This window comes from Mucilaginibacter sp. OK283, assembly GCF_900110415.1.
Classification (GTDB): domain Bacteria; phylum Bacteroidota; class Bacteroidia; order Sphingobacteriales; family Sphingobacteriaceae; genus Mucilaginibacter.
Window position 1 is genome coordinate 1 of sequence record NZ_FODR01000002.1, and the last position, 56453, is coordinate 56453.

The 56453-nt window shown below is 44.3% G+C and carries 57 protein-coding genes and 1 tRNA gene; 26 read left to right on the forward strand and 32 right to left on the reverse strand.

Annotation, left to right across the window (positions count from 1 at the left end; translation table 11 throughout):
- Positions 1 to 503: 503 nt before the first annotated feature.
- From BMX56_RS04810 to BMX56_RS04820, 3 genes are all read right to left on the reverse strand, one after another.
- Positions 504 to 1394: a hypothetical protein gene (locus BMX56_RS04810; RefSeq protein WP_143065364.1), complete on the reverse strand. Its 891-nt coding sequence runs from the start codon at positions 1392 to 1394 to the stop codon at positions 504 to 506.
- Positions 1395 to 1446: 52 nt separating this feature from the next.
- Positions 1447 to 2751, reverse strand: a complete 1305-nt coding sequence (locus tag BMX56_RS04815) for a family 16 glycosylhydrolase (protein ID WP_255369773.1) — start codon at positions 2749 to 2751, stop codon at positions 1447 to 1449.
- Positions 2752 to 2852: 101 nt separating this feature from the next.
- Entirely contained in the window at positions 2853 to 4727 is a 1875-nt protein-coding gene (locus BMX56_RS04820) for a glycoside hydrolase family 30 beta sandwich domain-containing protein (protein WP_090641743.1), read from the reverse strand.
- A gap of 557 nt (positions 4728 to 5284) precedes the next feature.
- Here BMX56_RS04820 and BMX56_RS04825 point away from each other — a divergent pair.
- Positions 5285 to 5788, forward strand: coding sequence for a GtrA family protein (locus BMX56_RS04825; RefSeq protein ID WP_090641746.1), 504 nt, complete (start codon positions 5285 to 5287; stop codon positions 5786 to 5788).
- Positions 5789 to 5812: 24 nt separating this feature from the next.
- Here BMX56_RS04825 and BMX56_RS04830 read toward each other — a convergent pair whose 3' ends face one another.
- Genes BMX56_RS04830 through BMX56_RS04840 form a run of 3 tightly spaced genes read right to left on the reverse strand, consistent with a single transcriptional unit; the run spans position 5813 to position 8177 of the window.
- Complete coding sequence (locus BMX56_RS04830) at positions 5813 to 6487, reverse strand: carotenoid biosynthesis protein (RefSeq protein WP_090641749.1); 675 nt, start codon at positions 6485 to 6487, stop codon at positions 5813 to 5815.
- The gene (locus tag BMX56_RS04835; RefSeq protein ID WP_090641752.1) at positions 6466 to 7554 is read right to left on the reverse strand and encodes a glycosyltransferase family 2 protein; all 1089 of its coding nucleotides are present in this window, start codon (positions 7552 to 7554) and stop codon (positions 6466 to 6468) included. The genes BMX56_RS04830 and BMX56_RS04835 overlap by 22 nt, the downstream gene beginning before the upstream one ends.
- A 2-nt stretch (positions 7555 to 7556) precedes the next feature.
- Positions 7557 to 8177, reverse strand: a complete 621-nt coding sequence (locus BMX56_RS04840) for a 1-acyl-sn-glycerol-3-phosphate acyltransferase (RefSeq protein WP_090641755.1) — start codon at positions 8175 to 8177, stop codon at positions 7557 to 7559.
- 332 nt (positions 8178 to 8509) lie between these two features.
- On the opposite strand from BMX56_RS04840, the gene BMX56_RS04845 reads away from it, so the two are divergent.
- Complete coding sequence (locus tag BMX56_RS04845; RefSeq protein ID WP_090641759.1) at positions 8510 to 9055, forward strand: YciE/YciF ferroxidase family protein; 546 nt, start codon at positions 8510 to 8512, stop codon at positions 9053 to 9055.
- A gap of 76 nt (positions 9056 to 9131) precedes the next feature.
- Here the strand turns inward: BMX56_RS04845 and BMX56_RS04850 are convergent, their stop codons facing one another.
- Complete coding sequence (locus tag BMX56_RS04850) at positions 9132 to 10175, reverse strand: hypothetical protein (RefSeq protein WP_090641761.1); 1044 nt, start codon at positions 10173 to 10175, stop codon at positions 9132 to 9134.
- Positions 10176 to 10655: 480 nt separating this feature from the next.
- On the opposite strand from BMX56_RS04850, the gene BMX56_RS04855 reads away from it, so the two are divergent.
- The 12 genes from BMX56_RS04855 (at position 10656) to BMX56_RS04910 (ending at position 22599) form a co-directional block, all read left to right on the forward strand.
- Positions 10656 to 11615, forward strand: coding sequence for an AAA family ATPase (locus BMX56_RS04855; RefSeq protein WP_369829632.1), 960 nt, complete (start codon positions 10656 to 10658; stop codon positions 11613 to 11615).
- Between the two features lie 292 nt (positions 11616 to 11907).
- Complete coding sequence (locus BMX56_RS04860; RefSeq protein ID WP_090641767.1) at positions 11908 to 12783, forward strand: DUF58 domain-containing protein; 876 nt, start codon at positions 11908 to 11910, stop codon at positions 12781 to 12783.
- Positions 12780 to 13736: a hypothetical protein gene (locus tag BMX56_RS04865; protein ID WP_090641770.1), complete on the forward strand. Its 957-nt coding sequence runs from the start codon at positions 12780 to 12782 to the stop codon at positions 13734 to 13736. The genes BMX56_RS04860 and BMX56_RS04865 overlap by 4 nt, the downstream gene beginning before the upstream one ends.
- Positions 13733 to 14734 carry a vWA domain-containing protein gene (locus BMX56_RS04870; protein ID WP_218152382.1) on the forward strand — a complete coding sequence of 334 codons (1002 nt, stop codon included), beginning with the start codon at positions 13733 to 13735 and terminating at the stop codon, positions 14732 to 14734. Before BMX56_RS04865 ends, BMX56_RS04870 begins: the two co-directional genes overlap by 4 nt.
- Positions 14735 to 14737: 3 nt before the next feature.
- Entirely contained in the window at positions 14738 to 15784 is a 1047-nt protein-coding gene (locus tag BMX56_RS04875) for a vWA domain-containing protein (RefSeq protein WP_090641773.1), read from the forward strand.
- Positions 15781 to 16554 carry a tetratricopeptide repeat protein gene (locus BMX56_RS04880; RefSeq protein WP_090641776.1) on the forward strand — a complete coding sequence of 258 codons (774 nt, stop codon included), beginning with the start codon at positions 15781 to 15783 and terminating at the stop codon, positions 16552 to 16554. The genes BMX56_RS04875 and BMX56_RS04880 overlap by 4 nt, the downstream gene beginning before the upstream one ends.
- Before the next feature lie 18 nt (positions 16555 to 16572).
- The gene (locus tag BMX56_RS04885) at positions 16573 to 18411 is read left to right on the forward strand and encodes a BatD family protein (protein ID WP_090641779.1); all 1839 of its coding nucleotides are present in this window, start codon (positions 16573 to 16575) and stop codon (positions 18409 to 18411) included.
- 1 nt (position 18412) lies between these two features.
- Positions 18413 to 19174, forward strand: a complete 762-nt coding sequence (locus BMX56_RS04890) for a tetratricopeptide repeat protein (RefSeq protein WP_255369774.1) — start codon at positions 18413 to 18415, stop codon at positions 19172 to 19174.
- A gap of 353 nt (positions 19175 to 19527) precedes the next feature.
- Positions 19528 to 20166, forward strand: a complete 639-nt coding sequence (locus tag BMX56_RS04895) for an O-methyltransferase (RefSeq protein WP_090641780.1) — start codon at positions 19528 to 19530, stop codon at positions 20164 to 20166.
- A 3-nt stretch (positions 20167 to 20169) separates the two neighbouring features.
- Positions 20170 to 20706: a glycoside hydrolase family 73 protein gene (locus BMX56_RS04900; protein WP_090641783.1), complete on the forward strand. Its 537-nt coding sequence runs from the start codon at positions 20170 to 20172 to the stop codon at positions 20704 to 20706.
- Between the two features lie 50 nt (positions 20707 to 20756).
- Complete coding sequence (locus tag BMX56_RS04905; RefSeq protein ID WP_090641786.1) at positions 20757 to 21617, forward strand: glucosaminidase domain-containing protein; 861 nt, start codon at positions 20757 to 20759, stop codon at positions 21615 to 21617.
- 208 nt (positions 21618 to 21825) lie between these two features.
- Entirely contained in the window at positions 21826 to 22599 is a 774-nt protein-coding gene (locus BMX56_RS04910) for a peptidase associated/transthyretin-like domain-containing protein (RefSeq protein ID WP_090641789.1), read from the forward strand.
- 5 nt (positions 22600 to 22604) lie between these two features.
- On the opposite strand, the gene BMX56_RS04915 is transcribed toward BMX56_RS04910, so the two are convergent.
- Entirely contained in the window at positions 22605 to 23657 is a 1053-nt protein-coding gene (locus BMX56_RS04915) for a hypothetical protein (protein WP_090641793.1), read from the reverse strand.
- A 129-nt stretch (positions 23658 to 23786) separates the two neighbouring features.
- Here BMX56_RS04915 and BMX56_RS04920 point away from each other — a divergent pair, with 129 nt between their 5' ends.
- The 4 genes from BMX56_RS04920 to BMX56_RS04935 all read left to right on the forward strand — a co-directional run bounded on the left by BMX56_RS04920 (position 23787) and on the right by BMX56_RS04935 (position 26805).
- On the forward strand, positions 23787 to 25307 hold the full coding sequence (locus tag BMX56_RS04920) for a M20/M25/M40 family metallo-hydrolase (RefSeq protein WP_090641796.1): 1521 nt from the start codon (positions 23787 to 23789) through the stop codon (positions 25305 to 25307).
- Between the two features lie 140 nt (positions 25308 to 25447).
- Positions 25448 to 26053, forward strand: a complete 606-nt coding sequence (locus BMX56_RS04925; RefSeq protein WP_090641801.1) for a hypothetical protein — start codon at positions 25448 to 25450, stop codon at positions 26051 to 26053.
- Positions 26050 to 26352, forward strand: a complete 303-nt coding sequence (locus BMX56_RS04930; protein ID WP_090641804.1) for a winged helix-turn-helix domain-containing protein — start codon at positions 26050 to 26052, stop codon at positions 26350 to 26352. Before BMX56_RS04925 ends, BMX56_RS04930 begins: the two co-directional genes overlap by 4 nt.
- Before the next feature lie 201 nt (positions 26353 to 26553).
- A complete protein-coding gene (locus BMX56_RS04935; RefSeq protein WP_090641807.1) occupies positions 26554 to 26805 on the forward strand; it encodes a hypothetical protein in 252 nt (83 codons plus the stop codon).
- A gap of 17 nt (positions 26806 to 26822) precedes the next feature.
- Here BMX56_RS04935 and BMX56_RS04940 read toward each other — a convergent pair whose 3' ends face one another.
- The 9 genes from BMX56_RS04940 to BMX56_RS04980 all read right to left on the reverse strand — a co-directional run bounded on the left by BMX56_RS04940 (position 26823) and on the right by BMX56_RS04980 (position 36490).
- Positions 26823 to 28241, reverse strand: a complete 1419-nt coding sequence (locus tag BMX56_RS04940) for a tetratricopeptide repeat protein (protein ID WP_090641810.1) — start codon at positions 28239 to 28241, stop codon at positions 26823 to 26825.
- A 150-nt stretch (positions 28242 to 28391) separates the two neighbouring features.
- Complete coding sequence (locus BMX56_RS04945) at positions 28392 to 28583, reverse strand: hypothetical protein (protein WP_090641813.1); 192 nt, start codon at positions 28581 to 28583, stop codon at positions 28392 to 28394.
- Positions 28584 to 28917: 334 nt separating this feature from the next.
- Positions 28918 to 29145 (reverse strand): hypothetical protein, encoded by a 228-nt coding sequence (locus tag BMX56_RS04950; RefSeq protein WP_090641816.1) that lies wholly within the window; start codon positions 29143 to 29145, stop codon positions 28918 to 28920.
- 22 nt (positions 29146 to 29167) lie between these two features.
- Positions 29168 to 32800, reverse strand: a complete 3633-nt coding sequence (locus BMX56_RS04955; RefSeq protein ID WP_090641818.1) for an ABC transporter permease/M1 family aminopeptidase — start codon at positions 32798 to 32800, stop codon at positions 29168 to 29170.
- Between the two features lie 21 nt (positions 32801 to 32821).
- A complete protein-coding gene (locus BMX56_RS04960; RefSeq protein ID WP_090641820.1) occupies positions 32822 to 33709 on the reverse strand; it encodes an ABC transporter ATP-binding protein in 888 nt (295 codons plus the stop codon).
- Positions 33710 to 33715: 6 nt separating this feature from the next.
- A complete protein-coding gene (locus tag BMX56_RS04965; RefSeq protein WP_090641823.1) occupies positions 33716 to 34468 on the reverse strand; it encodes a head GIN domain-containing protein in 753 nt (250 codons plus the stop codon).
- Complete coding sequence (locus BMX56_RS04970) at positions 34465 to 34857, reverse strand: GntR family transcriptional regulator (protein WP_090641826.1); 393 nt, start codon at positions 34855 to 34857, stop codon at positions 34465 to 34467. The genes BMX56_RS04965 and BMX56_RS04970 overlap by 4 nt, the downstream gene beginning before the upstream one ends.
- 6 nt (positions 34858 to 34863) lie before the next feature.
- Positions 34864 to 35652, reverse strand: a complete 789-nt coding sequence (locus tag BMX56_RS04975; RefSeq protein WP_090641829.1) for a hypothetical protein — start codon at positions 35650 to 35652, stop codon at positions 34864 to 34866.
- Complete coding sequence (locus BMX56_RS04980) at positions 35636 to 36490, reverse strand: ABC transporter ATP-binding protein (RefSeq protein WP_090641832.1); 855 nt, start codon at positions 36488 to 36490, stop codon at positions 35636 to 35638. The genes BMX56_RS04975 and BMX56_RS04980 overlap by 17 nt, the downstream gene beginning before the upstream one ends.
- Before the next feature lie 181 nt (positions 36491 to 36671).
- On the opposite strand from BMX56_RS04980, the gene BMX56_RS04985 reads away from it, so the two are divergent.
- Positions 36672 to 38822, forward strand: a complete 2151-nt coding sequence (locus BMX56_RS04985; RefSeq protein WP_177183717.1) for a glycoside hydrolase family 31 protein — start codon at positions 36672 to 36674, stop codon at positions 38820 to 38822.
- Positions 38823 to 39196: 374 nt separating this feature from the next.
- Here the strand turns inward: BMX56_RS04985 and BMX56_RS04990 are convergent, their stop codons facing one another.
- Both BMX56_RS04990 and BMX56_RS30050 read right to left on the reverse strand, forming a co-directional pair.
- The gene (locus BMX56_RS04990) at positions 39197 to 40096 is read right to left on the reverse strand and encodes a metallophosphoesterase family protein (RefSeq protein ID WP_090641836.1); all 900 of its coding nucleotides are present in this window, start codon (positions 40094 to 40096) and stop codon (positions 39197 to 39199) included.
- Between the two features lie 109 nt (positions 40097 to 40205).
- Positions 40206 to 40382 carry a hypothetical protein gene (locus BMX56_RS30050; RefSeq protein WP_177183718.1) on the reverse strand — a complete coding sequence of 59 codons (177 nt, stop codon included), beginning with the start codon at positions 40380 to 40382 and terminating at the stop codon, positions 40206 to 40208.
- A 463-nt stretch (positions 40383 to 40845) separates the two neighbouring features.
- Between BMX56_RS30050 and BMX56_RS04995 the strand changes: the two genes are divergently transcribed.
- Complete coding sequence (locus BMX56_RS04995; protein WP_090641838.1) at positions 40846 to 41877, forward strand: HAMP domain-containing protein; 1032 nt, start codon at positions 40846 to 40848, stop codon at positions 41875 to 41877.
- 56 nt (positions 41878 to 41933) lie between these two features.
- Here the strand turns inward: BMX56_RS04995 and BMX56_RS05000 are convergent, their stop codons facing one another.
- From BMX56_RS05000 to BMX56_RS05010, 3 genes are all read right to left on the reverse strand, one after another.
- Positions 41934 to 42149: a Txe/YoeB family addiction module toxin gene (locus BMX56_RS05000; protein WP_255369775.1), complete on the reverse strand. Its 216-nt coding sequence runs from the start codon at positions 42147 to 42149 to the stop codon at positions 41934 to 41936.
- A gap of 34 nt (positions 42150 to 42183) precedes the next feature.
- Complete coding sequence (locus BMX56_RS05005) at positions 42184 to 42384, reverse strand: DUF2683 family protein (RefSeq protein WP_090641841.1); 201 nt, start codon at positions 42382 to 42384, stop codon at positions 42184 to 42186.
- Between the two features lie 85 nt (positions 42385 to 42469).
- The gene (locus tag BMX56_RS05010; RefSeq protein WP_090643863.1) at positions 42470 to 43414 is read right to left on the reverse strand and encodes an SDR family NAD(P)-dependent oxidoreductase; all 945 of its coding nucleotides are present in this window, start codon (positions 43412 to 43414) and stop codon (positions 42470 to 42472) included.
- Positions 43415 to 43591: 177 nt separating this feature from the next.
- On the opposite strand from BMX56_RS05010, the gene BMX56_RS05015 reads away from it, so the two are divergent.
- Entirely contained in the window at positions 43592 to 44110 is a 519-nt protein-coding gene (locus BMX56_RS05015; protein WP_143065365.1) for a hypothetical protein, read from the forward strand.
- Between the two features lie 53 nt (positions 44111 to 44163).
- On the opposite strand, the gene BMX56_RS05020 is transcribed toward BMX56_RS05015, so the two are convergent.
- On the reverse strand, positions 44164 to 44664 hold the full coding sequence (locus BMX56_RS05020; RefSeq protein ID WP_218152383.1) for a VOC family protein: 501 nt from the start codon (positions 44662 to 44664) through the stop codon (positions 44164 to 44166).
- 275 nt (positions 44665 to 44939) lie between these two features.
- Between BMX56_RS05020 and BMX56_RS05025 the strand changes: the two genes are divergently transcribed.
- Positions 44940 to 45983 carry a Kelch repeat-containing protein gene (locus tag BMX56_RS05025; protein ID WP_090641849.1) on the forward strand — a complete coding sequence of 348 codons (1044 nt, stop codon included), beginning with the start codon at positions 44940 to 44942 and terminating at the stop codon, positions 45981 to 45983.
- Between the two features lie 274 nt (positions 45984 to 46257).
- Here BMX56_RS05025 and BMX56_RS05030 read toward each other — a convergent pair.
- Positions 46258 to 46344: transfer RNA gene (locus BMX56_RS05030), tRNA-Ser, on the reverse strand.
- Between the two features lie 183 nt (positions 46345 to 46527).
- The gene (locus BMX56_RS05035) at positions 46528 to 46911 is read right to left on the reverse strand and encodes a hypothetical protein (RefSeq protein WP_090641853.1); all 384 of its coding nucleotides are present in this window, start codon (positions 46909 to 46911) and stop codon (positions 46528 to 46530) included.
- Between the two features lie 42 nt (positions 46912 to 46953).
- Here BMX56_RS05035 and BMX56_RS05040 point away from each other — a divergent pair, with 42 nt between their 5' ends.
- On the forward strand, positions 46954 to 47355 hold the full coding sequence (locus BMX56_RS05040) for a DUF5655 domain-containing protein (protein WP_090641856.1): 402 nt from the start codon (positions 46954 to 46956) through the stop codon (positions 47353 to 47355).
- 548 nt (positions 47356 to 47903) lie between these two features.
- Positions 47904 to 48809, forward strand: a complete 906-nt coding sequence (locus BMX56_RS05045) for a VOC family protein (protein ID WP_090641859.1) — start codon at positions 47904 to 47906, stop codon at positions 48807 to 48809.
- A gap of 230 nt (positions 48810 to 49039) precedes the next feature.
- On the opposite strand, the gene BMX56_RS05050 is transcribed toward BMX56_RS05045, so the two are convergent.
- The 4 genes from BMX56_RS05050 to BMX56_RS05065 all read right to left on the reverse strand — a co-directional run bounded on the left by BMX56_RS05050 (position 49040) and on the right by BMX56_RS05065 (position 52815).
- Entirely contained in the window at positions 49040 to 50095 is a 1056-nt protein-coding gene (locus tag BMX56_RS05050; protein ID WP_090641862.1) for a type II toxin-antitoxin system antitoxin DNA ADP-ribosyl glycohydrolase DarG, read from the reverse strand.
- The gene (locus BMX56_RS05055; protein WP_090643874.1) at positions 50095 to 50742 is read right to left on the reverse strand and encodes a type II toxin-antitoxin system toxin DNA ADP-ribosyl transferase DarT; all 648 of its coding nucleotides are present in this window, start codon (positions 50740 to 50742) and stop codon (positions 50095 to 50097) included. Before BMX56_RS05055 ends, BMX56_RS05050 begins: the two co-directional genes overlap by 1 nt.
- A gap of 443 nt (positions 50743 to 51185) precedes the next feature.
- Positions 51186 to 52418: an RNA polymerase sigma factor gene (locus BMX56_RS05060; RefSeq protein ID WP_090641865.1), complete on the reverse strand. Its 1233-nt coding sequence runs from the start codon at positions 52416 to 52418 to the stop codon at positions 51186 to 51188.
- A gap of 43 nt (positions 52419 to 52461) precedes the next feature.
- Positions 52462 to 52815: a YciI family protein gene (locus tag BMX56_RS05065; protein ID WP_090641868.1), complete on the reverse strand. Its 354-nt coding sequence runs from the start codon at positions 52813 to 52815 to the stop codon at positions 52462 to 52464.
- Positions 52816 to 53107: 292 nt separating this feature from the next.
- Between BMX56_RS05065 and BMX56_RS05070 the strand changes: the two genes are divergently transcribed.
- Positions 53108 to 53773 carry a Type 1 glutamine amidotransferase-like domain-containing protein gene (locus BMX56_RS05070; RefSeq protein WP_090643879.1) on the forward strand — a complete coding sequence of 222 codons (666 nt, stop codon included), beginning with the start codon at positions 53108 to 53110 and terminating at the stop codon, positions 53771 to 53773.
- Here the strand turns inward: BMX56_RS05070 and BMX56_RS29820 are convergent.
- The 3 genes from BMX56_RS29820 to BMX56_RS05080 form a co-directional block, all read right to left on the reverse strand.
- Positions 53763 to 53954 (reverse strand): hypothetical protein, encoded by a 192-nt coding sequence (locus tag BMX56_RS29820; RefSeq protein ID WP_143065366.1) that lies wholly within the window; start codon positions 53952 to 53954, stop codon positions 53763 to 53765. The two genes, BMX56_RS05070 and BMX56_RS29820, sit on opposite strands and share 11 nt — an antisense overlap.
- A 37-nt stretch (positions 53955 to 53991) precedes the next feature.
- Positions 53992 to 54606, reverse strand: coding sequence for a YdeI/OmpD-associated family protein (locus BMX56_RS05075; RefSeq protein WP_090641871.1), 615 nt, complete (start codon positions 54604 to 54606; stop codon positions 53992 to 53994).
- A gap of 84 nt (positions 54607 to 54690) precedes the next feature.
- Positions 54691 to 55590, reverse strand: a complete 900-nt coding sequence (locus BMX56_RS05080) for a helix-turn-helix domain-containing protein (RefSeq protein WP_090641873.1) — start codon at positions 55588 to 55590, stop codon at positions 54691 to 54693.
- Positions 55591 to 55966: 376 nt separating this feature from the next.
- Here BMX56_RS05080 and BMX56_RS05085 point away from each other — a divergent pair, with 376 nt between their 5' ends.
- Positions 55967 to 56365, forward strand: coding sequence for a hypothetical protein (locus BMX56_RS05085; RefSeq protein WP_090641876.1), 399 nt, complete (start codon positions 55967 to 55969; stop codon positions 56363 to 56365).
- Positions 56366 to 56453 lie beyond the last annotated feature (88 nt).

Here is a 56453-nt window from a genome sequence, read left to right on the forward strand (position 1 = left end):
CAGCATGATCCTGAGTTGAAGGGCTATGCAGAAAGTAAACTAAAACATAAAGAATATGGGCTGGTATTAAACAACGTGAAATTCAAGCTAATCCTGCGGATGTTTTCGTTAGTAAAGAGGCAGGAAATGTATGTGGAAAACTACCGGAGATCAGCCTGAAAAAACTTATTTTTAATTAAGTTTGGAATTGTTGGAAACCTAGAATACGAACGAGGTACGAGGAGAAATCCTATACGTCATGTATTCAACCATGCAAATTTGCAAGCATGACGTATAGGATTTCTCCTCACGCCAACGCCCAAAGCCCTCCCCGGTTCGTTCGAAATGACATTTTTTTTATTATTGGTACGTTTCCCAAAGATGTGTACACACAGTAGCTCCCTAGAGGGGAATCGCACATTCCCACCGCTTTTTTAAAGAGATCCTCAAAATATTATTGTATCCACAACAACCGCATTTACAGCCATGTCATTACTGTTTTTTAGCATACCGTTGATGCACCTTTACCATCCCAAACTCACACCTCCGGATACCCCGAAGCCAACCCGAGACACACCATTCAATTGAGTTTTGTCAATTTGGCCGTTATTGAGGTAAAGCTGGTCGGTTCCGTTACCTGTTTGCCACGTAAAATAGTTACCGCCAATTTGGATGGCAAGGTGATTAACGATATCATAATTTAACTTTCCACCCGCTTCCACCCCGTAACCATTGGCATGGTGGCGATAGCTCACCGGGTGCTGAAAACTGGTGATCAAATTCCAGTTGCCGTTGCTGTTGTAGCTTACCTGGTGATAGGTAACATCGGCCTTGAACTTTAATTTTGGAACGATGGTTACAGATGAAATTACTTTTAAAAAACCGCCCTTCCATTGAGGTGAATAGGAACTGTTCAAACCCGGGAACATGCCGCCCCGGTCGAGCAGGCGGAGAGCTTCCTTATTTTCGCCGTAACCAATATAAGGTACCATGCTAAAACGATATTTATTAAAAATAATATACCCAACACCAAGGTTCCATAAACTGGCGCTACCTTTATTGGCGTTGAAGGTTTGGTTGTAGGTATTGTTGCTGCGGTTATCGGCCCCATAATCGCTATCGTTTACCGTGCCGGAGGATATGAACTGCCGGAAGTAATCGCCATAAACGACGAATTTTTTCCAAAAGTTATAGCTTACAGATGCGGCTACATTTTGCCCGCCAACGTTCATCCATTTAAGTTCTGAAAGTACATTGGGGTTTTGGCCGCTGATATTGCCGGATATTGACCACCGAAAATTTTCCTGCAAGTAACCCGTACCAACATCAACCTGCAGTTTGTTTGCTACCTGTTGCGCATGAACCAGGCAGGCGCTTATCATCAGCATAAAATAAAAGCTTGTAAACTTTTTCATCAGGTAAAAAATGGCCTGCCCCACGCAAAGGAACAGGCCAATATAAATTTAACTATTGATTTACGCCAAAAGCTTCCCAGCCCGCTGCTGTTGTACGGGTACAGGTCATGGCTTGTGTGCCATTTTCGCTCGAAATAAATTTGCCATTATTGCCTCTCAGGGTAACCTTCCCATCAGAGGTGGTTACCCAGTCAAATTTTTCCCAATCGCCGATAGTGGTGCGGTTACAGGTAATAGCCTGCGTGCCGTTTTCGCTCGATACATATTTACCCATGCTTTGCAGGGCCACTTTGCCGCCGCCTGCATCCACAACGGTAAAAGTTTCCCAGGCCTGGGCGGTTGCACGGTTACACCACATGGCCTGCGTACCATTCTCGCCGCTTACGTATTGGTTGTTAAACCCTTTCAGGGTGATGTTTGAACCAATTGGGGGCGATGTACTGCTGCCCGAAAGGTTGTATACCCGCACATAATCAACCACCATATTGCAAGGCAAAGCGCCATCATTAATAGTATTGCCGGGCAGGTCGCCACCTATGGCCAGGTTGAGGATGATGAAGAAGGGATTATGAAAAGCACCGGTATTGTTGATGTTGCCGGCAATATTCCCGGTAACATACAGCGTATTATCTACATACCATTTGATAGAATTGGTATCCCACTCTACCGCGTAGGTATGGAATCCGGTGGGGGTAGTTGTTGTACTGCCGCCATACTGAACGTGCCCGTTATTATACCAGTGCATGGTGCCCAATATGGTATTGGAGGTGTTTACCTGTTCCATAATGTCAATTTCGCCGCATTGAGGCCATCCAACTCCGGGGGTATTTATATTGGCGCCCAGCATCCAGAAAGCGGGCCAGGTACCTTGCACTGCAGGCAGTTTAATGCTGGCTTCAATACGACCGTATGTTGGCTGAAACTTACCGGCAGTAGTCAGCTTAGCCGAGGTATAGGGCTGGCCGCCCACGGTTTCTTTACGGGCGGTAATAGTTAAAAAACCGCCGGATACAGTAGCGTTTGCCGACTGATAATATTCCTTCTCGTTATTAACATTGGGGTTCCCATTGTCGATATTCCAGTTGGCGGTGTTAACGCTGGTACCGTTAAATTCATCGCTCCATACAAGGGTTGCGGCCCTGGGGGTGGTGGTTTGGGTGGTTTCGGCAGCCGCTACGGCAGCAGGTGTTTGCCTGTTGGCATCTTTTTTACAGGAAATGGCTAAAGCAGCCAGGGCAACTATTGCTAAAGCGCCCTTTTTTAAGTTTTGAATTGATTTCATAAGATTGGTATTTGTGCTATTGATATAATTGATTGCGTGTTGGTGAGAAATAACTTGAGATATTAACACTGTCATGCTGAGGAACGAAGCATCTATTCGCGAACTTTTCTACCGGTTAGGCACAGCTGGCAGATCCTTCGTACCTCAGGATGACAATCACTTTTTTAACGATTTAACTACTGGTTCACCCCAAAAGCTTCCCAGCCCGATATGGTTGTGCGGTTACAGGTCATGGGCTGGGTGCCGTTTTCGCTGGATACGTACTTGCTGTTATTGCCCTTGAGCGATATTTTGCCATCGGCGTTAACCACCCAGTCAAATTTTTCCCAGTCGCCAATAGAGGTTCGGTTACAGGTGATGGCTTGCGTACCGTTTTCGCTGGATACGTACTTGCCCATGCCTTGCAGGGCTATTTTACCGGCGCCGGCATCAACCACGGTAAATTGTTCCCACGCCGATGCCGTTGGGCGGTTACAGTTCATGGCAGCGGTGCCATTCTCGCTGCTTACATACTGGTTGTTAATGCCCTTCAGGGTAATAACAGAGCCAATTGGCGCACCGGATGAACCGTTTGATTGTGTGCCGCTCCATTTAAAAGTGGCCACTGCGCCTGCAGCTAATGAGTAAGTAAATGATTCGGCACCCCATTTTACTTTGAAGCTAACCGCAGATGAGCCGGTATTTAGCGCGATAAGCACTTTGCTGCCATCCGAATTTTTAAAGGCCACATCTTGTATACTGCCGGATACATTTGATGAAATACGAACAGCCCCCGGCCGTACAAAACGTGCCGCGTGGCCAATAATGTAATAGCCTACGTTGCGGGTTATTGATGTTCCGCTTACGGTAATGGCGCCCAGGCAGGTACTGCAGCCACCTGCTGTATGCGGGTTATAGTTAACATCGGCCGCCAGGTTCCATTCCAAAACATTGCGGCTCCAATTGCGGGTAGCGCCAATAACCAGGTTATTGACGTGCCATGACAAGTCGCCGCCAAAATTGCTTGGCGCGCCAACCCACTGCTCGGTGAAGTACACATTTTTGTTAGGATAAGCATTATGCACATCGGTTAAAGAAGCAATTGAACCGGCGTATAAATGAAATGCCGATCCATCAACATAGGGGTTGGCACCGCCGTCGGCTAAAACGGCCTCCGGATAGTCAATCCTGTCGGTATTATGGTCATAAGCGATGATCTTGGTAGCAAAACCGGCCGCCCTTATTTGCGGACCAAGGTTGTTTTTTATAAAAGTAGCTTCCTCGCTGGCCTGCATTACCATACTTGGGTTGTTGTATGGGTTAAGCGGCTCGTTTTGCGGCGTAATGGCGTCAATAGTAATACCCTGCGCCTGCATGGCCTGCAGGTATTTTACAAAATAGCGGGCATAGGCATCATAATACGCCGTATTTAAGCTGCCGCCGGTGTAGCCGTTGTTGCCGGTAGTGTTAACCTTCATCCAGGTGGGGGCGGTCCATGGGGTGGCTATAATTTTGATGGATGGGTTTATGGCGATGATCTTCTTTAGTATCGGCAGCATATCGGTGTTTTCCTGGCTGATGCTGAAACTGTTCATGTTTACATCGCCGGCCACCTGGTCGTAAGTAAAATCGCTCGAGCTTAAGTCAGATGCGCCGATGCTAATACGTAAATAACTGATGCCTATCTGCCCGTTAGCCGTACCAAAAAGCTCGCTTAAAACGGCAGCCTGGTTGCCGCCCAGCCCGTTTAATAAACTGGCGCTGCCGCCGGTTAAGGTAAACCCGAAGCCATCTATCCCCTGGTAGGTGGTGTTTTCGTCAACAGTTACGGTGGTGGCGTTGGTGCCTGCATCAGCAGCAAAATTGAAGCTGGCCTGTGCCTGCAACAGTTTTGACTGATCGGACGTGGTTACCCAGGCATTTACCACTTCATTGGCAGCGCGTGCTACCGTTTCGGCGGTTGGCTGTGCTTTGGCTTCGCCGGTGTTGGCATCCTTTTTACAGGAAAACAGCAAGGCCGCGGGTAGCAGGGTGAGGGCTGCAAGCCGCTTTAAATTGTAGTTGATGTTCATAAAAATTTATTATTTGGTTTAATTGATTGCACAAAAAATCCATGGCAAAAAGCCGGTAACGCATTGCTAAATCGCTTTATTGGTTTAACTAATGTTTAAAACAGCATTGGTTAAATGTTGGCAAAACAGCATTGTTCAAAATAGTTTTCCAGGAATTACAGGCTTATGTATGGTTTATAATTACAAATCAAATTTAGGCGATTTAAAATGTAATAAGCAAATAAAATTTACATAAATAGCTGATATATAGTATATTATATCGATTTTGATACGCTTGTATCACATGGGGGATAAATTAAAAATGCAGGTTTAAGCCTTGCTTTGAGGGATTTTGAAAACGTTAAAAATAATTATGATACGCTTGCGTCGCAGTTAATTTTAACGAAAAAAAGCGGCGGCAATGCCTTGGTTTGATGGATGGACTATGAGTGGGAGAGGGGTTTAAAGCAAATAGGCTGAAAACGCGAACATATTTAACCTGCCTGCCAGTTGTTAACGCAAGCCGGCTGCATAGTTAACCCTACTTTATTTTAATTATTTTACCTTTGCCATTATCTATGAGAAAGGTACACGATTTTATAAGGCGGACTATTTTTAACATTATCGATCTGTTTTATAAACCCTTTAAAAAATGGATGCCCTTGCACACCTTCCGTTACGCGGCATGTGGCGGGGGCAATGTGGTGTTTGATATTACGCTGTTTTCATTTTGTTATAATTTCATTTTTAAAAAGCAAAACCTGCACATCGGGTCGTATACTTTAAGTCCGCACATTGCGTCACTGGCTTTATCTTTCAGCATATCTTTTTGTACGGGGTTTTACCTGAACAGGTATATCGTTTTTAAAGAATCGGGCCTGAGCAAAAGAGGACAGCTTTCGCGGTTTATTATAGTGAATGCCATTTGTATCCTGCTGAATGTAATTTTTCTTAAGGTACTTGTTGACTGGCTGGGCATTTATCCAACTCCATCAAAAATTATAGCTACTGTATTTATAGCCTGTTTCAGCTATTTTAGCCAGACACATTTTTTCTTCAAGGCTAAAAAAAACGTTGCCTGATGGCGGTAAATTTTAACTACCCTGTCAATTCACCAGGCCCAAAATCATAAAAAACACAAATTCCATTAACAGTAAAACAGGGGCAGCTTTACTTTGAGGAGGGAATTTGAACTTCTCGAATATAAAAAGCATCAGCCCGCTTACAGCAAACCAGCAGAAGTAATTTTTTATGGGGATAGCGCCGTCCGTCCAATGCCAGTAATCAAAATGGATGGCCACGGGTTCAATTAATATATCAAGCAAAACAAGCAACAATGCGCCAACCAAAATGCGGGCATAAACATTTTTTACCCGGCTGCGCTGCATGAGCACGCCGGTGGCATAAATAAGCAAAAACCAGTTTACACCAATCATCAGCGGAACGTTGAATAACTTAATACCAAGTGTTTTGCCATACGTGTAGCTGCCAAACAGCCAGCCGGTGTGTACCCCTATCAACTCGGCGCTAAAGCCCAGCATAAACAGCAGTAATGCAAACAACCCGAATTTGGCATCGGGGCGGTTATGGCTCCAGATGATAACAGCTGCCATGAGCAATAAATGCCAGGGCACGATATCCAGAAATAAGCTGTCGATACCCGGCAGGTTAAATCCTATGATGCCAACTGTGTGAAAAAGTATTATAATTATAATGGCAATGCGCTCTGTTTTTAGGCTGCCGGTTGATAATTGCGTGTTCAAATCCTCCGACCCTTCCATACAGTAGTTTTGGTGAGGTGTTTTTGGATGGATATGAAAGCGATGAACATCATGTTTGTCATTTGCAGCGGGTGCAATAATACATTATATAAAGCATTTTGCCCCGACTCCAGCGAGATCATAATGCGGGTAAGGATAATAAGGCCGCACATGAACATGATAAGCGGCAGGTTCAGCGTCATGAACAACAACAACGGGAAAATAATAACCAGCAGCAGGTACATTAAAAACCCCGGGATGCTATAATTGAATGCGGCTAAAAAATTTTTGCTGAAACCGGCTATAGCCTCGTTATAACTTTTGTACATGCGGCAGCTAATCATGCCGTTGGCCAGCAGGGCCTCGCCGTTATAAGCTTTGGTTTTTATAAGCCGCATAATTTCTACATCCTCTACCACTTTGCCCTTTACTGCTTTATGCCATTGCTGCTGATGATAAATAGCGGCGTCGAACAGCATAAACTGCCCGCTGGCTGCAGCAACAGAAGGGTTTTTTACCAGCGATATCAAGCGTACAGGTAACAGGTTCAGTAAAATAAAATGCATCAGCGGCACTACCAGTTTCTCGCCGGTGGTTTGCATTTCCTGGTTGGCAAACAGGCTTAGCAGGCCCAGTTTGCCCGTATGCATGCGGTGTACGGCGCTATTAATTAAACCGGGCTGCACCTGCTCATCGGCATCCAGGAAAAGCAGGTAATCGCCATCGGCCTGCAAGGCAAGCTGGTGGCATGCAAAATTTTTACCTATCCAGCCAGCGGGGAGTTCCTCACCTTTAATAACCTTAAATTGGGGGTGCGCCTTTGTGAATTTTTCACACACTGCGTAAGTATCATCGGTTGAGCCGTCATCAAGTACCAGTACCTCGTAATGCTGATAATCCTGCCGGCTGATGGATTGCAGCAGCGTAAGTATATTGCCGCCCTCGTTACGGGCGGGTACCAGGATGGATACCTTATTGGTGTAATGTTTACCTACCCGCCGCAATTTAGGGTCGGATATAAAGTTGAACAGCGTAACCGTAAAGCGCAGGACGATGAAAAAAAGGGTGATTAATATAATTACTGTCACTTTTATATATCAAATTCGGTTTGAAGCAGCTTTGAGCTGCTGTAATGTTGCTGATAAGCTTCTTTTAACGCTGTTATACTCGTATAGTTGTTGTTATCGCTTTTTAAGTAAACGGTAGCGGTGCTCTTTTTGTGTTTAAAGTACTGAATAAATGTTGAAGCAAAAACCAGCTGGTATTTGCCGTATGCTTTTTTCATGATCCGGAACACGCCTTTGTCAAAATGAACGTCTTCTACATAATTTGAAAACAGCTTTCCCTGCGGAAAAATGAGCACCAGGTTTTGCGGATCGTCCAAAAGGCGGGCAGCATAATCAAGCGATTCGATGATATCCCTTGATTTTTTGTTGATCGAAAAAGCACCCGCAAATTTAAGATAATGCAGCATATGCACCGTTTTTTCTTCTACCATTACATGGTATTGCTTTTTTAATAGCTTTTGGGTTACGCAATACAATATCAGCCCATCCCAAAAACTAAAATGATTGGCTATCAGCAGCACCGATTTGTTTTTATCAACTTCGATATTGTTAAACAGTACTTCATGAAACTGCCGCGCCACAATCCACTTTACATAATAATGGATAATGCGGTTTATCAAAATATTCTTTTTATTGTAAATCATGAAGCGGTAAGATAATCAACATATACAACAAATTGAACGAGTTTTGAGCCAAAAGTCATGGGGGTGAGCTAATCTTGCGCCGGGGCTTGCAATAATCAGGCTTAGGCGCAACATTAAAAGCCTTGAAAAAGCATTACGTAATTCCCGGGGCTTTGTATTGGGCATGTGGTACTATTTTGGATACACCAATAAGTTTCAAAACAATACAACACATGATACCAAACAAGCGATTATTCATCAAATATTTCATAATAATTAATATTATTGATAAATAAATAAACTTGGCATTGCCTTTGTATTTAAGTTTTCACATAACTTAAAAAACATTTACCATGGCAACTACCAAAACAAAGGCTCCTGAACAAACATTGGATGTACAGGACTCGGCATTGAACGAACTGTTTATTGATGAATTGAAAGACATTTATTGGGCCGAAAAACATTTAACAAAAGCTTTACCCAAAATGGCAAAAGCGGCAACATCTGATAAATTGCGCGCCGCGATTGAAAATCACTTAAGCGAAACCGAAAGGCAAATTATCCGCCTGGAAGATGCTTTTGCATCGATAGACGAAAAAGCCGTAGCTGTAAAATGCGAGGCGATGGCCGGTTTAATTAAAGAGGGCGAAGAAATTATTGCCGAAACCGAAAAAGGCAGCATGACCCGTGATGCCGGAATTATTTCGGCTGCTCAAAAAATTGAGCATTACGAAATTGCCTCTTACGGTACGCTCAAAACTTTGGCTACCGTGCTGGGCTACAGCAAAGCTGCCGAGCTTTTAGATTCTACCTTACAGGAAGAAAAAAACTGCGACAGCCTGCTTACCCAAATAGCCGAAGCGGGTATAAATCAACAATCAAAAACCGAAAAAGTCTAAAAGCTTTTGCCCGATAAACCAAAACGCCATTGCCTTACATAGCAATGGCGTTTTGGTTTTTTAATGAAGTGTGCGCTTAATTAAAAGGCAGGTAAGCCAAAATGGCAACCTGTTTTTTGCTGTTATTAGCATCGGTAACAATTAAAGCGCCTTTGCGGTAAAGCGTTAGGCCTTCCCAGTTGTTTTTGTAGCCGTTAAACGTAGTTACCTCTTCCCATTGGGTGCCTTGCGGGCTTTTTAGTGTTACAATACGGGCAAATGTGTGCCTGGTTAAATAGGCGGCGTCTTTATCAAGGCTATCCTTCAGGCTGGGGATGGCTTTTTTGATATTGCTTTCCTGGTGGTTTAGCTTATCGTTGTCCAGGTAGTATTTATAGTCGCCATTATAAAAGTAATTTACGCCGAATAGCTGATCTGTGCCGGTGGCCGTTACATCGGTAATTCTGAAATAAAGCCGGGGTGTTTTAATGGCCTCGGCCTGTTTGGTAAATGAGGTATCTATCAAGTATCCCTGCCCGCCGTCGGGCATGCCATTGTATTCATAATAAGCCAGCAGCTTTTTTTCTTTGGGCAGCCAGGTAACTGCTTCAAAACCTGCGTTGTAAATCAGTTCGGGCCTTTTAAGGCTGATGATGTGTTCCGGGTCAACCACCACCTGGTTATTTGCAAGGTCGAGCTTAGCCTTAAGCAGATAGCAGTTTTGTGCTTTATCATCAGTTTCTATCGATAAAAACACGGTATTATTTACAATGCTGATAGCTTCAAAACCCTCGTAATCATCGCCTATGCTATCGGGCAGTTTATCCAGGTTAACCACCTTAAGGCTTTTATAGGCCGATAGCGCAGTATCCTTGCCATCCACCACCCGGCCAATACTATCGGCAAGCAGGCTGTAAATTAAAAACTCGCCTTTCAGGTTAGCTTTTTTAATGAGCGTTTTATGATCGCCATATTGCGGCAGCAGGTAAACCCTGCCGGCATAAGTACACATGCCCGAATATTCTTCGCCAACACCACTGATGGCTACAGGCAGCGGGATGTTTTTATATTGGGTTTGACTGTAAGATGCCGTGCATAAAAACAAAGCCGCGGCGAACAGTAAAAAGATCTTTCTATACATATCGGTACAAAGCTACAAATAGTTGTGAGGTTCAGGGTTCGGGTTGCGGGGTTCGGGGAGCTGCAAAATTCGAATTTAAAAATCCCGAGGTCGAGACGAAAAATTTTGCGTCTCGACGGAAAACAACGTCAAACTGTGTTGTTCCTGCAATTTACCGCGCTGCGTCTTTGTACCAAATACGCGAGGCCCGCAACCGGAACCATCCAACTCGCAACTCGAACCCCGCCCATCGCAACCCGAACCTCAGCCTCCCCCAACCCAATAAAAAACCTATATTTACAGCTAACACTTAAAGATTTAACAAATTTTAACAATTAAACATGGAATTTTTTTAGCAGAAAAAAGTTTGTGTGTTTAAGTTTGCTCTCGAAATAAAAAAGGTTCATGGAAGAATTTAAAAGTAGTACAGAAAATGTTTCATCGGGCGCTGTTACCGGCAGCACATCGTATTCAACAGATATCAGGGCGCTTAACGAAATGATACAACGCGAAAGCGCTTTTATCGATCTGCTTAAAATGGAGATGGATAAAGTGATCGTGGGGCAAAAATATATGGTTGAACGTTTGCTGATCGGTTTATTGGCCGATGGGCATATTTTGCTGGAAGGTGTTCCGGGGCTGGCAAAAACTTTGGCTATCAATACGCTGGCCAAATGTATCCAGGCCGAGTACAGCCGCATCCAGTTTACGCCCGATTTATTACCTGCCGATTTGGTTGGTACCATGATCTACAACCAAAAGAAAGAAGAATTCATTGTTCGTAAAGGACCATTGTTTTCTAACTTTATTTTGGCCGATGAAATTAACCGTGCACCGGCCAAGGTGCAAAGCGCGCTGTTAGAGGCCATGCAGGAGCGCCAGGTAACTATTGGCGATAACACCTTCCCGTTGCCCAATCCGTTTTTGGTACTGGCTACCCAAAACCCTATTGAGCAGGAAGGTACCTATCCGCTGCCCGAAGCACAGGTTGACCGTTTTATGCTGAAGGTGGTAATTACCTATCCTGAGCGCGAAGAAGAAAAAAGAATTATCCGTTCAAGCATATTACCGGGCGGTATGCCAAAGCCATCGCCGGTTATTAAACCCGAAGAGATTGTGCGCGCCCGCAAAATAGTTCGTGAAGTTTACATGGACGAAAAAATTGAGCAGTACATCATCGATATTGTTTTCGCTACCCGTTTCCCCGAGCAGTACAAATTGGCGCACTACAAAAACCTCATCACTTTTGGTGCATCGCCAAGGGCAAGTATTAGTTTAGCGCTGGCAGCAAAGGCTTATGCCTTTATTAAACGCCGCGGTTACGTAATACCCGAGGATGTGCGTGCTATTTGCCACGATGTAATGCGCCACCGTATTGGCTTAAGCTACGAGGCCGAAGCAGAAAACATCACCAGCGAAAATATTATTACCGGGATACTGAACGCGATAGAGGTACCGTAGGCCTCACCCCGGCCCTCTCCAAAGGAGAGGGAGGAAAAAGTTACCACCGCACATCTTCGCCATTGTCATTTCGATAGAGCGGCGGAGGAATGAGCGGGGGAGCGAAAGAGAAATCTTATACGAAGGACTTTGTGGATTTGCAAAGTTCGCGAACAGTGCGTATAGCAAAGTCCGCAAGCAGGGCGTATAAGATTTCTCACTATCGTTCGAAATGACATTAGTTTAAATTAAAAAACATACTTTTCAAAAGTCTCCCCCTTCAGGGGGAGATTTAGAGGGGGCTTCGCTTCTTATGGAAACCAAGGATCTTTTAAAAAAAGTAAGGAAGATTGAGATAAAAACCAGGGGTTTAAGTAACCACTTATTCTCGGGCGAATATCATTCGGCTTTCAAGGGGCGGGGTATGGCCTTTAGCGAGGTGCGCGAATACCAGCTTGGCGACGAGATACGTACCATCGACTGGAACGTTACCGCGCGTTTTAACCACCCTTACGTAAAAGTGTTCGACGAAGAGCGCGAGCTTACCGTAATGCTGCTGATGGATGTAAGCGGATCTGAAAACTTTGGCACCCAGGGTCAGCAAAAGCAGGATCTGGCAACCGAGCTCTGCGCTGTGCTTGCCTTTTCGGCCATCCAGAACAACGATAAAGTTGGGGTGATATTTTTTAGCGATAAGATAGAAAAATTTATCCCGCCAAAAAAAGGGCGTTCACATATCCTGATGATCATCAGGGAACTGATTGATTTTAAGCCCGAGAATAAAGGCACCAACGTTGGCGTGGCGTTAAAGTACTTTACCAGCGTTATTAAAAAGAAATGTACCGCCTTTATCCTGTCGGATTTTATAAGCCCGGCATTTGAAAACGAGCTGAAAATAGCCAACAAAAAGCACGATATTATTGCTGTAAGGCTGTTTGACAAGCACGAAGAGGTGTTCCCTAACCTGGGCCTCATCCCGATGAAGGACGAAGAAACCGGCGAGGTGGTGTGGATAAATACTGCTGATGAGGAGGTGCGCTACGCATTCAGCCTCGAGGCCCGCAACCGCACCATCGCCATGGGCGATACCTTTAAAAAATGCGGTGTTGATTTTACCAGCATCGGCACACACGAATCATACGTAAAACCATTAATGACACTATTTAAAAAACGGGAAGGCAGGAGATGATCAAGTGTTTTAAATATTTCCTGGTATTGCTGCTTACAGGTACTTTTTATTCCGCTTTTGCACAGGCCCCGCAGGCCGAGGCAAAATTGGATAGGGCCACCATTTTAATTGGCCAGCAAACCAAGCTTAACCTAAGCATCAGGCATAGCATAAAAGATAAAATAGAGTTCCCGGCGCTGGTTGATTCAATTGCGGGCAAAATTCAAATTGTGAGCAGTAAAGCCGATACTGTTTTTGATAAGCAGGATCAAAGTATCGAGACCGTTCACCGCGCTTACAACATTACCGCGTTTGATAGCGGGGCTTATGTAATACCATCCTACGCGTTTAAAACAACCACAGGCCCGGTTTATACACAGCCATTAACATTAACCGTGCAAACCGTTGCGGTTGATACCACTAAGGGTTTTTATGACATTAAACAACCGCTTGTGGTCAGTTATTCGTTTTTCGACTGGCTTCACGATAACTGGCAATGGGTAGCCATTGGCTTTTTGGTGCTGCTGATTATTGCCGGTATTATTTATTATTTTGTCTCCAGGCCTAAAAAAGTGGTAGTAATTGAACCGCCGAAACCCAAAGTGCCACCGCATATCATCGCCTTGCAAAAACTGCAGGAGCTGCGCGGCAAAAAAGTTTACGAGCAGGATGTTAAAGTATATCATATTGAACTGAGCGAAATACTGCGCGAATATTTAGAGAAGCGCTATGGCATTAAAACCCATGAGCAAACATCCGATGAGATTTTTGCAAGCCTGCGCACACTGGATATTACAGAAGATAACAAAAACCTGCTGCGCCAGGTATTGATACTTGCCGATTTGGTGAAATTTGCCAAAGAAAAACCGCTGCATTTTGAAAACGAACAAAGTATGGATAATGCCATTGGCTTTGTAAACAAAACCCAGCAGGCATACCAGCCACTGGCCGATAAACAAGAGGAGGGTAAATGAGCTGGTTTAAAGGAATAGAATTTGCCCACCCGGGATTTTTTTGGCTGTTCATCAGCATTCCACTGATGGTTGGCTGGTATATATGGAAACAACGGCAGCTGCAGGGCAAGCTGAATGTGCCTACCCTGCGGGGCTTTACGCTTAAAAAAAGCATGCTGCCAAAATTCAGGCATAGCGGTATTGTATTACGGTCGTTAGCCTTATCGGCTATGATTGTTGCGCTGGCCAGGCCGCAATCGTCATTAAGCTGGCAAAACAGTACTACCGAAGGTATCGATATCATTATTGCTTCAGATATTTCGGGCAGTATGCTGGCCGAGGATTTTAAGCCCAACCGCCTGGAAGCCGGTAAACAAATAGCCATCGACTTTATAAAAGGACGCCCGGACGACCGCATAGGCCTGGTAATTTTTAGCGGCGAAAGCTTTACGCAATGCCCGCTAACTATTGACCATAGCGTACTTGTGAACCTGTTTGCCGATGTGAAGAACGGGATGATAACCGATGGTACCGCCATAGGCATGGGCCTGGCAACGGCGGTTAACCGCCTGCGTACCAGCCAGGTTAAAAGTAAGGTGGTGATATTACTTACAGATGGCTCAAACAATGCCGGTTCGATACCGCCCATAACCGCGGCCGAAATTGCCCGTCAGTTTGGCGTAAGGGTATATACGGTAGGTTTGGGCACCAATGGTTTTGCACCTTACCCGGTACAGACACCATTGGGTATCCAATACCAAAAAATGCCTGTGGTAATTGACGAGGGCACGTTGTCAAAAATTGCAAACCTTACAGGTGGTAAGTATTTCAGGGCCACCAATAACCAAACGCTTAAAGATATTTACGAGCAGATTGATAAGCTGGAAAAAGCCAAAATTGATGTTACCCAGTATCATAAAAAAACAGAACTGTTTTTACCCTGGGCAATTATAGCGCTGGCTTTCCTGTCGTTGGAATTTATATTAAAAAACACCCTGTTTAAAGGGGCTTTAACCTAACAGATGCTACGTTTTGCACATATAGAATATTTATGGGGGCTGGTAATTATCCCGGTGTTCATTATCGCGTTTTTGGCGGTAAGCGTTTGGAAAAAGAAAGCCATATCCTCATTAGGAGATAAAAAAGTGGTGATGATGATGATGCCGCAGGTATCGTTATCAAGGCCGTGGATTAAGTTTATTTTCTTTTTGCTGGCTTACGCCATGCTGGTCATCGGCATAGCCGACCCGCAGATTGGTTCAAGAACCGAAGAAGTAAAACGCAAAGGCGCCGATTTAATGATACTGCTTGATGTATCAAACAGTATGCTGGCCCAGGATTTGGCCCCAAGCCGCCTGGAGAATGCCAAACGCGCCATTGCCCAGCTGATTGACCGCATGCATGACGACCGTATCGGTATCATTGTATTTGCAGGCCAGGCCTATGTACAGCTGCCTATTACTACCGATTACTCGGCGGCCAAGCTATTCCTGAGTACCATTAATACCGAGATGGTACCAACACAGGGAACCGCCATTGGCGCGGCCATTGAACTGGGCATGCAATCGTTTGATTTTAAAAACGGTACCGGCAAAGCCATGATTGTTATTACCGACGGCGAGAACCACGAGGATAATGCTGTTGAGGCAGCTGCTGCTGCCAAATCAAAAGATGTATCGGTGAATGTGGTTGGTGTAGGCTCAGAAAGCGGTGCGCCTATACCCGTGTATGACGAGCAGGGGCACCAAACAGGTTTCCATATAGACCGTGAAACAGGCCAACAGGTGGTAAGTAAACTGAGTGAGGACATGTGTAAAGAAATTTCGGCTGCGGGTGGCGGCGTTTATGTACGCGCTAATAACTCCAACAGCGGTCTGGGCATTGTAATGGACCAGATTGGTAAACTACAGCGCAAAACGGTTGATAGCCGGTCGTTTAAGGATTTTGAAGATCGGTTCCAGTTCTTTTTGGCCATCGCGTTTGTATTGCTGCTGGTTGAGTTCTTTATATCAAACCGTAAAAACATGCGTTTAAGCGGCATTAAATTATTTGAAGTAAAAAAGCCATGAAGCAATTAATTATAGTTGTATTATTAGTACTGCAGGCTTCATTCCTTTTTGCCCAGCAGGAAAAAAGGGACATTAGGAAAGGCAACCAGCTTTACCAGGCTAAAAACTATAAACAAGCCGAGGATAACTATCGTAAAGCGCTGGCAAAATCAAACAACAAAACAGTAGAGGGCAATTTTAACCTGGGCGATGCTTTGTACAAGCAAAAAAAGTTTGAAGAGGCGCAGCAGCAGTTTGATAAAATAGCAGCAACATCAAAAGATAAACAGGTATTGGCCAATGCTTACCATAACATAGGTAACTCCCTTTTGGAAAATAAAAAACTGGAAGAGAGTATTGCCGCCTACAAAAAATCGTTGCTCAACAACCCGAATGATGAGCAAACCCGCTACAACCTGTCGTACGCCCAAAAAATGCTGAAAAAACAGCAGGACGATAAAAAGAACCAGAACAAAAACGACAAGAATAAAGATAAAGACAAGAACAAGGATAAAAATAAGGACGATAAGAATAAAGACAAGGATAAGAAGGATAAAGACAAAAAAGACCAGGACAAGAAAGATCAGGACAAGAAAGATAAAGACGACAAGGACAAGAATAAACCTGATAATAAAGATCAGCAGCAACAACAGCCGCAGCCCAACAACGTATCAAAAGATGATGCCGAGCGGATGCTGGAAGCCCTGAAAAACGATGAAAAAGCAACGCAGGACAAACTAAAAAATAAAAAGTTAAAAGGCGCCAAAGCCAATATCTCAAAAGACTGGTAAGCCTTATATTTATAGCACATGAAGTTAAAGTACTACATATTGTTGTTCCTGCTGTTTTGTACCACCGCTATTTTTGCCCAGGGTATAAAGTTTACCTCGTCTGTTAGTAAAACAGAGGTAGGCACTACCGAGCAATTCGAGGTTAGTTTTACCATAAACAGTAATGGCGAAAAATTTGTGCCCCCAAACTTTAACGGTTTTTTGGTGGTTTCGGGGCCAAATGTATCCCAAAGCATGACGGTGATTAACGGTGCTTCATCGTCAAGTATGGCTTACAGTTATGACCTGGTAGCTGTAAAAGAAGGTACTTACACCATAGGCCCGGCAACCATTGTGGTAAACGGCAAGCAGCTGAGCACCAGTCCCATTAAAATTAAAGTGGTAAAGGGCGCGTCGGCGGCGCAGGCTAATGCGGCCAGGCAGCAACAACAGCAGCAGCAACAACAGGTGCAGGGAAAAGGCATTGTGGCCGGCCATTCAAAGGATATCAATAGGGATCTTTTTATAAGGGCCGATGTAAATAAAACCAGTGCCTACATAGGCGAGCAGCTTACCTTAAGCTACCGCCTTTACACACGGGTGGCGCTGGTGGGCAGCGAACTGGAAAAAATGTCGGACCAGAATGGTTTTTACAGCCAGGAAATTAAAAGCCTTAATAGTCCCAATGCTGTTCAATGGCGTATCGAAACCATAAAAGGGATAAAATATAATGTTACCGAAATAAAGCAAAATATCCTTTTCCCCGAACGAGCGGGCAACATTACTATCGACCCGATGATTATGGATTTTATTGTGCGCGAAACCGTACCATCGGCCGATCCTTTTGATAACTTTTTTGGTGGTGGCAGCTATAATGATGTTAAATACAAAATTAAAAGCAGCCCCGTGGTTATCCACGTAAAACCACTGCCCGAAAGCGGCAAGCCTGCAAGCTTTAGCGGCGCGGTTGGCCGCTTTTCAATCTCAGCATCGGTTGATAAAACCAGCCTGAAAGCCAACGAACCCCTCAATTACAAAATTACCCTGAAGGGCAAAGGCAACCTGAAGCTGCTGAAACCAATGGCCCCCGAGTTTCCGCTTGATTTTGACAAGTACGACCCTAAGGTAACTGATACGATAACTGATGATGCAAATGGCGAGTCGGGTACCCGTGTGTATACTTACCTGCTGATACCACGCCATGGCGGCAAATTCAACGTCGACCCTATCAAGTTTTCGTACTATGATTTAGCAGCCGGTAAATATGTAAGCCAGCAAACCAAAGGGTTTACAATTAACGTAGCCAAAGGCGCTACCGAAAATAACGTTACCTCCATTGGCGCCGATAAGCAGGATGTTAAACTGTTGAATAAAGATATCCGCTATATAAAAACCGATGGCAGCGACATTCGCAAAGACGACGAAGGTTTTTACGGATCCGGTCTGTATTATTTCCTGCTGCTGCTGGGGCCGCTGGCATTTGCCGGAGCCTTGGTATTTGGTAAGGTGTACGAGATGAACAACAGCGATGTGGTGAAAGTAAAAAGCCGCAAGGCCGGTAAAATTGCAGCCAAACACCTGGCCAGCGCAAAAGCGCAGCTAACGGCAAATAATAAACCGGTATTTTACGAAAATGTGTTTAAAGGGTTGTATGGCTACTTAAGCGATAAACTGAACATTGCTGCTGCCGACCTTAACCGCGAAAAAATTGCCACTGAACTAAAGGCCCGCCAGCTGGATGAGCCGACTATAAACGAACTGCTGGAAACCTTAGACCTTTGCGACATGGCCCGCTTTGCCCCGGTTTCGGGTATATCGGAGCAGGAGGTGTTTGAGAAGGCAAAAAACATGATCAATAACATTGAAGATAAAATATAACATGCTAAAGCGCCTGATATACCTGTTGCTGTTGATTGTTGCGCCATTGCTGGCCTTTAGCGATGACGCAGGCCCGGCCCTGTTTAAAAAAGGCAATAACCTGTACCAAAAGGCAAATTATAAAGAAGCCGCGGCTGCCTATCAAAAAATGGTGGATGACGGCTACCAATCGGCCAGCCTTTACTTTAACCTGGGCAATGCTTATTACAAAAATGGCGACATAGCCCCGGCCTTGTTATACTATGAAAAAGCGCACAGGCTATCGCCGGGCGATGAAGATATCCGGGTAAACATCCAGTTTGCCAATTCAAAAACTACCGATAAAATTGAGGCCGCCCCCGAATTTTTCATCACCAAATGGTGGACCGGCTTTATTCTCGCTTTTTCGGCCAATGCGCTTGCCGTGGTCAGTGTGCTGCTTTTCCTGGCGGCATCGGGCCTGCTTATCCTTTACAGATTTTCCGGCTCTGTGGGCATAAAAAAGGCGTCGTTTTATTCGGCCTTAATTTTACTGCTGTTAGGTATCGGTACTATATTCATATCCGGCAGGCAGGCGGCCTATTTTGATGCGCATCATGATGGCATTATCTTCAATTCATCGGTAAACGTTAAAAACGCACCCGCCACTACCGCCAAAAACGGCTTTGTGCTGCACGAGGGAACCAAGGTTAATATCCTTGATAAAAAATCCGACTGGGTAAAAATCAAACTGGCCAACGGCAACGAAGGCTGGGTGAGCACTGCGGATGTGCGGGAAATATAGGCATCAACGATATCGGCGATGGACTTTTCCACTGCCCCGAAAAGCAGAATACCCGTTGCCAAAATTATGATGTTTGAAGGGGGTATAACCAGGCTCCAACGGATATTAATGGGTACTTAACCGCGTCTGGCAAGGGCATAACAGGGTACTAATCACCTCTTTTGTTTTATCCCTGCCAAACCCGAAAGTGATGGATTTTACTATTACAGGGTAAAAGAAACTGCAGGTATTTTAATTCTTCCGAACACTTAATTGTCTGTAATTCAATAGTATACATATTCGCCCCCGAACACCCGAACACGTCTGCACAAAACCGAACACCACATAAGTATTAAATTCCGTATCTTTGTGACATGGATATTCTCCCTATTGCCCTCCAGGCGTACTTAGATGACCATTGCGATCCGGAGCCGGAAGCTTTGCAGCAACTGAACCGCGAAACGCATTTAAAGGTGCTGCGCCCGCACATGCTGTCGGGCAATTACCAGGGCCGGTTGCTGAGCTTTCTGAGCAAAATGGTGGCACCCAAATGCATCCTGGAAATTGGTACGTTCACCGGCTACTCGGCCATTTGCCTGGCCGAAGGATTGGCTGAGGGAGGCATTCTCCACACCATCGAAGTGAACCGCGAAATGGAGGATATCATCAATTCACACTTTAAACTAACAAATGTTGAAAATAAAATAAAACTGCATTTTGGGCAGGCAGAGGCCATTATTGCTGATTTACAGGCTGATATTTTCGATTTGGTATTTATTGATGCTGATAAAAAAAATAATTTTACTTACTTTCAATTGGTTTTTGACAAAGTCAGATCCGGAGGATTAATAATAATTGATAACGTTTTGTGGAAAGGAAAGGTGTACGGCACCGAAAAAGATGCCGATACCGAGAATATCCGCAAACTAAATGACCACATAGCTGTTGATAGCAGGATAGAAAAACTGATCCTGCCTGTCCGCGACGGCTTACTGGTTATCAGAAAAAAATAAATTATGAAGAAAACCCTACTGATTACCGCCCTGTTGATTTCAACAATTGCTGCTTCAGCACAAAAAAACACTTCACAATCTTATATCGAGAAGTTCAAAGATGATGCCATTCGTATTATGCACGAAACCGGTATCCCGGCAAGCATCGTTTTAGGTGTAGCCATGCATGAATCCGGTTGCGGCAATAGCACTATAGCACAAAACCTTAATAATCAGTTCGGAGTAAAAGGTGGAGGCAGTGTAGTTTTTATCAAACACAATAAAAAAGTACGTTCATCCTACAAAAAATACGATTCGGTTTTAGATTCGTTCCAGGATTTTGCCCGCATCATGACCGAGCGCAAGCAATTCAGCCACCTGGCCGATGCCCTTACCCATTATGATTATACCGGCTGGGCAAAAGGCATCCAGCGCAGCGGTTACGCCAGCAGCCGCAAATGGGCAGCGCAGGTTTTAGGTATCATTAAAAAATACGACCTGAATGATTTGGACGAAAACCCTGCAACACAGCCTAAAGAATTAGCAGAAGCCAAACAATAAACCTATTTTGGCATTTTAATAAAAATGCCAAATACCACAGGTTTAGCTGTATGAATAAAACGCGTTACTTTTTTTTAATTGGTGTTATTTGTTTTAGCTCATGCTCGGCGCGCAAAACAACATCATCAAGAAACAAATCCAGGAATTCTATCTCCAATCGCGATGTACGTCGCAATAACAGCAGCATCCAAAAGGCCAACGGCGCATCTGCGGCGGGTTATAAATCCCTGTCGAGTTTAGATTATATTGATCGTTTTAAGGCCATTGCCATACAGGAAATGAACCAGTATGGCATCCCCGCCAGTATTACCCTGGCCCAGGGCCTGTTTGAATCGGGCGCCGGCAATAGCGAGCTGGCCCGCTTTGCCAACAACCACTTTGGTATAAAATGCACTGTCGACTGGATGGGCAAAAGCTATTATAAAGATGATGACCAGGTTAACGATTGTTTCAGGGTATATGATAATCCCGAAGACTCGTTTCGCGACCACTCCACATTTTTAAAGCGAAAAAATTACGCCAAACTGTTCGAACTGGATAAAAACGACTATGAAGGATGGGCCAGGGGCCTGAAAGCGGCCGGTTATGCTACCAACCCCAAGTACCCCGAACTGCTTATTAACCTTATTGTAAAATACAACCTTGACCAGTACGACCGCGCTGAAGGCGAGGCAGCCAAAATAAAACGCGAGGACCGTGTATTATCGCAGATTAATGACAGCATTGGCAAACCCAACACCGATACCTTGACCAAAACCAAACCCGACGATAAGATATACACCGTAAAACAGGGCGATACACTATACAACATATCCAAACGTTTTGGTATAACTGTTGATGAACTAAAAGCGTTAAACAGTATACCCGATAATAATATACACATTGGGCAAAAACTGGTAGTTGTTAAGTAGGGGGGAGAGAATCAAGAGTCAAGAATCAAGACAGGAGAAAAATTTTCTAAGTGGCATTATTTTCAACGTACAATGCAATCAGTATAACTCAAGCACACCAAATGAGTAGGCTGCCGGCAAAAGTCTTGACTCTTGATTCTCTCCTCAAAAGTTAATTGTTGTTAAAAACATGGCTAATTAAAGCCTAAGTTTTATTTTTGGCGCCACAATGAAATTATGGTTGTTCCTGTTTTTCTGCACGTTATCTGTACGGCTTTTTGCGCAGCAAAAGCAGGTAGAGGGTATTGTGTTTGATAAAGACAGCAAAGACCGTATTGCCAAGGTAAACATTGTGAACGCCACCACCGGAAAATCTTTTTACAATAACCTTAAAGGCGAGTTTACAATAGATGCACAGCCTGGCGATGTACTGATATTTATGAAGCCCGATCATTACAGCGATACCCTGAAGGTGCAAACTAATAACGCGATGGCCGTTTATATGAAGCGGTCGGCAATTATGCTTAGGGAAGTATATATTCGTGATACCGCGCTTACGCCCGAGAAGCAATTTGCGGCCACTAAGCGCGATTTTACTAAAATTTACGGGTCGGAATATAGTCAAAGCCTTTTGTCGGTTGCGCCCGGCCTGGGGGCAGGCATAGGTATTGATGCTTTGTACAATGCCTTTAGCCGCAGCGGCCGCAACGCCGCCAAGCTGCGGGCAACCATCGAAGAAGATTATCACCAGCGCGAGATTGATTTTCGCTTTAATCGCGCGTTTGTGGCCAGTGTAACCCGCCTTAAAGACCAACAGCTTACCGATTTTATGCAGCGTTACCGCCCCGGCTACTTCCTGGTAAAAACCGCTACCGATTATGAGTTTATAACTACCATAAAGACCAACCTGCGCCGCTTTTTGCGCTCATCGCGCAAATCGTACGGTTTGGCGCCATTGGTTACGCCCGAAGTAACTAATAAAGAAACCGGTAAAGGCGAGTGAAATAGTTAAACTTTTTTAAATTTAATCACATTATCCTGCTCCCATACGCAAAGCATGGTATTGTTATTCAACAGGATAGTTTTCAGAAAGCTGCCTTTTCCTACCATAGTTACTTCTTTACGATTGGGCGATGCAACTTTCAGCGTATCGTTGTTTTGAAATGATATCATGGTTTTAGCCCCGGCCGCGGCAATAGTGCAGTTTCTTCCTTTGCCAATAAGCGTCTCTGAGCCACCTGGTTGGGCGTAAAAAATATCACCCTTGCGTTGCCAGGCAGTTTGGACGTTATTGCTGCTGTTGATAACAATGCCGCCGCCATCCATGGGGCAGCCGTTTAGCGGCCAGGTACCGGTACCCATTTTCTGCGCGGGTTGAAACACGTTGCCACCATCGGCCGACCGGGTAACATAAAGGTCTCTTGATCCGCCGAGCCAGTTTCTGAACATGATGGCTACTTCCCGGCCCTGCACGGCTATGTTGGGTTTACAGCATTCGCACACATGGCCATCAGGCGATTGGTAGGCCAATATATTTTTTGACCATGAGGTGCTTTTAGCCAGCAGCTTTGAAAAATAAACCTGGTTGTGCTGCCCTATACGTATATCCAGCCAAACCGCATAAAAATTGTCGTTCTTATCCGTGGTTAAGCCCATCAGCCCTTCGGGTGCCGATTGGTTAATATCATTTAGTACACCCATCTTTTCCCATTTTGAAGAGGAGTGTTTTAACCGGAACCAATGAATATTACCCGATTTATCCATTGCAGTTATTACCGAGTAATTATCCGAACTGGCCAGCTGCGGGCCTCTCGACATGCCCAAATGCATGTTTGCCACATGGCCTACCAGTACCGGTTTTGAAAACGATACGCCCTGGTTGGCGGATGTTGCACAAAAAATATTATCCTTATCCCCATATACCACCCGGATGGTACCTTTATTGTCGGCGCTAACCTGTGGTTGGCTTCCCGTTGATATAGTTCCTTCTGCCGCAAGGGCTTCAATGGCAGGTACTAATAATATAATCCCGAGGAGGATAGATAGCAATGCTTTTTTCATAGTTAGCGTTTAAATGGGTACGGTTTAACTTGGCGGTTTACAACTGTTTTTGGCAACGTGAAAACATGTCAAATATATCCAAATGATTGGACATATAATTTGCTTATATTGTGGTCATTTACCATCACCATGAAAACAAATACCTGTTTTATCGCCCTGATGTTTTTGGGTGCCCGGCTGCTATCAGCCCAAACAAACCAGCAAAAAATAAATACGGCTATTAAAGGCAATCAGCAGGAAACTTTTGGCGAATACCTGGACTTTGTAGCTATCCCCAACGAAACAGTTGATTCGGCTAATATCCGCCTCAACGCGGCATTTGTTAAAAATATGCTGGAGAAGCGTGGCGTTAAAGCCGAGGTGCTTACCATTGCCAACGGCAATCCAGCCGTTTTTGGCGAGGTAAAAGTGCCGGGTGCAACCAAAACCATTGCTTTTTACGCCCATTACGACGGTCAGCCGGTAAACCCCAAACAGTGGGCGCCTGGCCTAAAACCATTTGACCCCGTTTTTATTACCGCGCCAATTGAGCAGGGCGGCCATATTGTTAACTATAAACGCGGCGATGCCATTGATACCAGCTGGCGGTTGAGCGGCCGTGGCAGTGCCGATGACAAGGCTGGCGTTATGTGCATTATCAACGCGTATGATGCGCTGATAAAAAGCAAAATAAAGCCGGGATGCAATATCAAATTCTTTTTTGAGGGCGAAGAAGAGAAAGGCTCGCCACAACTCGCTGCAATCTTTAGAAAGTATAAATCCAGGCTAACATCCGATCTTTGGATTATTTGCGATGGGGCAAGACACCCATCGGGCAAAAATATAGTGGTGTTTGGTGTAAGGGGCGATGTTAATATGTGGCTTACCATTTATGGCCCCAAACGCCCCTTGCACAGTGGCAACTTTGGTAACTGGGCCCCAAACCCCGGCCTGGCCATGGCCAAATTACTGGCAGGCATGAAAGATGATGACGACCATGTAACCATTAAAGGGTTTTATGACGACGTAACCCCGCTGAGCCAGGACGAAAAAGACGCATTGGCCAAAGTACCGCCGGTTGAGCCGGGTTTAAAAAAAGAGCTTGGTATTGCCCGCCCCGAAGGCGGAACACGCCCGCTGGTGAACGCATTTATGCTGCCCACGCTTAATATCAACGGCATGGCAAGTGGCAATGTTGGCAAACAGGCAGCAAACGTAATCCCCGTGAAAGCCGAAGCCGTGCTCGATCTGCGCCTGGTACCCGGCAATGATATGGACAGGCAAATTCAAAAAGTAACCGACCACATACGCGCCCAGGGCTATTATGTTGTAGACAAAGAACCGACAGACCAGGAAAGGATTACCTACCCTAAGATCATTAAAATAACCCACGATGCCGGTTACAATGCCCAACGTACACCGCTTGATTTGCCCATAGCGCAAGCTGTTGTAAAAGCCGTTCAGGGTACAGTTGATTACCCGGTGGTGCTTTCGCCAAGCTCAGGCGGCAGCCTGCCCCTGTTTGTTTTTGAACAGGAATTAGGCGCGAAGGTTATCACCGTGCCATTAGTTAATTACGATAACAACCAGCACGCCGAAAATGAAAACGTAAGGGTGAGCTACCTTTGGCAAGGCATAGCAACCATGGCCGCGGTAATGCAGATGAAGTAGCAGGTATGACGAAGATAATTCATTGCTGATTGCAACCATGCTCCAATTAAACGACATACCTATTTTTCGTCTCAAAAAATATTTTAATTCCTTGCCAATTTAAATTTTAATACATAGCTTTGAAAAACAAAGTGCTTTTAATGAAAGATCAAGACATTCATGCAGAATTAAGCTCTATCCGGGACCTGATGGAGCGGTCGGCCAAATTTATTTCGCTGAGCGGCCTGTCGGGCGTAATGGCGGGGATTTATGCCCTTATGGGTGCATTTTTAGGCTGGGAAATATTAACACATGAAAGTGCCGGGCTTTTGCGTAACGATACAGAAGTAATCATTCAGTTGATTATGGTGGCTTTCGCAGTATTGGTGCTTTCAATTGGCACCGGCATCTGGCTCTCCATTCGCAAAGCTAAAAAGAACGGACAACCCTTTTGGAATACCGGCAGCAAGCGCTTGCTTATCAATATGGCTATACCGCTGGTTGCAGGTGGTTTATTCACATTTATACTCATATATCGCGGTTATTATGGTGTTGTTGCACCTGCTACGCTTATTTTTTACGGTATGGCGCTGGTTGCGGGTAGTCATTACACGTATTCTGGCGTAAAAAGCTTGGGGATAATCGAGATTTTATTAGGTTTGCTGTGTGCATTAATGCCCGGCTATGGCTTACGATGCTGGGCAATAGGTTTTGGTTTGCTCCACATTATTTACGGCACGGTAATGCATTTTAAATACGATAAGTGAAGATCTCGTTAGAACAATTTGATAAAGCTTTTGAAAACCGGATACGCCTGCAAATTATGAGCGTACTGGTTGCCAATGAAAGTTATGATTTTAATGCGCTTAAGGAGCTGCTTAACCTTACGGATGGCAACCTGGCATCGCACCTGAAGGCGCTGGAAAAGGAAGAGTACATCCAGGTGCAAAAAAGTTTTATTGGCCGCAAGCCCAACACCAAATACCTTGCATCCGAGAAAGGCCGAGCGGCATTCAGGCTGCACCTGCTTGCCCTCGAAAATTTAATAAAGCAGCAAAAGCTGTAATTTTTTTATCTATGTACTTTGTATTTCAAAGTTCTTTTAAATTAACAAAAATGAAAATCCTTAAAGCAATTTTATCCGAAGACAGGGTGATTAAAATTGGGCTGGTGCTGGCTGCCTTGTTTGGAATGTAAGGTAATTATTTATATAAAAACGTGACATTAATTAAAGCATTTGAGGCGCGGGAATTGCGATATTTATTCCATGGAATCAAAAATATTCTCGTATAAGGCCGATGGCATTGTATTGGAGCCTGTAAACGATCAACTGAAGTTGAGCCCAGTGTTTGATCGCAAGGAACTTGTTGAGAAGATAAAAGATATTTTAAAAGCAGATGGTTTTAAGCTTGATGAACGCAGCCTCCAGTTTAAAATTGAAGACGGGCAGCTTTTTATACAGGGCCTTGCCGGCAAGGAGCAGGAAGCCAGGTCTATCGGTTTCTTTGCAGGAAGTTAATGCCAGGGTACATGTTACTAGGAGCGGTGGTTTCTGGATACCGGTCTTTTTGTCGGCTCGTGGGGCTTTCCTTGTGCCAGGTGCGCGTGCGCTTCGGCGTGTACTAATTTTAAACGAAGCCAGTTGGTGAGCCGGTGATGTAAGGGCACCAGCACCGCAGCAAGCGCTACAAGTATCGCTAACTCAAGTACAGGCAAATGGCTACTGATGCGTTGAACAAAGGGATGGATAAAAAGGGTGATAAACTCAAAAACAAGCAGCAGAGATAGTACGCTCATAAATTCAATAACCTTACGGTGGGTGCGGCCCTTACTAAGGAAAAGGAGCACCAAAAAGAAAACCGGGATAAATATGGCAATGCCTATTAATTGAAGATTGATGATCCTTTCTTCGGCTTCATGCCTTTTTTGTTCAGAAATCTCCTGCTGCCGCAATGCTTCGTTAAAGCTTAGTGTTTGTACCTGCTTAATTTTCTCGATGCTAAACATGCTATCCTTCGCGGCCATTGCCGTTTTTAAATAAAGCAATTCCAGGTGCTCGTTTGATGCCTGGTATATTTTTGTGAGTAAACTGCTTGCTGTAAATATTGCGATAGGATAATGGGCTTTTTGCGCTGCTTCTAACCCTTTTTTTGCATAAAACGCGCTTGAATCTGGCTGGTTTATATCATTATATAGGGCCGCCAGGCTGTTGTAAGTATCTGCCAGACTACCCTGATCATTGTTTTTCTCGGCATTATTTAAGCTTAGCCGGTAGTATTCAATTGCAAGCGACCGGTGGTTCATTTTATAGTGAATATCGCCCAATATTGATAAGGTATTTGATAAAGAACCCTGATCGCCCAGGTTTTGCTGCAGGGCATAGGCCTGCATCTCGTACCCCAGGGCAAGGTTCACTTTATTCAATTTGATATAGCTGTTGCCTATATTAGATAATATGGTGCTTAAAAATTTGTTGTTATGTGTTAATTCGGCAATGGCCTTTGCCTTAAAGTGATAGGTAAGGGCTTTCTCATCATCATTTTGATCGGAATAGATAATGCCGATGTTATTGAGGCAGGCCAGCTCGCCCGGCTGATCTTTTTTTTCTTCCCTTATTTTTAAAGCGCCCAATAACAGTTCAAGTGCACGGTCATACCTGCCATTTTTCCATAACACAACGCCCATCCGGTTTAAGCTATTTGCTTCGCCCGTTTTATAATTGATGTTTTTTGCAATAGCAAGGGCCTGGCCGGCATATATTAAAGCACTATCAGCATTAGTTGCCTGCACCAATAAACTTTTTTTAACTAAACGCGCAATTTGACTGGTGTCGTTTTTGCCATTTTCTGCAGACAGCGTAAACGTTTTATTGCTTTTTTGTTGCCCGCAGGAAAATGACATACCGGCTGTCAGTAAGCCTATCAGCGCAATTTTAACAACGGACTGTATTTGCATCACCTGGGGCTAACAAAAGCTCAATATTATTGTCGGTTCCTTGTTGAAACTTTAACCTTTCTGAAAACTTACTAAGCGGGCACAAAAGTACACGGCGCATCATATTATATGACGGGTATTGAATTTGCAGCCCGCAGGGAAAATTTCAACCTAACCTATCGGGGTGTTTTTGCCACCAACCAACGAAGCAAAGCCAAGCTGCTCTCCCTCGCTTTCTTCATCCTTTTTTAGGCCGTCGGGCAAATCGTTATCAAACGAGTTGCCTGTAAATTCGCTTTCAGGCAAGGCGCTGTCAGCATCGTTGTTCAGCTCATCAGGATCATTTTGATTAAATAAATTCATGGCTGTTTTTTTTAATATTTAGACGTTGTCTTATGCTTTTAATGAAGCACATATCCATCATTGCGAGGTACGAAGCAATCCCGAACTATTTGGAACTTAGCATATCGGGGATTGTTTAATACTTCGCAATGGCGGTCTGTTTTTATTTTTTTAGACAACTTTTAAAAATCGGTTAACCTGTTTTTATTTAAAAATACCCCTAAAGTGTCTGATGTGCAAGTTTTTACTGTTTTTGTGCACATAATGTAAAGCACTTTACACTATGTGTGCAATTTGGGTTCTCTGTGTGGAGAATAACGACTGTGGTTCTTTATTTTTTAGTCAGGCATTCATTTTATTTTAACGGTTCATCGGTTATTTTATCCTTGACGCGTTTAAATAACAGCTCACTCTGCCCATCGTCTGTCTCGTTATCAGTGTTGAACCAGTCGGTTATGGTATTTACAAAAAATGCATCGGCTTTGTGGCTTTTTACCCGGCTTTCAAGTGTCAAAAGCTCATCGGCAGTTGCCTCGCCGATGAGCTTTTTGATGGTAAGGTTTAGGAGGTGTTTTTGGTGCACTGGGTAAATAGTTGGCCGGTTATTAAAAATCTTTTGAATTATCGCCCATAAGCCGGTCTATCAGTTTGTTGTATGGGTCGATGCCTGCGTTTACGGGTTTGCCTTTTACAACCATGGTTATGGTGTGCTTGCCGGCGGTAAGCTTGTGCCGTTTTAGGTAGAGCGGGTTCACTATCAACCTGCCTTCTTTGTTGGTAGTATTGGCCCCAAACACGCCGATATCTATATAATCGTTCATGTTTTTGGCCTCGATATCATTGCCTTTGCTATCAATCCAAACTTTACCTGCGTTTACGGTTAGGGTAACCTTATATTCGTTTTTGTTGCCGGTTGGCGCCGATTTTAAATCGATCAGTTTATTATCGTAAAGCGTGATTTTTTGCCAGGTATCGGTTAAGTAATATTGTAACGAATCGGGCACATGCTTTTGCAGGTAGCGGTACAAATCATTACTGCCGGCGTAAGGTGGCTTGCTTTTAAAAGCATAGGCGTTTTTAAATTCGCGCAGGGCGTTGTTCAGGCTGTCTTCGCCCATCAAATCTTTTAGGGTGTATAATACCAGTCCGGCTTTGCCGCCCCATAAAAACCACTTGTCGGCCTTTATCAGGGGATGTTCTTTATCTTCCATCCGGTGCCTGATAAAGGTGTAAAAGTTCACCTGGTCGTACAATATCCATTTCATATTATCTTTGCCATACTTTTGCTCGGCCAAAAGCAGGGCGCTGTAACTGGCAAGGCCTTCGGGTATTACCAATGAGCCTACGGTTGCGTTTGGCGCAACCTTGTAGCGCCACCATTGCTGTGCCAGCTGGCGACTGGTGTTAAAATATACAAAATCAAACTGGTTGGGGTTTTCAAAATTGGCGTTCCAGGCATATCGCTCGGCATAAGTATCAAGCGTACTTAATGAGGCATCATGCGGGCCAAAATCACTTGTTTCGGCCAGGCGGATATCATTGAAGGGGTAGGGGGCAAATGCCTTTGAAAAATAATGCAGCCCATCTTTATAAGCCGCCATTATGCGGTTGATATTGGTATTATGTGCCGGGTGGTAATAAATATCAACATTAACCTTATGGTTAAGCTGTACGCTATCATGCCGGTTTGCATACCTTGCCGATAGGATGGCCAGCGGGGCATAAAAATTATTACCGGTGTAGTGGTAATAGTTGCGGCCATTTTGCTGCCAGTGTTTTTGCAGGTTGCCGGGGGCTATGGCGGTTTGATTGGCCGATGTACTTACCGTAATATCAAGGTTTACCAAGCCGGAAGCTTTGCCCGATTTGAGGGTACTGATGCCCACAGGGTCGTTTTGCGCTATTTCCTCCTCTTGCTTCTCGGGCAGCCCGTTTTTTTTGCGCACGTAATTGCTGTTTAATTCATCATCCTCATCATACCCCATGCCGGGCAGGCCGCCGTTAAAAAATGTACCGTTATGCAGCAGGTTTTTGGCATACAAACCATTTTCGAAGCCTTTATGTGCGATGTATGAATTAACCTCGAACACGGCCGAATCGCCCGGGGCCAAAGGCTTTTCAAACTGGTATAACCTAAAGTCGGCCGTATCCTGTTTTGGCCTGAACCAATTGAACATACCCCGTTTGTACAGCAGCGGATAGGTAAAGGGCACGGGCTTGCCTGCTATTTTTATACTATAACCGGTAACGTCATCGCCATCTAACAATAGCCTTTCAATTGGTTTATCAGTAGGGTTAAAAACAGTTACAAAGGCTTTTACAATTTCCTGCTGCTTATCAGGATAAATATCTGCAAATAGCTTTATCCCGGTAACCTTTGGTAGTGGCAGGTCGGCGTATTTTTTTAAAGATTTTTCGTAAATAATAGCTCTGCCTTCGTTTTCGCCCTGGGTTAAAAAGTTGTTCAGGTAGCTAATGTTGTAGTAATTGTAAGCGCCTACAGCCAAAAAAGCTATGACAACAACCACGGTAAAAAGTTTTGTTTTGGTATCAAACCTTTGGCCCACCAGTTGCAGCCGCTCTTTAAATGAGCTGGTAACGCCACGGTAATAAAACAAAGCGGCTATAATAATAAGCAGCCCGCCACATAACAGCCAGTACAGGTTAAACCAGTAAACAGGCGCCTGCATGTGGCCGATGCCATCCATATCTGATATGCCATACCAAGGGGTATAGGAGTAAATGAGTAGGTTGTAGTTGAATATCCCGGTAGTATTTAAAAAGAAAACCAGAACCCAAATAGCTACCCCAACACCATGCGCCACAAACTTATTATTGATAACAACGTGTACCACATAGGCGAAGATGACCATCTCCAGGAAGCGCGGCATAATTACCGTAAACACATACATTAAAAAGAACGACAGGTTATATTGATGGAAGCCTTTTATGGTTTGTACAACTAAGCCCGTTACCAGCGGTACCAACGATAAGCCGAAACCAAGTACCAGCAAAGCGAGGAGCTTTGACCCATTAAGCACCCAGTTTGGCGGCGGTAAGGAATCGTTAATGAATGCATAACGCGTAATTTTGTCGCGGTGCAGGGTTTCGCCGGTGTAAAATATGATGATGAAGAAGATGAAAAAGGGGAAGACGTCGTTAAATATGGCCATTAAAATTACGGTGCGCGGGAAATAGGCAACCCCATAATCATTCATGCCCAGCCAGAATACAAAACCCAGGAAGCCCATTCCGGCCAGTAAAATTATCCAGAAATAATTATCGCGGATGATGTTGGTGAGTTCTACCCGAGCAAGATTAAATAAGGTTTTGCGGTTGTAGGAGCCGGTAAAACTTATATTGGCCTTTAATACCAATGCCCGTTTTGTCTTTGAAACCACATCATCAATTGCCGCCTTATCGCGCTTGCCGCTAAAAAACCTTTCGAAGCTGAACCGTACATAGGTAAATATCAAAATAGCAAGGCCAACGCCTGTCCATATCAACCTGTTGGCCAAAAAAGCGCCGGTAACCGGGAACAGCATTGTGTTTTTATCAGCCGATGTGGTAATGGCCGACATAAAGCGCACGGCGCTGATACCAAAGGGATCGGCATTGATAATTACTGTGGCATTACTGGTATTTTGCAGAAAGAAAACAGAAATAAAATAACCCAGAAACAGCAGGATGCCACCGGTATAAATCACCTTGACATTCCGGGTAAGCGCTACCAAACCAAAAAATAACGACGAGGTGAAAAACAGGTTGGGCAGAGCCATCACCAAAAATGGGTGCAGGTAATAAATGAGTTTATTAGGGCCGTATTCTTTAGGGTCTTTCCAGCCCATGGCCGGGCCAAGCTTTGTACCAATGTAAGCCCCGATAATTATGGCGCTGGCTATAAAAAGCATAAACACAAAGCTGCCCAGGTATCTGCCCCAAAAATAGCCTGCCTTGGTAATGGGGTAGGTGAGGTAATAATCTTTGGTGTTGTTTTCAATATCCCGGTAAAGCGGCTCGCCCATGATTGATGAGCTTACCAGCATCATAAACATGGTAATACCCGCGCACCATAATGCCAAAACAAAAGGCGCGTTGATGTGCTCCTTATCGCCCATGGGCAACCATCCGTGGGCAAATGTAGTGATGGTAAATACAAGAATGGCGGCAAAATAAAGATAAACCGCGGGCCTTCTGAGGCGGTTTTGCACCTCGAAAATGAATATTTTCCGAAACATAATATTTTGTTTTTAAGCGGGTTAAATAGTATTTACATCTACTCGGGTGGCAATATTGCTAAAGTACACATCCTCCAGGTTGGGGGTTGCAGGGATAAAGCCATTCCCCGGTTCGGTATCCTGTATAATGCGGATGTGCAGCTGCCCCGTTTTTAACTGGGTAGAGATAACCGAAAAATCATCTTTGTAAAAATCAAGATCGGCCTTGTCGATCGCTTTGCTGTAAATTTTGCCTTCCAGTTCGGTTACGGCCGCATCGGGTTGGCCGGCGTATAATACTTCGCCCTGGCAAATAATAGCAAAGTTGGCGCAAAGGGTACTCACGTCCTCTACAATATGGGTGCTTAAAATTACAATAGTATTCTCGCCCAGCTGGCTCAGCAGGTTGTAAAAGCGGTTGCGCTCGGCAGGGTCAAGGCCGGCGGTAGGTTCATCAACAATGATGAGTTTGGGGTTGCCTATCAGTGCCTGCGCAATGCCAAAGCGCTGTTTCATCCCGCCCGAGAAGGTGCCCAGGTGTTTTTTGCGGTCTTTAGATAGGTTCACATTTTCGAGCAGGCTGCCCACCAGTTCTTTGCGCTCGGCGGCATTACCTATGCCTTTAAGCTGGGCAATGTGGTCAAGCATGCGCTCGGCAGATATTTTAGGGTATACGCCAAACTCCTGTGGCAGGTAACCAAGCAGCTGCCTTACCTGGGTTTTGTTTTTAAGTACATCCAGGTCATCTAAAAAAACGCTGCCTTTATCGGCTTCCTGCAAGGTTGCAATGGTGCGCATCAGCGATGATTTACCGGCCCCGTTTGGGCCCAATAAACCAAACATACCATTATTCAAAGTGAGGGATACATCCTTTAATGCATGTACCCCGTTGGCGTAAGTTTTTGAAAGGGAATTGATTTGTAATTTCATAAGTTACTATTGTTTAAGGTGGATATAGGGTAGCAGGCTGTTTTTGGCAGCCCCGTTTATAATGAGGCGGGTACTATCGCCGGGGCGATAATCCAACTGGTTTATTTTAGCTTCGTTAAGGTTTAGGGTGCTTTTGTTGAGTAGCTGTAGTTTGGCTACATTAAAGCGGTTGTTTTTTAAAATAGTAATGTGCGAACCGCTGAAAGGGCTTAGCCCAACGGTAGCGTTTAACAAGCCGATGTTATTATTGGCCAATACAACCTGGCTGCCATAGTCCTGGCTTATGATTAAGCTATCCTGTTTAAAGCCATCAATCATTATTTTACCATAATTCCAGTTGTCGTTTGTAGTAGTATCAATAACGCGCTGTTTATTGATAACAATGAAGGCATTTGCGGTTACACTTGTAAGTCTGGGACAAGATATGATGATGCGGTAATTTTCGTCATTATAAAACCGGTTGGTGTTGTATTTGATGTTCATTTGCAACAGCCTGCCCTTTTGGGTAAATTGTACGTAATCAAGTATGTTGGGATCGGCTTTTACACCAAAGGAACCTTGTACTACCTCGACACTGGCTTTATGCGCGGCATTTATTTCCAGGGCATCAAAATCCTTGTATGGCAGCGGGGTAAAGTGCGAATAATAGTTTTTGTACCGGCCGGTTAAAAATTCTTTTTTCAGCAACAGGTCGTATCCCCCGATGCATAGCACCAGGAATACTAAAGCGGCTATAAATATTTTTGTACTCGTTTTCATTTGTTTTCGTCTGCTTTAGGCTGGGTTAAACCGGCCGTGTATTCCTTGTACATGTTCTCCAGTTCTTTGATATCGATATCCAGCAGGTATATATTCCTGAAAAAATCTGGCAGTTGCTGCTGAATAAAACGCTGCTTGCGATAGGCCTTCACTTTTTGCGGCCCGTCGGGCGCCACAAACAAGCCCAGCCCGCGTTTATTGATCACCACCTCCTGCGATTGCAAAAACTCGTACGCCCGGATAACTGTGTTTGGGTTTACTTCGAGCTCAACTGCCATATCGCGCGTGGAAGGGATCTTTTCTTCAGGCAACCATTTGCCTAATAATATATTTTCGCTCACATAAGCTGCTATCTGCAGGTATATGGCATCCTTATCTTTAAATTCCATAATGCATTACGCCTGTTTTTCCTTAAGACGAAAGTAGGCAGCCGTCCATAAAATAAATGCCACAATGATATATACCAATTGGCCCGTCCAAACAAAATCTTCGGGGTTTACGGCAAAGTACTTCCCTTTTTCCATAAAACCTACCGATGTAAATGGCACTACCTGGATAATATCGCGATGTATCATATAATGCATAGCTACGTTGTTAAGGGTGATGAGTATGGCTATCACGATAAAAAAAATCAGCGCGGTTTTAACAAAATGAAGTTTTTTGAAGCAGATAGCCCCCAAAAAGGCGATAGAATGAAACAGCGAATACAAAATAAGGATGATGAACAACACGTTACCACCAAAACCAAGTATGCGGTAAAAAAGGCTGAATATTTCAAGCGGCGGCCCGGGAAAATGTTTAGCATGTAATAAAAATAGCATTACCAGGTAAAAACAGCCTATTGATACCACCAAAAATACTACGAACGAGTATAGCCAGGCCACCAGGTATTTTTCAAAATGGGTACTTGGCAGGGTTAATGCGCCCAGCGCTTTTTTATCGTCGCCCAGGTCGGTAAATATGGTGCTGGTAAATATGGTGCCGGTGAACAGTATAACCCAGCCCAATAGCAAAAGCTGCAGCGGTAGCTCCATGCGCACATCCATCAAAAATACCAGGAAGCTGCCACCCAGCAACAGCACGCAGGTAAGCACCGTTATTGACATCAGGTAGCTTTTATAATGCTCGGTTGTATGTTTGTAAAACAGCCGGCCAAAGCGTTTCAGGTTAAATATCTCGTTCATCTGCTGTAGCTTTTAGTGTTTGTAAAACAAGATGGTTGCCGGTTGTAATGGCGTTAAACAGCAGTTCAAGATCAACTTTACTATACTCGCCGGTGCTGTTTAGAATAATAACGTTTTTGCCGCGCTGGCCTTTTTCTTCATACAGCACCGGCAAGCCTTCGGTATCGGCATAGCTGCCAAAGGTTATTTTTTCGGCTACTTCATCCATTGATTGATTAACCACTATTTCGCCTTTATGTAAAATGAGCAGGGTATCAATCAGGCTGTCAAGGTCGCGTACCTGGTGGGTAGATATTACAATGCACCTGTCTTCGGTTAATACCGACGCTATCAGCTTGCGGAACTGCACTTTGGACGGAATATCTAATCCGTTGGTAGGCTCATCCATGATCATCAAACCTGTATTGGTGGCAAGCCCGAAAGCGATCATGGCCTTTTTTTGCTGGCCGTAGCTTTGCTTATCCATTACGGTATCCATATCAACATCCAAAGCGGCCAGGTACCGGTAAAAATCGGCTTTGCTGAATTTGGGATAAAACACGGCGGTGCTTTTAACATACTGTGCGGGTGTAATATCGGGCACAAAAAGTTCTTCGGCCAAAAAGTAAACATCTTCCAAAACAGAAACCGGCCTGCCGAAAACATTTTTGTTGTTATAGTAACAGGCGCCCTTTGCCGGGTAGGTAAGGCCTACCATGTTTTTGAGCAGGGTTGATTTGCCTGCCCCGTTTTTGCCAAGCAGGCCGTAAATATGGCCTTTGCTCAAGGAAAGGTTTAGTCCGCTAAAAAGCGGCTTGTTTTTTTGGTACCCGAAATGCAGTTCTTTAATCTCTATCATAATAGGTGCTATAGTTAGATAGTGCACTACAAATGTACACAACTAAATTTGAGATATACAAGCCCTTAAAACAATTTTCGATAATATTTCCGGTAGAATATTTTCAATGTACAGCATTTGCCGAACTTTAATGCATCATTGTATTATTGAGAGATACGAAAGCTTGATTGTATATTTGTTTATGAAACTTACCACCCGATTCGCGCTTTTGTTTGTACTTCTTCACAACATTTCCTTTTTTGCTATCGCACAACAACCTCCACAGGTTGCAACGGTGGCACCTGGTGTAAAAAAACTCACATCGGGCCAGCCGGAAAAGTTTTCGCCTTACAGCTTTTGTAGTGAAAAACCCGTGGTAGCAGAGATGAGCAGATTGCCTGAAGCCAAACTGCCCTTCAATGTTAACGACATTAAGATCAATGTTTCTGATCGCGGGGCGGTTATAGAGATACCTTTAGACAATGAAGAACAGCTTTATGGATTCGGCCTGCAAATGGGGTCTTTCAATCAAAAAGGCCTTCGGAAAAAACCTATAGTAAATGATAACCCTTCACATGACCTGGGATATAGCCACGCCCCTATGCCATTTTATGTATCGAACAAAGGTTATGGCATCCTGGTGAATACTTCGCATTACACTACATTTTACTGCGGCAGCACCGCCAAAAATACGGGTGCGGTTCATGTAAATGATGGTAAAAGCGGTAACTCTGTTGAAGAGTTGTATAAAAATGATCGTCCAGCGTCGGGCTATGTGGCGGTAGATGTTCCGGGTGTGCAGGGCGTTGAGGTTTATATATTTGAAGGCCCAGACTTAATTAATGTTTTACAACGTTATAATTTATTTTCGGGCGGCGGGGCCTTGCCGGCTATGTGGGGCCTTGGCGTTAAATACCGTGTAAAGGCCGACTTTAACCAGCAACAGGTAGGCAAGATGGCTTCTTATTTTAGGGATAACCAAATTCCGTGTGATGTACTTGGCCTGGAACCGAAATGGCAAACAACCGCCTATTCCTGCTCATACGTGTGGAATAAAGATTTTTTTCCTGATCATGACAAGTTCATCGATACTATGAAGACTAAAGGGTTTCACATCAACTTGTGGGAACATGCGTTCGTAAATCCTAAATCGCCGCTTTATGTACCCCTTAAAATTAAATCGGGAGATTACCTGGTTTGGAACGGCCTTGTACCGGATTTTGTTGACCCTTCGGCCGGTAAATTATTTGCCGACTATCATAAAGATACCTTTGTGCTCAAAGGTATCTCCGGTTTTAAAATGGATGAGTGCGATAACTCCAACCTCACCACGGGGAATGCTACCTGGAGTTTTCCGGAACATAGTCGTTTTCCTTCTGGAATTAACGGCGAGCAAATGCACCAGGTTTTTGGTGTTGTTTACCAAAAAACAGTTTATAATATTTATAAAGAACTTAACATCCGAACTTTCCTGGATGTGCGGGCCTCTAATGCATTTGCTTCCTCTTATCCTGCGTCGCTTTACAGCGATACGTATGATCACCATGAATATATCCAGATGATCAGTAATTCCGGATTTTCAGGATTGATCTGGTCGCCCGAGGTCAGGGAATCCAAATCTGTTGCCGACCTGATGCGCCGCAGTCAAACAGCGGTACTATCGGCTCAAACACTATACAATTCCTGGTATCTGCAAAATCCGCCCTGGCTGCAAATCAACAGAGATAAAAACAATAAAAACGAGTTTATGGAGAACGCGAAAGCTGTAGAGGCCGATGTGCGTAAACTTCTTAATTTCAGGATGAGCCTGGTTCCTTATTTGTATAGCGCATTTGCCGATTACCATTCAAAGGGCATTCCGCCCTTCAGGGCCCTGGTTGTTGATTATCCAACTGACCCGAAAGTTTTCAATATCGATGATGAATATATGATAGGCCAGGGAATTTTGGCTGCTCCGCTTACCGAAAATAGCGATGAACGCAAAGTTTACCTTCCCGCAGGCAACTGGTACGATTTCAATACCCGTAAAAAATATCCGGGAGGACAAGAATATATCATAAAAACCAGTTATACCGAGCTGCCGATATTTGTGAAAGAGGGTACTATTTTGCCTCTGGCTAAGCCGGTAGAATACATAAGCCCGGAAACCCGTTTCGAACTTACCTGCTATGTGTATGGCGATGAACCGAAACCTTTCTCCTTATTCGAAGATGATGGCGTAACCTTCGACTTTGAAAAAGGAAAATATAATAACCTTAGTTTGAGCTATCAGCATGGTAAGGGTGGGGTAAAAAAAACCGGTGCTTTCAAAGGCAGCAGGTATTATGTCAAAAACTGGGAAGTGATCAGGTAAAGTTCCGCATAGTTTAAACGTTTCAGGTTGAAGATGCCAGCGGCGGGTGATTTTCAAAAAACGTCCGAAGTTCGTCTGTTATTTTCTAAATGATATTTCACCCGCGGGAGTACGGGTAATAGTCAGGACATTTTTAAAATTCGCTTTTGCTTTTTGGTTATCTAAACCGGATAAAGTTCTCCCGGCAATGCAAAATAAAATTGATTTTCGACCAGGTTCAATTTTTTCGCTTCAACAATGGCTTCTTCCTTGCTGTTTGCCCTGGCCGGGACATAGGTACGGCTAAGTTTAGCGACAGGCGAGTAAGCAACCTGTAATAGCTATTGTAAAGCTGCAATATGTTTTCCGACTTTCTCCTCGTACAAGTACGACTATCAAAGGTAATTCACATATTGCTCTTCAAAGGTACCATCGGCATACAGGTCAATTAAGCCGTAGCCGGGGGCGGTTTGGCGCAGGTTACCTTCCCACCAGGCGCCGCTTACCGCGCCGTTGCAAATGTAGGTAACGTTATTGTATACCACCTTGTCGCGCAGGTGGATGTGGCCGGCCAGGCATAGCTTTACGTTGGGGTATTGGGCAAACAGGTTAATGATGCGGGTGCTATCGGTATGCATGTCGCCGCCCAGTATTTCCCATTTGTTAATAATGTTATCGGCTATCAGCACGGTGGCGCTCAGGATAGGTATATGCGACATGATGAGCACCGGCATAGCCGCATCTGTAATTTTTAGTTCGTTTTCAAGCCAGGCAAACTGCTCATCGCCCAGTTTGCCAATGTACCAGGTACCATCAACATCCAGGTGAACGCTATCGAGCAAAATAAACTTCCATCCGCCCTGTATAAAACTGTTATATGGCCTGGCCAGCTGTAGCTGGTCCATGCTGTATTGTTTGCCGTAAACCGCTTCAGTTTTATTGTTCTCGTTCCACCAAATATCATGGTTGCCCAGGCAAAAATGGGTGGGTATGCTGGTTTCGGCTTTTAGGATGCCTTTCATCAGCTGCCATTGGGTGTTAATAGTGGCCAGGTTTTCCTTGTTCATGTCAAAAACAATATCGCCGCCGTTCAGTACAAGGTCGGGTTTTTGCTGCTGTACATGGTGCAGGCATTTCACAAATTTGGCCGGAGCGCCAAACTTGTCTTTCAGGTGTATATCGGTAACATGCGCTACCCTTAACGCGCGCCTTTTAGGGTCGATACCCTGGCTTAGCCCAATAGACGGTACCAGCAACAGGCCGCCAATGTTTTTTAATGCTGCTCTTCTTTGCATGCCTAAATGTAAAATTTAATCTGATGCTACTGTTAGTCTTTAGTCGAAAGTCTTAAGTCAAAAAGCAAATTCGACTTAGAGCTTAAGACTTAGTACTTTTAACTTAATATTAAACCAACGGATCGCCCCGCTCATCCTGCTCTTCGGTGTCGGGTTTCATTTCCGATTGGATCATGTCTTTTTCAAACTTCTTCTCGTCCCTGATGTTGCGGCGCACCAGCCAAACCACCAACAGAACAACTGCAAGCACCGCTAAACTTACTTCAAGATAATTTATATTGTTCATAAAAAAGGTTTTACAGGCTAATGTGGCCGGCGGGTATTTATCTCATCAATGTCTGTTGTAAACAGCGCAAACACCCGCTCCGCAAAAATAACGCTTAATTTCCGGCACTTAATTCTTTGCGAGATGTAGGGAAAGGGCTCGAACCTTTCATATGCCGCCGTCCGGCGCCCTACGCAGCGGTATACCTTTTTCACCTGGTAACCGCCGCAAAGTTAAACCACCAAAACGGGAATTTTACCCGTTGAGCATTATTTAACAGAAAGGTAATATAATATGGAAAAAGGTAATACAACACGGAAAAGGTAGTGATGGGATTTTTCATTGTTCCGATAGAAGCGCTCAGTAAAATCAAATTATATTTCTTGCTCCAAAAACCTTATAATCCAGATAGATTTTTAATTATCTTTACGCACAGTCTTCCTCCTGTTCAAGGTACTATTACATTTTAACGCATTGTATAGTTATGAAAATCAAAAAAAAGCTCTTGTTAGGATTTGGCCTCTTGTTTGTTGTGGTGGTTGTTTTTGGCATTGTGTCTATCTACTATATTAAAGTAATATCCGAAACCGCCAGCATTACTTTAAAAAACAACTACGCTACCTTAACGTATACCCGTCAAATGCGATCGGTTTTGGATGAAAACGACTTGCCGCTGAAATCTGGCGTAGCCGAAACATTTAACCAGGCGCTAAAAAAACAAGAAAACAATATTACCGAACCCGGCGAAAGCGCGGCGACAGCCCAGTTGCGCAAAGCCTTTGTTTTGTTAAGCGCCCCCTCGCTGCCTTTGAATCAGCAACAACTTGCCGAGCGGGATGCGCGCCTGCAACTGAAAGATATAGAGGGTTTAAACATGCATGCTATCGAGCTTAAAAATAATTACACCCATTCCACCGTCAACAAATCTACCCTGTACCTTGGTGGTATGGTGTTTATTACCTTTTTGATCCTTTTTATTTTAATTGTGAATTTCCCGGGGTTTATACTCAACCCGTTAGAGGAACTGGCAGATGGTTTGGAGCAAATTAGTATAAAAAATTATAATACCCGGCTGCATTTTAAAACCAGCGATGAATTTGCCCGCCTGGCCGAAGCTTTTAATGCCATGGCAGCCAAATTGGGCGAACAGGAGAATGCAAGCCTTAGCAAACTTATAGCGACCGAATTGCGACTAAAAACACTGGCAGAAGAAATGCCCGGCGCCGTGATTGGTATCAGCGAAAATCAGGAAATTCTGTTTGTTAACCAGGAAGCGAAAAAGATGTTAAACCTGGGCGAAAAGCTGGTTGTCGGCCAATCTGTTGTAGTGTTATCCGAAACCAATGAATTGCTGAAAATACTTGTAGATGATACTGAAAACTCTTTAAAAGCGGCTCATTTTCAACAAAAAACGCTTAGGGTTACGGTGCCCAATTTAAAGCCCGACCTTGACGCGCTTACCGTTGCAAGCTATCCGGCAGGTACAATCCACGTATTTAAAGCCGTGGGCGTTTAGGTTTGGGATTGGAAATTTAACGAGGTTATAGGTAAAATGTACCATTGGGCCTTGGGTTATAAATAGTGGCCTCTTAATGAATAAACCTTTATTACCTCGCCCTGAACATCGTAAATCATGCGATGTTCTTCATTAATTCTTCTCGACCACTTTCCGGAAAGATCATATTTCAATGCCTCTGGTTTGCCAATTCCTTCAAATGGATTTGCTATTGTTGCAGCAAAGAGTTGCTGAATTTTTTTTGTACAGCTATATTTCCCGACTTCTTCCAAAATATAAAATCCTTAACAGCATCCCCGTAAAGTTCTATTTCCATAGATTCTCAACATCAACCTTCACTCCTTTGCCAGCTTTAGACGCTTTCTCGCCTCTTTTAATTTTTGCGACAAAATCAGGATTATAAGGGCTTGCGGGCTCTTTTTTGAAAGAGACATCCAATGCCCTCAAAAACGCTTTAATCGCTATTAACTGCTTCTGATCTTTAGGATGTACAATTAAAGTTTCCATAAATCAAAAATAATAATAATTCAACATACCTGTATCGGGATCATCAACCTTTTTTCCATTACCCATACGGGCAGTGAGGGGATCATCAACCGTAAATGACGCCGGTAACCTTCTCGCTGAACCGCCATAAGGCAACCGCCTGGTCCGGATTGATGGCGAAGGAACGCACGCCGTAACCTGCCTGTAAATCGTCGGGCACCAGTTCTGCGATATCGCAATCCTCGCAATAAACGCCTCCTATGCCATCAAGCTGATGACTTAGAGCACACCAGATGGAAGTAGCAGCACCCTGCTGCGTGGTTTTAATACCTTTTACCCGCTGAGCCCAGGCTTGTATTTCTTCGTCCGTCATATAGCGGAAGGCATCGGTAAGTATGGCGCCGGGGTGTACTGCAAATGCCCTTATATTATGTTGCTGCCCAAGCCTGTCCAGTTCGACGGCAAAAAGTGAGGTGGCAGTTTTTGACTGCCCGTAAGCTTTCGATTTATCAAAAGGATGTTTTTCAAAGTTTGGGTCATCCAGTTGCAGGCCCATATACCGGTGGCCTATGGAAGACAGTGCAACCACCCGTGCGCCGCCGGCATTTTTTAAGGCTGGCCATAGCCGCCCGGTAAGTTGAAAGTGGCCCAGGTAGTTTACACCAAACTGGAGTTCGTAGCCCCGCTTGTCTGTAAGGAATTGTGGCGGCCGGTACAACCCCGCATTGTTAATGAGTAAATGCAGGCTGTTATATTCAGCCAGGAAGCGTTCGGCAAAGGCGTCTACAGAAGCTGGATCGGCCAGGTCAAGGGGGATGAAGGATACATTTTTAAGCCCGGCAAGGCGCTCCTTTGATTTTTCGGCATCCCTGGCGCCAACAACAACATGCGCCCCTATATCAGCCAATGTTTTTACCGTTTCGTAACCTATTCCGGAATTTCCACCGGTTACTAAAGCAATTTTGCCGGTTAAATTATGACCTGCGGCAACTTCGGCGGCCGTGCTGTTGGCATTAAATCCTGAATGAATTGGTTTTTGTGCTGTTTTCATATGGAACGATAAAATTAACAGAACAAAACCGGTAATTTTTAAAAAAGTTATGTGGCTCAAATTAGTAATTTTGCTGATTGAAGTAGCGGCCGGAGATGTTTTTTATCAGTGTAAAGTCCCGGCAAATTACCTATCTTTCCTTCGGGCATGCATAAACCTATTCCAGTTAAATCATCAATGAAATGGCCTGTTAAACGTATCATAACGTTTGCTTTTATAGCTTTATTGGGCCTGGTGCCCTGGGAAGCATTATTACCCATCCAGATTATGAATGGCGTTTTAAGGCTGCTTACCAGTACAGCCTTAGGTTTGTTTGGACTGGCCGGGCTGCTATTTACGCTGCTTATTAGTTTTATGCTGTATAAGCCGCCTTTTGCCTTGCCGGCAGCCATATTGTTAAGTATTGCCATATTGCCGGTAAGCGCCATTTTTGCCGCAAGTTTAGTACTGCCGGATTTTGAATGGAAAGATACCGCGGTTTACCAGAATGGTAACGATTACATGGTAGTTCAGGAGCAGGAAGCCTTTGTAACCACCAGCGGGCAAAAACGGCGGGTGCTGCGTACAACATCGCCTAATGGTATGGTAAGGCGGGTTGAGGAATGGGTTGCGCCCAGTGATGTTGAGTTGTTTAATGGCAGTGTGGTACTTTATGAAGGTAAGCGCTGGGATAAACAAAAAACTCAGGGCCCGTAAATAATCGAAGTTTCAACCAGCTCCTAATTCCTTGTTTTTAACTACACGAATAGCTATTTCGTAGTAATTGTACCCATCCTGGCATATTCCACGTCATTGGGTTCCCAAAGTTCAATCTTATTGCCTTCCGGGTCCATTAGATGAACAAAATTGCCATAACTAACTCTTTCCACCGAATCTGTAGGTAAGATGCCGGAGGCTTTCAGCTTGATAAGCAACGCATCCAGCTGTTCTACCCGGTAATTGATCATGAATTGCTTTTCCGAGGGTTGAAAATATTTGGTGGTTTCCTTAAACGGCGCCCATAAGGTAAAACCTTTTTTGGTACTGTCCATACCCTGGTGCCATTCAAAGTTGGTGCCACTCCCTACCATACGCATACCCAGGTTTTTTTCGTACCAGGCCTTTAATGCCGCCGGGTTTTTGGCCTTAAAGAATATTCCGCCGAGCGCTGTTACTCTTGGGCCGGGGATAGGTTTGCGGGTTAATTGACTAAAGCCGTAGCCCATTAAAAAAGCAACCAACAATAAGGCGACGAGCGTGATTTTTTTCATCAGCAATAATTTTATTGTTAAAGATAGCTAAATAATGCGCGGGATTAAATGAATGTTTTGCCAAATTAAACTGGTAACAGGCTATGGCGTGTGCGTTTTGATATGAAGCTCGTATAGGGAGATATTATGTTTTTTTAGTATAAAAAAGGTAAGTGTACAGTGATTGCCAAATACATAATTGTCCGAAGTTGGGCGGCGTCAAACAGCGTGAATTTTTCGTTTGGTTTTGTTGTTTTTTGTTGTAAATTTATATAGTAAACCTATATTAAATTATCATGCCTAAATTAAGTTTGACGATAATTGCAATTTTATTGCTTTTCGTTATCACCTCATGTAGAAAACTCCATGTAGAACCAGGTCCGGGTGATAATACCGATACTACAAAAGTCGATACTACAAAAACCGATACTACAAAAGTAGAGGCGAAGGGGTGGGTTCAATTGGGAAACTATCCGGGTACCGCACTTCGCTGGACGTTTGGATTTTCCGGGGGAAATAAAGGATATGTAATTGGTGGCCAATATGAGGAGCCTTCCGGCCATAGCACCGCCAATGTATTTCAGTATGATCCTTCGGTTGATAAATGGCATCAGCTAAATGACTATCCCGGGAAGGGAATGGGGCTGATGACCGGATTTTCAATAAACAACAAAACGTACATGGGCACCGGGTTTAACTACAGTACAAATCTTTTATACAGCGATTTTTGGGAATACGATCCTTCCAAAGACACATGGATACAAAAGGCGGATTTTCCAGGCGGTAAAAGACAAGGTGCAATATCTTTTTCGATAGGTGGTTATGGATACTTACTTGGCAGCCTCTTGCGAACAAAACAGGATCTGTGGAAATATACACCAGCTACCGATCAATGGATCCAAATGACAGATTATCCCGGAACGGGCATTGCCGAAATGATCAGTGCTTCCGTTAATGGCAAGGCCTATATTGGCGGAGGTACCAGCATGGAAGAAGTTGTGAGTGATTTTTGGGCATACGACCCAGCTTTAGATAAATGGACAAAAAAGGCCGACGTTATTGAGCCGCTTTATAACCCGGTTACCTTTGCTATGGGCACCAAGATTTATGTTGTTGGCGGAATTGGCCAAAATCTGAAATTCCGTAAAGCTGTACTGATATATGATACGGCTACAGATCAATGGACTAAAGCTGAAGATTTTAAAGGGCAGGAAAGGTCGGCAGCTGTTGGATTCGTAATCGGCAACACCGCATATTTCGGCCTTGGAGCAGGTAGTAAAATAGCGGGCGGAGCCACCTATCCGGTGTACTTCAACGATTTCTGGAAATTTAACCCATAGGTTAAAAAGCCCGAATAGCATAAATAATGCGCCGGATTAAGCAGGTATTGTTGCAGGTTCATATCCTTTTTGTGACGGGAGTATCTTTCTTTGAGATTTATTGTGCATCCTGCATAATGCCTGCTACTACGGGGTTCGGCAATGTAAACGTAGTACCACATTTGAGAAGACTGTGTTGGTCGCAAAATGAGAAAACCTCAATAAAATATGATTTTACTGAGGTTTAATTTTCCGTCATTGAAATTTCAACAGATGGTCGCCATAGCGACCGAGGCGGAGAGGGAGGGATTCAAACCCCCGGTACCTGTAACAGTACACCTGATTTCGAATCAGGCACATTCGATCACTCTGACACCTCTCCGTATAGCTGTATTAGCTATTTGAGGGCGCAAATATAATATTATGTACTAACGTGGGGGTAACATTTTATAAAATAAATGAAGCACCGTCGTAAAACGGGCTTAGGTTAGCCGAACCTGCCGGTAGCAACATCGCTTGAAAAAAACGCCCGCCGGGGGGACGGAAATAACGGGCCGGTTTTGTTTTAAAAGCCGATAAATAAAGCTTTGCTTTTAGGTGTTACCTTGCCAATCCTTTCATCCTTGTTTGATACCAGGTCACAAAGCTGTATGCCGGCACCTTCAAAATCATCGTGGCTGTCGCTCAGCAGCAACCAGGCGGTATCAAAAGCCTCGTCTTCATCAAACTGAAAATCGGTAATCGCTGGGATCTCTGCCTTCAAACCGGCATGATGTTCGCGCCTGGTACATATCCAAATGCCGTTGTGTTGCGCATTTTTGCCGGTTTTCCGGAAGATCAGCACTATCTTTCGGTCGAAATAAATATAAAACATGCCTACCGCCGGCTTTACGATGGTACTGGCCGGCAGGTAATCCAGCAGGAAATCAAAAGGCACAGTTTTTTTCATGACGTGGAGTGCATTTTGGTAAATTTAGGCAAAAAATGAATAATGAGCTGGACCTGCCCCAAATGTGAACGCGAGCTGCCGAAACCCGAACAGCGGCATTATTGCGCGCGGGTTAGCCTCGACAGTTTGTTTCGGGGACGCCCGCCTGAACTTGTACTGGTGTTTGATAAAATACTGGCCGAGGTGGCCGATTGGGAGGGAGTTTTGGTTGGCACTACCCCGAATTGTATCGTTTTCACACGGCGGCTTACCTTCCTGGTAATCCGACCGATGAAAAAGGAGCTGGATATTAAATTTTATTCGAAAGTACCGCATCCTGAAAGGCCTGTGCTTAAAAGTGTGGCTTCGGGTAATAAGTTTGAAAACCATATCCGTATTGCTTTGCTGGATGACCTGCGGCCAAAATTGTTTCTTTATCTGCGGGAATCGTATGAGCTTTTATAGTAGTGTTATGTGGTTTTTAGCCGAAAGTCTTAAGTTTTTAGAGGCTGTCTAAAAATAAAAAACAGATCGTTATTGCTTCGTGTTCGCGCATCAACTATTGGAATTTACATAAACATTCGCTTGAACGCTGGCTATGACTCAGCCGGTCGAGGCTACGCCCGACCACCCTCTCTTCACCTTCGGTGAAAAGGGTTTGTTATTAATTATTTGATAATCAGTTATTTGTTAAATTATGATTTTCAAAACCCTCTTTGCGGCGTAGCCGGATAGAGGGCCGGCCAGCGCAGCGTAGCCGGGGTGAGTAGTAGCCGACATGCGAAATACGTTGTTGTTCTTCATTAGAAGCATAAAAACATTAGCAAATCGGGTTTAGACAGATTTTAAGTCAGAAAAAAAGAAAATTCAACTTTATACTTACGACTTGATACTGTTGACTCAGCGAGAGTTAATTGTCGCAATTACGCCCTTAAATTGTCAGGGATATGCCTTGCACCTCCCTGTGTTTTGGCGTTATTTTTGACTAATATTTACACTAAAACCAATTACCTATGTTACCCATCAAACCGCACATCTGGTTCGGCCAGGATAAAGCCAAAGAGGCGGCCGAATTCTACGCATCGTTATTGCCCGGTTCGGCCTTAAACTATGTGAATCATTTTGCTATGCCCGGCGGCGGCGAATGCGAGACAGTTGAATTTACCATGGCCGGACAGCCCTTCCTGGGCATCAGCGCAGGCCCCGGGTTAAATATCAGCCCCGCTATATCTTTTATGATCAATTTTGATCCATCACGCAGCCCGGATGCCGCCAAACATATAGATGAAGTTTGGAACAAGCTGTTGCCAAACGCAAAGGTGATGATGCCGCTTGACCGCTATCCTTTTAGCGAACGCTATGGCTGGATAAGTGATAAATACGGCGTATCATGGCAGTTGATCCTGACCAACCCAGCCGGCGAAGAAAGACCGGTGATCGTTCCATCGCTGCTGTACACGGGGGATGTTGCCGGTAAAGCCAATGAGGCTATCGAGTTTTACTGCTCGATATTTAAAGATGGTAAACGGGGTACCACGGCCCCGCGCCCTGAAGATATGGGCCCCGACAAGGCCGGTACGCTCATGTTTGCTGATTTTTACATAAACCATACCTGGCTGGCCGCTATGGATAGCGCACACCCGCACGGGTTGGGTTTTAACGACGCGGTATCATTGCTGGTCACCTGCGAAACGCAGGAAGAGATTGATTACTACTGGAGTGCTCTTACGGACGACGGCCAGCCAGGGCAATGCGGCTGGCTGAAGGATAAATACGGCGTATCCTGGCAGGTGACTTCAACCGTAATGTTTGAGGCACTTAAGCATGGCAGCCCTGAACAGATTGCCCGTGTTACGCAAACTTTTATGACCATGAAAAAAGTTGATGTTGCGGTTCTGCAACAGGCCTACAACGGGTAAATCAGCATAATTTAAGCAGAAGAAAGCTTGCGATTTATTATTTGCAGGCTTTTTTCATTTTTGATGATCCACTTAGCTGGTTTTGTGTGCCGGGAATGCGGGCAGAAACACAAGTTTGGCACAACAACGTCCCAACACAAGGCGCCAAGAAGGCTTCGGCAACCACGCGTAAGTTTTGAAACTACAAATGCTGGTAGAAACGCAACCCTGTACGAACGGTTTATGTTGTATCAGTTAATGTTTAGTGTTTGGCTATAATCGCTAAGGTGATTGGCTGCAATATCAATATACCTTATTTGAAAAAGCTTTCGCTTACGATCAGACCAATTGTAGATTTTAGTGATAATACCTTCGCGATCAATTCCTGGATTTTCTTTTCTAATAAAATCTACAGTTGCCAATATTTCCAAAGACAAGGCTGATTCAAATCCATCGATCAGTTTCACCAAGCTTGACAGCCGGGCACGCTGTTCTGTCGAAAACTCTTTTTTGACATAGTTTTTTAGCTCTGGCAATTTATCATATTGAAGTTCCAGCGGTTCAAAAGCCTTTGCACTCATCTGTTCGAGACCTTTTACATATTTACCATTCAAGGCATGCATAACATGTTCCACTCCTACACTATAAGGGCCGTAATGACTTGCCTGAAACTTTAGCTTATTCAACGAGGTCTCGCCTAACCGCTGTAAAAAATAAGCCAGTTTGTTTGCAACAAAAAGACTGGTGTTCTCGCCAAGTGAGTCATAATAGAACATCGCGTAAAGCAACATTGCCCTTGCCGGGGTCAATTTAACATCTTTATTGACATCTTGTTTCTTTAGCAACTCCTTCACTGCTTCATTAGGTTCAAATACCTGAATGTCGACGTTTTTTAACTGACCTAAGTGCTTTTCAATCATTGGCCGGACTTTTTCCCATTTCAAGCCTCCGTTTCCGCAGCCTAAAGGGGGAATTGCGATGCTATCTATCTGGTTTTCTTCAATGACCTGAACTAATTTTTGCAGCCCTTGTTCGATATATTCATATTTTGATTTCAGGAACCACTCTGTTTTTGTAGGAAAGTTAATAATGAATTTATCCCCTTCGATCGTGTGTTCCTTTACCACCAGCAAATCACCTGTACGCAATTGCTTATGCTTGCAGGCGGCGGCATACTGCCGGAAGTTTTCGGGAAAAGCTTCTTTAAACTGCAGTGCAATGCCTTTACCCATTACCCCTACGGTGTTAACGGTATTGACTAATGCCTGTGCCTTAGCGTCTAATAGATTACCTTTTAAATATTGCATTAATAATAATAGTTCCCGTTAGGATTAACCCTTACCGGCATTTCTAAGTTCAATTCGTTTAATATTACTTGAACGCGATTTGCAGCGTCATTGTTATATGTAACTATTCCGGCTATACATTGAACTGGTATATGTGTTTTGACCAGGAACTCGGCCTGCTTGTGGCGCATCCTGTCAAAATCATCTTCACTGTTGTGCCAAAATCGCAGGTCAACTTTATCCCAGTGAACTTCATCCAGATTGTTTAAGTCGTTATAGAATGTGGTGATTCGCGTTTTAGCATGGCCTTCCGTAAAGCACCAATCATTACAATGCGCAACAATGTCATTCACCCGACAAACGATATAGACAATGTCTGTTTGCGGTCTTTCTTTGATCCCACGATATCCTGTCTTTATATTCAACAGCATAGGTGATAGTCGTCCAAAATAAAAAGGAACGTACTCTCCCAGTGAACCTCCCGGCGGATTGATCCCAACAGGATAGTCGTGTCGCTTAGCAATTAAGTCACTGTCGCCTATATTAATATAGGCAGGATCAGCCATGCTATGATCCCTGTTAAACATACCATGCGTTAGTAAATATTCTATATTATCGATATGAACAATACGATAAACTTTTACAATATCTGGTCGACGGCCTGGCACTTTTTTGCTTGCAAAATTAAGTATAATCCGCAATGCTACAACTAATATAATTTGGTAGCCTTTGGCGAAACGATTACAACCTTAAGTTTTAGTATGTTTTAATCTTTTGTTATGTTTTTAATCGCGTAACAACCACTGATCGAGGGTAAAGAACGACTTTTTACTAAGATACAAATTAAATGTAATTTTGAATTAACCAATAACTTTATTGATTTGCCTAAGTCGAACACCATGTCATTAATGGATCGGCGAACTAATGTAAATTAAACTTTAGCGCAAGTTTTCTGTACCCCTGTTGTCAATAGTCTACCGCTGTTCCAATGTCTCAAATTGCAAGGTTTTGTGCGCCGCAAATGCGGGCAGCTGATGTGTGATTTTCAAAACGGTACAAAGCTGTATCATCCTAAAAAGTTTACATAAGACAATAAAAAACAGTATGCCAATCAGTCCTCAAGTTCGTCTATTTTTTTCTGGATGATTTTTTTATCTGCCGGGTTACTGGCGATAGCCAGGGCTTTTTGAAAGTTTATTTTTGCTTTCTGATCATCAATGCCGGTATAAAGCTGCCCCAGCAGTGCAAAATAAAATTGATTGCCGGTCAGGTTCAATTTTTCGGCTTCAACAATCGCTTCCTCCTTACTGTTTGCTTTGGCCAGGGCATAGGTGCGGTTAAGTGCCGCTATAGGCGAATAAGCCACCTGTAAATAACGATTATAAAGCTGTAATATATTTTCCCATTTCTCTTTAGTATCCGCCCTCTGCGTACTCCAATAGGCTATAGAGGCCTCCAGGTGGTATTTTGAAAGCGTACTGCCCATGGCCGATCTGTTTAAATAATATCCACCTTTGAGAATCATATCTATATTCCACAGGTTGGTGTCCTGGTCATCATATAAAATGATTTCGCCGGTTTCATTTACCCGCGCATCAAAACGCGAGGCATGAAAATACATCAGCGCAAGCAGGGCATTAACCGGGGGCTTATTGGTATGCTCATTATCGGCAAGCATTTGGCATAGCCTGATGGCCTCAAAACACAAATCCTGGCGAAGCACTTGATTTTGGCTGATGGAATAGTACCCCTCGTTAAACAGCAGGTAAATGGTTGTCAATACAGCGTCCAGCCGCTTATCTATTTCTGCCGGGCCAGGAAGTTCTATTTTAATTTTCTCCTCGCGTAACTTTTCGCGGGCCCGGTATAAACGCTTGTTGATAGTTTCCTTGGTACTCAAAAAAGCCTGGGCAATCTCGTCAATACCAAACCCGCAAAGGATGCGGAGCGATAAGCCTACCTGCGCCTCGGGAGGGATGGAGGGGTGGCAAATGGCGAACATCATTTGCAACTGGCTATCGCTGATGTTTTGCGGCGACAAATCTATGTCGGTTTCATCGTGTTCTGAAAAATCGCTTTTGACTTGGGGCGCGACTTTAGTTTGAAAGGTTAAATGGCGCTGTAAATAATTTTTTGCTTTGTTTTGAGCAACGCGATACAACCAGGCGACAGGGTTTTGGGGCAGGCCGTTAAACCCCCAGGTTTGCGCGGCGGCAAGGAAGGTTTCGCTGGCAATATCCTCGGCTGTCTCCATCTCATCAAACCCAAAGCGCCTGCACAATACCGAGACAATCTTCCGGTATTCCGACCTGAATAAATGTGGTATCAACTCCTGTTGTTCCATAAAACGGAAAGCCCCTGTAAATGTACAGAGGCTTTTTTAGCTTTTAGTGTGTTCCATCATTTTTGGCAATGCGGCGCACTTCCATCGTATTACCTTCGCCCTGCAAAACCGGGCAGCCTTTTGCAAATTCAGCAGCCTCGTCTGCAGATTCGGCCCTCACCACAATAAAACCACCTATAGTTTCCTTAATCTCGCCAAAGGGGCCATTGGTAACCATTTTGTTGGAGTGTACCACACGGGCATCATCAAAAGGCAGGCCCGTACCGCTAACAAATTTGTTTTGGGCGGCAATACTGCCAATCCAGTCCATGGTTTGTTTCATCCATATTTGCATTTGCTCCGGCGAGGCTATCTTTGTGCCATCCTCGTGTCTCATAATTAACGCGTACTCGTTCATTTTTTTAAGCTTTAATTGTTACTGAATTTATGAATTATAACCCGATAACAATTGAGGTTTTTGAAATTGGACAAGCGCTGAGAAAATGTGTTCTCTCATTTGATCGCAAGGTTTGAACTCAGGTGTCACCAGCCATTCTTTACGGATTCCTAAAAAAAAGTACATTAAACAGCTCTATACCAATGTGAATATCGCCGCAAAATACCTCCATATTGGCGCGATTGCCCCACATGCTTTTGCTTTCTTCAGTTTAATTTTATATAATAATTTTAACCGTTTAATTTGGAATATTATGAAGCTGCTTCTCACTTCTGCAGGCATAAGCAATGCGAGCATCCATAACGCGCTCGTTGAATTACTGGGGAAACCTGTTGCCGAAGCCCGCGCCATTTTTATCCCTACCGCCATATACGCCATAGCCGGCGGGGCCGATATATCACGCAAGGTAATTTGCGGGCAGTTAGGCGACCCTTTTTGCAATCTGGGTTGGAAATCCTTAGGAATACTGGAACTTACTGCTCTGCCAAGCATCAAACAAGAGCTCTGGCTGCCCATGTTGCAGGAGACTGACGCTTTGCTGGTTGGCGGGGGCGATTGCCAGTATTTGTGTTACTGGATGCAGCAATCGGGCCTGGCAAAACTTTTGCCCTCGTTGTTGCAAAGGATAGTGTATGTAGGCTTAAGCGCCGGAAGCATGATCATGACCCGCTTTGGAACCACCTACGGCAACCATAATTTACCTGCCGAAAGCGATAAGTCGCTAAAACTGGTTGATTTTGCGCTACACCCTCATTTAGATCATGAATGGTTTCCGACGAATTCTATGGACAATATTCAAAAACTGGCCGCTACGATAGCTGCACCGTCATACGCGATTGACGATCAGACCGCCATAAAAGTGACTGACGACAGCATTGAGGTTATTAGCGAAGGACACTGGAAGCTGTTTAATCCCTGAAGCCGGGTGGCGCGGTAAATTCGCCCGTTGCCATCTTTGTTTTGTCGGTTGTTGGCGTTATTTTCGTACGCTGATAGGTAAACGCCATGCAAAGTAATAAACATGCAACTCCCGGATGTTTATAAGTTCCAAACTTTCCGGCTTCGGACAACGGGCTGGTCTTCAAGTTTCTATTTTCCAATATTTTTAGGGCAGGATGGTATGATATTTTAAGATATCTATTTTTGGTGTTTCCAAAATCTGCCTTTTCCTTCGGCTATCCATTCTAAAGCTTCATTTATTCTTTTTTGTCGTGTTTCGTCGGTTTTGGCATCTGTAATCCAAATAATATATTCCTTGCGGAATGAGTTGGATTTGCTTTCAAAAACTTCCTTTGCTTTGGGGTTAGCTACTAATGCGGCCAGCAAATAATCGGGCGTTACCAGTACCCTGGGTTTATCAGCTTCGGGCTTGTCTCTTTTTATCCTGATGCCCATTTCGTTTAACTGCATGGCTTCTTTAAGCATGGCTATAAATTCATCGTCGGGCGGCAGGTCGCTTATTTTGCTGATCTTTCCTAAAAATCGTTGAATTGGTTTAAGGTCCTTACCTGCCTTCAAACGCGGGTCGGTCATCAGTTCGGCCTTCAGGAACGTAAAAGAGCAATGATTTTTATAGGATGCCACAACACACATGTTATCGTTGTTGTATTCAAAATGGGGCAGGCTCCATTTTATAGCCTCTTCGGCATTAGGGCAATGTTCATGAATAAGGCGGCGCCAATGCTCAAGAATAGGTTTTGCAAAATCTTCTGAGTTATCTATGTAAGCATCCACAGCAGGGTTGTAGTTCATAACGTTATTTAATTTATTGTCACAAAAAAACTTAAACTTACGCGGAAGATTTGGTCGAAAACTTGGATAAACAGGTCAATTTAATTACCTGCGTTGGTTCCGGAACTCCGAAGGCGACAAGCCTACATGCTTTTTAAAGAATTTGCCAAAATTAGCCGGGTCCGAAAAGTTGAGTTGATAGGCAATCTCGGCTACCGTAAAATCGGTGTATTGCATGAGCGACCTGGCTTCGCGGGCCAGGCGTTCGGTAATAAAAGCAAGCGCGTTTTTGCCCGAGGCCTGTTTGACTGATTGGGATAGGTAATTAGCGGTAACCGAAAGCAGATCTGCATATTCCTGCACGGTGCGCTTATTGATATAGTGATTATCAATTAACTGCATAAATTTACGCAACAGGATTTGCTGCGCTGTGGCCACCGGGATATCCTCTTTCTTTTCTAATGCAAAATCTTCCAGGTAATATAGTAAGCCAAGCAATTTTATTCTTGCTTCGATATGCTGTGCCTTGGCCGACCTTTCATAGCTGGTAAATACAGTTTCAAAATGTGGCGCCAACTGTTTAAATGTGTCATGGCCAAACCTAAACAGGTTGGTATGTAACACATTAAAAAGGGGGAATTGCTGGTGAAAGTCTGGTTTGAAGAACAAGAAGCATTTGGGCTTAAAATAAATTACATAACCCTCCAGGGCATTGTTATGCGCAAAGCTATATACAAGATTGGGCGAATGAAAAACAAGATAAGAGTCAGGATCGTGAATGGTTTGATCGCCGTAGTTAACTTCGATTTTGCCGGAATTGAATAGTAAGGCAAAAAAATAAAATGAACGTTTAAAAGGTGGGCGGTATATCTGCAGGTCCTGATCAAGTGGCTTTAGCCTCAGGCAGTAAAAATCCGGATCGGTTGTGCGTCCGGGCCATGGGATAGAGGCCAGGAAGTCGTTGATTTCTGTGTAATAAGAAAGCGTATTTTTTATTTTCGCCATAAAATACACCCCATAAGGGCCGATCCTAAAATAGAAAAAGAAAACCTGTTCGCTACTGATAACAAAAAATCACCGGCTGGGAGTATGTTCAATATCTTCACCCCAACCTCAGCGTTAGGGATTGTACCGGATACCGGCCGCGTAGGGGCATAAGTGCTGGCCGCGACTAAGGCCATGTGCACGTATGAGGGGAAAGCCCGGCCCGCTTCTACCAGCGGGAAACGCCCTGTTTTAGATATGAGATGTTAGATTTGAGACTTTTGAATTATTTGCATAGTGACTGCTTTTGACTTTCCGGACTTTCCGACTTCCGGACTTTCCGACTTTCCCGACTCAACACCTCAAACAATTTACCCCAACCACCTATTACTAACGTATGATTACAGTAGTAGGTATTTTTGAAGATATTACCCTTGCCGACGACGTGTGCGAGTACTTGTTGGGCAACGAGTTTGACGCCGATAGTTTAGACCAGCACACCCACAAAGCCCTGCCCGGCCATGAGGTGCACGAGCCCGGTACCATTGACCGTATAGCCGCGTTTTTTAACCACCTGTTTGATAACCAACACGAGGCCGAAGCCCATGCCACGGCAGGCCGTAACGGCACCATTGTAACGGTGCACGCGCCATCGGCCAGGCTGGCCCAGGAGGCTGTTGATGCACTTAACAATTACGGCGCTATAGATGTAAATGCTTTTGACGAAAATACCACCGGCACACACAGTATAATGATAGAGCGGATTGTGGCGGATGATGTGAGGTTGAGGGGGTGAGTGGTGAGTTGTAAGTAGTAAGTAGGGTTTGGCGGCGAAGACTCACCCGCCCGACGCTGCGCTGGGGCACCCTCTCTTCAACTTCGTT

What these genes read in the sequence shown, in the direction of transcription:
- BMX56_RS05050 (WP_090641862.1), bottom strand. Translation starts at nt 50,095, where the DNA reads ATGCAATATTTAAAAGGTAATCTATTAGACGCTAAGGCACAGGCATTA.
- BMX56_RS04870 (WP_218152382.1), top strand. Translation starts at nt 13,733, where the DNA reads ATGAGCTGGTTTAAAGGAATAGAATTTGCCCACCCGGGATTTTTTTGG.
- BMX56_RS04990 (WP_090641836.1), bottom strand. Translation starts at nt 40,096, where the DNA reads ATGCAAAGAAGAGCAGCATTAAAAAACATTGGCGGCCTGTTGCTGGTA.
- BMX56_RS04875 (WP_090641773.1), top strand. Translation starts at nt 14,738, where the DNA reads ATGCTACGTTTTGCACATATAGAATATTTATGGGGGCTGGTAATTATC.
- BMX56_RS04905 (WP_090641786.1), top strand. Translation starts at nt 20,757, where the DNA reads ATGAATAAAACGCGTTACTTTTTTTTAATTGGTGTTATTTGTTTTAGC.
- BMX56_RS05080 (WP_090641873.1), bottom strand. Translation starts at nt 55,590, where the DNA reads ATGGCGAAAATAAAAAATACGCTTTCTTATTACACAGAAATCAACGAC.
- BMX56_RS05040 (WP_090641856.1), top strand. Translation starts at nt 46,954, where the DNA reads ATGAGCTGGACCTGCCCCAAATGTGAACGCGAGCTGCCGAAACCCGAA.
- BMX56_RS04840 (WP_090641755.1), bottom strand. Translation starts at nt 8,177, where the DNA reads ATGATTTACAATAAAAAGAATATTTTGATAAACCGCATTATCCATTAT.
- BMX56_RS04810 (WP_143065364.1), bottom strand. Translation starts at nt 1,394, where the DNA reads ATGAAAAAGTTTACAAGCTTTTATTTTATGCTGATGATAAGCGCCTGC.
- BMX56_RS04915 (WP_090641793.1), bottom strand. Translation starts at nt 23,657, where the DNA reads ATGAAAAAAGCATTGCTATCTATCCTCCTCGGGATTATATTATTAGTA.
- BMX56_RS04820 (WP_090641743.1), bottom strand. Translation starts at nt 4,727, where the DNA reads ATGAACATCAACTACAATTTAAAGCGGCTTGCAGCCCTCACCCTGCTA.
- BMX56_RS04850 (WP_090641761.1), bottom strand. Translation starts at nt 10,175, where the DNA reads ATGTATAGAAAGATCTTTTTACTGTTCGCCGCGGCTTTGTTTTTATGC.
- BMX56_RS04965 (WP_090641823.1), bottom strand. Translation starts at nt 34,468, where the DNA reads ATGAAAACGAGTACAAAAATATTTATAGCCGCTTTAGTATTCCTGGTG.
- BMX56_RS05070 (WP_090643879.1), top strand. Translation starts at nt 53,108, where the DNA reads ATGAAGCTGCTTCTCACTTCTGCAGGCATAAGCAATGCGAGCATCCAT.
- BMX56_RS04995 (WP_090641838.1), top strand. Translation starts at nt 40,846, where the DNA reads ATGAAAATCAAAAAAAAGCTCTTGTTAGGATTTGGCCTCTTGTTTGTT.
- BMX56_RS04825 (WP_090641746.1), top strand. Translation starts at nt 5,285, where the DNA reads ATGAGAAAGGTACACGATTTTATAAGGCGGACTATTTTTAACATTATC.
- BMX56_RS04975 (WP_090641829.1), bottom strand. Translation starts at nt 35,652, where the DNA reads ATGAACGAGATATTTAACCTGAAACGCTTTGGCCGGCTGTTTTACAAA.
- BMX56_RS04980 (WP_090641832.1), bottom strand. Translation starts at nt 36,490, where the DNA reads ATGATAGAGATTAAAGAACTGCATTTCGGGTACCAAAAAAACAAGCCG.
- BMX56_RS04815 (WP_255369773.1), bottom strand. Translation starts at nt 2,751, where the DNA reads ATGACAGTGTTAATATCTCAAGTTATTTCTCACCAACACGCAATCAAT.
- BMX56_RS04890 (WP_255369774.1), top strand. Translation starts at nt 18,413, where the DNA reads ATGCTAAAGCGCCTGATATACCTGTTGCTGTTGATTGTTGCGCCATTG.
- BMX56_RS04985 (WP_177183717.1), top strand. Translation starts at nt 36,672, where the DNA reads ATGAAACTTACCACCCGATTCGCGCTTTTGTTTGTACTTCTTCACAAC.
- BMX56_RS04830 (WP_090641749.1), bottom strand. Translation starts at nt 6,487, where the DNA reads ATGGAAGGGTCGGAGGATTTGAACACGCAATTATCAACCGGCAGCCTA.
- BMX56_RS30050 (WP_177183718.1), bottom strand. Translation starts at nt 40,382, where the DNA reads ATGAACAATATAAATTATCTTGAAGTAAGTTTAGCGGTGCTTGCAGTT.
- BMX56_RS05060 (WP_090641865.1), bottom strand. Translation starts at nt 52,418, where the DNA reads ATGGAACAACAGGAGTTGATACCACATTTATTCAGGTCGGAATACCGG.
- BMX56_RS04935 (WP_090641807.1), top strand. Translation starts at nt 26,554, where the DNA reads ATGGAATCAAAAATATTCTCGTATAAGGCCGATGGCATTGTATTGGAG.
- BMX56_RS05010 (WP_090643863.1), bottom strand. Translation starts at nt 43,414, where the DNA reads ATGAAAACAGCACAAAAACCAATTCATTCAGGATTTAATGCCAACAGC.
- BMX56_RS04910 (WP_090641789.1), top strand. Translation starts at nt 21,826, where the DNA reads ATGAAATTATGGTTGTTCCTGTTTTTCTGCACGTTATCTGTACGGCTT.
- BMX56_RS05085 (WP_090641876.1), top strand. Translation starts at nt 55,967, where the DNA reads ATGATTACAGTAGTAGGTATTTTTGAAGATATTACCCTTGCCGACGAC.
- BMX56_RS05020 (WP_218152383.1), bottom strand. Translation starts at nt 44,664, where the DNA reads ATGAAAAAAATCACGCTCGTCGCCTTATTGTTGGTTGCTTTTTTAATG.
- BMX56_RS04925 (WP_090641801.1), top strand. Translation starts at nt 25,448, where the DNA reads ATGAAAGATCAAGACATTCATGCAGAATTAAGCTCTATCCGGGACCTG.
- BMX56_RS04860 (WP_090641767.1), top strand. Translation starts at nt 11,908, where the DNA reads ATGGAAACCAAGGATCTTTTAAAAAAAGTAAGGAAGATTGAGATAAAA.
- BMX56_RS04900 (WP_090641783.1), top strand. Translation starts at nt 20,170, where the DNA reads ATGAAGAAAACCCTACTGATTACCGCCCTGTTGATTTCAACAATTGCT.
- BMX56_RS05025 (WP_090641849.1), top strand. Translation starts at nt 44,940, where the DNA reads ATGCCTAAATTAAGTTTGACGATAATTGCAATTTTATTGCTTTTCGTT.
- BMX56_RS05065 (WP_090641868.1), bottom strand. Translation starts at nt 52,815, where the DNA reads ATGAACGAGTACGCGTTAATTATGAGACACGAGGATGGCACAAAGATA.
- BMX56_RS04940 (WP_090641810.1), bottom strand. Translation starts at nt 28,241, where the DNA reads ATGCAAATACAGTCCGTTGTTAAAATTGCGCTGATAGGCTTACTGACA.
- BMX56_RS05045 (WP_090641859.1), top strand. Translation starts at nt 47,904, where the DNA reads ATGTTACCCATCAAACCGCACATCTGGTTCGGCCAGGATAAAGCCAAA.
- BMX56_RS04955 (WP_090641818.1), bottom strand. Translation starts at nt 32,800, where the DNA reads ATGTTTCGGAAAATATTCATTTTCGAGGTGCAAAACCGCCTCAGAAGG.
- BMX56_RS05015 (WP_143065365.1), top strand. Translation starts at nt 43,592, where the DNA reads ATGAAATGGCCTGTTAAACGTATCATAACGTTTGCTTTTATAGCTTTA.
- BMX56_RS04970 (WP_090641826.1), bottom strand. Translation starts at nt 34,857, where the DNA reads ATGGAATTTAAAGATAAGGATGCCATATACCTGCAGATAGCAGCTTAT.
- BMX56_RS04960 (WP_090641820.1), bottom strand. Translation starts at nt 33,709, where the DNA reads ATGAAATTACAAATCAATTCCCTTTCAAAAACTTACGCCAACGGGGTA.
- BMX56_RS04885 (WP_090641779.1), top strand. Translation starts at nt 16,573, where the DNA reads ATGAAGTTAAAGTACTACATATTGTTGTTCCTGCTGTTTTGTACCACC.
- BMX56_RS04845 (WP_090641759.1), top strand. Translation starts at nt 8,510, where the DNA reads ATGGCAACTACCAAAACAAAGGCTCCTGAACAAACATTGGATGTACAG.
- BMX56_RS04895 (WP_090641780.1), top strand. Translation starts at nt 19,528, where the DNA reads ATGGATATTCTCCCTATTGCCCTCCAGGCGTACTTAGATGACCATTGC.
- BMX56_RS04865 (WP_090641770.1), top strand. Translation starts at nt 12,780, where the DNA reads ATGATCAAGTGTTTTAAATATTTCCTGGTATTGCTGCTTACAGGTACT.
- BMX56_RS05035 (WP_090641853.1), bottom strand. Translation starts at nt 46,911, where the DNA reads ATGAAAAAAACTGTGCCTTTTGATTTCCTGCTGGATTACCTGCCGGCC.
- BMX56_RS04880 (WP_090641776.1), top strand. Translation starts at nt 15,781, where the DNA reads ATGAAGCAATTAATTATAGTTGTATTATTAGTACTGCAGGCTTCATTC.
- BMX56_RS05075 (WP_090641871.1), bottom strand. Translation starts at nt 54,606, where the DNA reads ATGAACTACAACCCTGCTGTGGATGCTTACATAGATAACTCAGAAGAT.
- BMX56_RS05005 (WP_090641841.1), bottom strand. Translation starts at nt 42,384, where the DNA reads ATGGAAACTTTAATTGTACATCCTAAAGATCAGAAGCAGTTAATAGCG.
- BMX56_RS04920 (WP_090641796.1), top strand. Translation starts at nt 23,787, where the DNA reads ATGAAAACAAATACCTGTTTTATCGCCCTGATGTTTTTGGGTGCCCGG.
- BMX56_RS04945 (WP_090641813.1), bottom strand. Translation starts at nt 28,583, where the DNA reads ATGAATTTATTTAATCAAAATGATCCTGATGAGCTGAACAACGATGCT.